This window comes from Sinanaerobacter chloroacetimidivorans (assembly GCF_018128545.1).
Lineage (GTDB): Bacteria > Bacillota > Clostridia > Peptostreptococcales > Anaerovoracaceae > Sinanaerobacter > Sinanaerobacter chloroacetimidivorans.
In genome coordinates, this window is sequence record NZ_JAGSND010000008.1 from 1 (window position 1) to 57,671 (window position 57,671).

At 43.3% G+C, this 57,671-nt stretch carries 51 protein-coding genes (1 of these 51 running past the window's edge); 35 read left to right on the top strand and 16 right to left on the bottom strand.

Annotation, left to right across the window (positions count from 1 at the left end; all coding sequences use genetic code 11):
- Positions 1–308: 308 nt before the first annotated feature.
- The 10 genes from KCX82_RS12400 (at position 309) to KCX82_RS12445 (ending at position 9,279) form a co-directional block, all read left to right on the top strand.
- On the top strand, positions 309–620 hold the full coding sequence (locus tag KCX82_RS12400; RefSeq protein WP_227018797.1) for a carboxymuconolactone decarboxylase family protein: 312 nt from the start codon (positions 309–311) through the stop codon (positions 618–620).
- On the top strand, positions 607–1,179 hold the full coding sequence (locus KCX82_RS12405) for a PadR family transcriptional regulator (protein WP_227018798.1): 573 nt from the start codon (positions 607–609) through the stop codon (positions 1,177–1,179). Before KCX82_RS12400 ends, KCX82_RS12405 begins: the two co-directional genes overlap by 14 nt.
- Positions 1,180–1,192: 13 nt before the next feature.
- Complete coding sequence (locus KCX82_RS12410; protein ID WP_227018799.1) at positions 1,193–1,897, top strand: response regulator transcription factor; 705 nt, start codon at positions 1,193–1,195, stop codon at positions 1,895–1,897.
- On the top strand, positions 1,894–3,303 hold the full coding sequence (locus KCX82_RS12415; RefSeq protein WP_227018800.1) for a HAMP domain-containing sensor histidine kinase: 1,410 nt from the start codon (positions 1,894–1,896) through the stop codon (positions 3,301–3,303). The genes KCX82_RS12410 and KCX82_RS12415 overlap by 4 nt, the downstream gene beginning before the upstream one ends.
- Before the next feature lie 89 nt (positions 3,304–3,392).
- Positions 3,393–4,004 (top strand): methyltransferase family protein, encoded by a 612-nt coding sequence (locus tag KCX82_RS12420; protein WP_227018801.1) that lies wholly within the window; start codon positions 3,393–3,395, stop codon positions 4,002–4,004.
- A gap of 182 nt (positions 4,005–4,186) precedes the next feature.
- Positions 4,187–5,317, top strand: coding sequence for a DUF3810 domain-containing protein (locus KCX82_RS12425; RefSeq protein ID WP_227018802.1), 1,131 nt, complete (start codon positions 4,187–4,189; stop codon positions 5,315–5,317).
- Between the two features lie 87 nt (positions 5,318–5,404).
- On the top strand, positions 5,405–6,319 hold the full coding sequence (locus tag KCX82_RS12430; RefSeq protein WP_227018803.1) for a helix-turn-helix transcriptional regulator: 915 nt from the start codon (positions 5,405–5,407) through the stop codon (positions 6,317–6,319).
- Positions 6,320–6,396: 77 nt separating this feature from the next.
- Positions 6,397–7,155 carry a GNAT family N-acetyltransferase gene (locus KCX82_RS12435; protein WP_227018804.1) on the top strand — a complete coding sequence of 253 codons (759 nt, stop codon included), beginning with the start codon at positions 6,397–6,399 and terminating at the stop codon, positions 7,153–7,155.
- A 220-nt stretch (positions 7,156–7,375) separates the two neighbouring features.
- Positions 7,376–7,948, top strand: coding sequence for a TetR/AcrR family transcriptional regulator (locus tag KCX82_RS12440; protein WP_227018805.1), 573 nt, complete (start codon positions 7,376–7,378; stop codon positions 7,946–7,948).
- A gap of 116 nt (positions 7,949–8,064) precedes the next feature.
- Positions 8,065–9,279, top strand: a complete 1,215-nt coding sequence (locus tag KCX82_RS12445; RefSeq protein WP_227018806.1) for an aldo/keto reductase — start codon at positions 8,065–8,067, stop codon at positions 9,277–9,279.
- Between the two features lie 101 nt (positions 9,280–9,380).
- On the opposite strand, the gene KCX82_RS12450 is transcribed toward KCX82_RS12445, so the two are convergent.
- From KCX82_RS12450 to rfbF, 8 genes are read right to left on the bottom strand one after another with little or no spacing between them, the layout of a single operon-like run.
- Positions 9,381–10,625, bottom strand: a complete 1,245-nt coding sequence (locus tag KCX82_RS12450; protein WP_227018807.1) for a glycosyltransferase family 2 protein — start codon at positions 10,623–10,625, stop codon at positions 9,381–9,383.
- Positions 10,626–10,654: 29 nt separating this feature from the next.
- Positions 10,655–12,001, bottom strand: a complete 1,347-nt coding sequence (gene rfbH, locus KCX82_RS12455) for a lipopolysaccharide biosynthesis protein RfbH (RefSeq protein WP_227018808.1) — start codon at positions 11,999–12,001, stop codon at positions 10,655–10,657.
- Positions 11,974–13,074 carry a DegT/DnrJ/EryC1/StrS family aminotransferase gene (locus tag KCX82_RS12460; protein WP_227018809.1) on the bottom strand — a complete coding sequence of 367 codons (1,101 nt, stop codon included), beginning with the start codon at positions 13,072–13,074 and terminating at the stop codon, positions 11,974–11,976. Before KCX82_RS12460 ends, rfbH begins: the two co-directional genes overlap by 28 nt.
- A 12-nt stretch (positions 13,075–13,086) precedes the next feature.
- On the bottom strand, positions 13,087–14,265 hold the full coding sequence (locus tag KCX82_RS12465) for a pyridoxal phosphate-dependent aminotransferase (protein ID WP_227018810.1): 1,179 nt from the start codon (positions 14,263–14,265) through the stop codon (positions 13,087–13,089).
- A 33-nt stretch (positions 14,266–14,298) separates the two neighbouring features.
- On the bottom strand, positions 14,299–14,943 hold the full coding sequence (locus KCX82_RS12470; protein ID WP_227018811.1) for a GNAT family N-acetyltransferase: 645 nt from the start codon (positions 14,941–14,943) through the stop codon (positions 14,299–14,301).
- A gap of 1 nt (position 14,944) precedes the next feature.
- Positions 14,945–16,711, bottom strand: a complete 1,767-nt coding sequence (locus KCX82_RS12475; RefSeq protein ID WP_227018812.1) for a thiamine pyrophosphate-binding protein — start codon at positions 16,709–16,711, stop codon at positions 14,945–14,947.
- Positions 16,712–16,758: 47 nt separating this feature from the next.
- Positions 16,759–17,862: a CDP-glucose 4,6-dehydratase gene (gene rfbG / locus KCX82_RS12480; RefSeq protein ID WP_227018813.1), complete on the bottom strand. Its 1,104-nt coding sequence runs from the start codon at positions 17,860–17,862 to the stop codon at positions 16,759–16,761.
- Positions 17,844–18,614, bottom strand: coding sequence for a glucose-1-phosphate cytidylyltransferase (rfbF, locus tag KCX82_RS12485; protein ID WP_227018814.1), 771 nt, complete (start codon positions 18,612–18,614; stop codon positions 17,844–17,846). Before rfbF ends, rfbG begins: the two co-directional genes overlap by 19 nt.
- A 200-nt stretch (positions 18,615–18,814) precedes the next feature.
- On the opposite strand from rfbF, the gene KCX82_RS12490 reads away from it, so the two are divergent.
- Both KCX82_RS12490 and KCX82_RS12495 read left to right on the top strand, forming a co-directional pair.
- Positions 18,815–19,090 carry a metal-sensing transcriptional repressor gene (locus KCX82_RS12490; protein WP_227018815.1) on the top strand — a complete coding sequence of 92 codons (276 nt, stop codon included), beginning with the start codon at positions 18,815–18,817 and terminating at the stop codon, positions 19,088–19,090.
- Between the two features lie 11 nt (positions 19,091–19,101).
- Positions 19,102–20,973 carry a heavy metal translocating P-type ATPase gene (locus KCX82_RS12495; RefSeq protein WP_227018816.1) on the top strand — a complete coding sequence of 624 codons (1,872 nt, stop codon included), beginning with the start codon at positions 19,102–19,104 and terminating at the stop codon, positions 20,971–20,973.
- Positions 20,974–21,193: 220 nt separating this feature from the next.
- On the opposite strand, the gene KCX82_RS12500 is transcribed toward KCX82_RS12495, so the two are convergent.
- Positions 21,194–23,422 (bottom strand): collagen-like protein, encoded by a 2,229-nt coding sequence (locus tag KCX82_RS12500; protein WP_227018817.1) that lies wholly within the window; start codon positions 23,420–23,422, stop codon positions 21,194–21,196.
- Positions 23,423–23,722: 300 nt separating this feature from the next.
- Between KCX82_RS12500 and KCX82_RS12505 the strand changes: the two genes are divergently transcribed.
- The 5 genes from KCX82_RS12505 to KCX82_RS12525 all read left to right on the top strand — a co-directional run bounded on the left by KCX82_RS12505 (position 23,723) and on the right by KCX82_RS12525 (position 31,695).
- Positions 23,723–24,946, top strand: a complete 1,224-nt coding sequence (locus tag KCX82_RS12505) for a collagen-like protein (RefSeq protein ID WP_227018818.1) — start codon at positions 23,723–23,725, stop codon at positions 24,944–24,946.
- A 254-nt stretch (positions 24,947–25,200) separates the two neighbouring features.
- Positions 25,201–26,910, top strand: coding sequence for a BclA C-terminal domain-containing protein (locus tag KCX82_RS12510; RefSeq protein WP_227018819.1), 1,710 nt, complete (start codon positions 25,201–25,203; stop codon positions 26,908–26,910).
- A 189-nt stretch (positions 26,911–27,099) separates the two neighbouring features.
- On the top strand, positions 27,100–28,197 hold the full coding sequence (locus KCX82_RS12515; protein WP_227018820.1) for a tetratricopeptide repeat-containing glycosyltransferase: 1,098 nt from the start codon (positions 27,100–27,102) through the stop codon (positions 28,195–28,197).
- Between the two features lie 4 nt (positions 28,198–28,201).
- Entirely contained in the window at positions 28,202–29,302 is a 1,101-nt protein-coding gene (locus KCX82_RS12520) for a tetratricopeptide repeat-containing glycosyltransferase (protein ID WP_227018821.1), read from the top strand.
- A 206-nt stretch (positions 29,303–29,508) separates the two neighbouring features.
- Entirely contained in the window at positions 29,509–31,695 is a 2,187-nt protein-coding gene (locus KCX82_RS12525; RefSeq protein ID WP_227018822.1) for a PAS domain S-box protein, read from the top strand.
- A gap of 29 nt (positions 31,696–31,724) precedes the next feature.
- On the opposite strand, the gene KCX82_RS12530 is transcribed toward KCX82_RS12525, so the two are convergent.
- Positions 31,725–32,312: a 5' nucleotidase, NT5C type gene (locus tag KCX82_RS12530; protein WP_227018823.1), complete on the bottom strand. Its 588-nt coding sequence runs from the start codon at positions 32,310–32,312 to the stop codon at positions 31,725–31,727.
- 237 nt (positions 32,313–32,549) lie between these two features.
- On the opposite strand from KCX82_RS12530, the gene KCX82_RS12535 reads away from it, so the two are divergent.
- Both KCX82_RS12535 and KCX82_RS12540 read left to right on the top strand, forming a co-directional pair.
- The gene (locus KCX82_RS12535; protein WP_227018824.1) at positions 32,550–34,313 is read left to right on the top strand and encodes a GGDEF domain-containing protein; all 1,764 of its coding nucleotides are present in this window, start codon (positions 32,550–32,552) and stop codon (positions 34,311–34,313) included.
- Between the two features lie 15 nt (positions 34,314–34,328).
- Positions 34,329–34,685, top strand: a complete 357-nt coding sequence (locus KCX82_RS12540; RefSeq protein WP_227018825.1) for a VOC family protein — start codon at positions 34,329–34,331, stop codon at positions 34,683–34,685.
- Positions 34,686–34,767: 82 nt separating this feature from the next.
- Here KCX82_RS12540 and KCX82_RS12545 read toward each other — a convergent pair whose 3' ends face one another.
- Positions 34,768–34,926 carry a DUF1540 domain-containing protein gene (locus tag KCX82_RS12545; protein WP_227018826.1) on the bottom strand — a complete coding sequence of 53 codons (159 nt, stop codon included), beginning with the start codon at positions 34,924–34,926 and terminating at the stop codon, positions 34,768–34,770.
- 246 nt (positions 34,927–35,172) lie between these two features.
- Between KCX82_RS12545 and KCX82_RS12550 the strand changes: the two genes are divergently transcribed.
- The 3 genes from KCX82_RS12550 to KCX82_RS12560 all read left to right on the top strand — a co-directional run bounded on the left by KCX82_RS12550 (position 35,173) and on the right by KCX82_RS12560 (position 40,009).
- Positions 35,173–36,459, top strand: a complete 1,287-nt coding sequence (locus KCX82_RS12550) for a glycosyl hydrolase family 18 protein (RefSeq protein WP_227018827.1) — start codon at positions 35,173–35,175, stop codon at positions 36,457–36,459.
- A gap of 153 nt (positions 36,460–36,612) precedes the next feature.
- Positions 36,613–37,539, top strand: a complete 927-nt coding sequence (locus tag KCX82_RS12555; protein ID WP_227018828.1) for an AEC family transporter — start codon at positions 36,613–36,615, stop codon at positions 37,537–37,539.
- A 280-nt stretch (positions 37,540–37,819) separates the two neighbouring features.
- On the top strand, positions 37,820–40,009 hold the full coding sequence (locus KCX82_RS12560) for a PAS domain S-box protein (RefSeq protein ID WP_227018829.1): 2,190 nt from the start codon (positions 37,820–37,822) through the stop codon (positions 40,007–40,009).
- Between the two features lie 95 nt (positions 40,010–40,104).
- Here KCX82_RS12560 and KCX82_RS12565 read toward each other — a convergent pair whose 3' ends face one another.
- Entirely contained in the window at positions 40,105–40,425 is a 321-nt protein-coding gene (locus tag KCX82_RS12565) for a hypothetical protein (RefSeq protein ID WP_227018830.1), read from the bottom strand.
- Positions 40,426–40,429: 4 nt separating this feature from the next.
- A complete protein-coding gene (locus tag KCX82_RS12570; RefSeq protein WP_227018831.1) occupies positions 40,430–41,833 on the bottom strand; it encodes a hypothetical protein in 1,404 nt (467 codons plus the stop codon).
- 260 nt (positions 41,834–42,093) lie between these two features.
- On the opposite strand from KCX82_RS12570, the gene KCX82_RS12575 reads away from it, so the two are divergent.
- From KCX82_RS12575 to KCX82_RS12590, 4 genes are read left to right on the top strand one after another with little or no spacing between them, the layout of a single operon-like run.
- Positions 42,094–42,231, top strand: a complete 138-nt coding sequence (locus KCX82_RS12575; protein ID WP_227018832.1) for a hypothetical protein — start codon at positions 42,094–42,096, stop codon at positions 42,229–42,231.
- Positions 42,224–43,654, top strand: a complete 1,431-nt coding sequence (locus KCX82_RS12580) for a sodium:solute symporter family protein (RefSeq protein WP_227018833.1) — start codon at positions 42,224–42,226, stop codon at positions 43,652–43,654. Before KCX82_RS12575 ends, KCX82_RS12580 begins: the two co-directional genes overlap by 8 nt.
- Positions 43,651–45,429: a sensor histidine kinase gene (locus KCX82_RS12585; protein ID WP_227018834.1), complete on the top strand. Its 1,779-nt coding sequence runs from the start codon at positions 43,651–43,653 to the stop codon at positions 45,427–45,429. Before KCX82_RS12580 ends, KCX82_RS12585 begins: the two co-directional genes overlap by 4 nt.
- The gene (locus tag KCX82_RS12590) at positions 45,404–46,786 is read left to right on the top strand and encodes a sigma-54-dependent transcriptional regulator (protein WP_227018835.1); all 1,383 of its coding nucleotides are present in this window, start codon (positions 45,404–45,406) and stop codon (positions 46,784–46,786) included. Before KCX82_RS12585 ends, KCX82_RS12590 begins: the two co-directional genes overlap by 26 nt.
- A gap of 75 nt (positions 46,787–46,861) precedes the next feature.
- On the opposite strand, the gene KCX82_RS12595 is transcribed toward KCX82_RS12590, so the two are convergent.
- From KCX82_RS12595 to KCX82_RS12605, 3 genes are read right to left on the bottom strand one after another with little or no spacing between them, the layout of a single operon-like run.
- Positions 46,862–47,203: a cupin domain-containing protein gene (locus tag KCX82_RS12595; RefSeq protein WP_227018836.1), complete on the bottom strand. Its 342-nt coding sequence runs from the start codon at positions 47,201–47,203 to the stop codon at positions 46,862–46,864.
- A gap of 20 nt (positions 47,204–47,223) precedes the next feature.
- The gene (lsrK, locus tag KCX82_RS12600) at positions 47,224–48,786 is read right to left on the bottom strand and encodes an autoinducer-2 kinase (RefSeq protein WP_227018837.1); all 1,563 of its coding nucleotides are present in this window, start codon (positions 48,784–48,786) and stop codon (positions 47,224–47,226) included.
- Positions 48,787–48,809: 23 nt separating this feature from the next.
- On the bottom strand, positions 48,810–49,721 hold the full coding sequence (locus KCX82_RS12605; protein WP_227018838.1) for a sugar-binding transcriptional regulator: 912 nt from the start codon (positions 49,719–49,721) through the stop codon (positions 48,810–48,812).
- A gap of 394 nt (positions 49,722–50,115) precedes the next feature.
- On the opposite strand from KCX82_RS12605, the gene KCX82_RS12610 reads away from it, so the two are divergent.
- From KCX82_RS12610 to KCX82_RS12650, 9 genes are all read left to right on the top strand, one after another.
- The gene (locus tag KCX82_RS12610) at positions 50,116–51,642 is read left to right on the top strand and encodes a sugar ABC transporter ATP-binding protein (protein WP_227018839.1); all 1,527 of its coding nucleotides are present in this window, start codon (positions 50,116–50,118) and stop codon (positions 51,640–51,642) included.
- On the top strand, positions 51,639–52,670 hold the full coding sequence (locus KCX82_RS12615) for an ABC transporter permease (RefSeq protein ID WP_227018840.1): 1,032 nt from the start codon (positions 51,639–51,641) through the stop codon (positions 52,668–52,670). Before KCX82_RS12610 ends, KCX82_RS12615 begins: the two co-directional genes overlap by 4 nt.
- Positions 52,667–53,695, top strand: coding sequence for an ABC transporter permease (locus KCX82_RS12620; protein ID WP_227018841.1), 1,029 nt, complete (start codon positions 52,667–52,669; stop codon positions 53,693–53,695). The genes KCX82_RS12615 and KCX82_RS12620 overlap by 4 nt, the downstream gene beginning before the upstream one ends.
- Before the next feature lie 80 nt (positions 53,696–53,775).
- Positions 53,776–54,852, top strand: a complete 1,077-nt coding sequence (lsrB, locus tag KCX82_RS12625; RefSeq protein WP_227018842.1) for an autoinducer 2 ABC transporter substrate-binding protein LsrB — start codon at positions 53,776–53,778, stop codon at positions 54,850–54,852.
- A gap of 100 nt (positions 54,853–54,952) precedes the next feature.
- Complete coding sequence (gene lsrF, locus KCX82_RS12630) at positions 54,953–55,843, top strand: 3-hydroxy-5-phosphonooxypentane-2,4-dione thiolase (RefSeq protein WP_227018843.1); 891 nt, start codon at positions 54,953–54,955, stop codon at positions 55,841–55,843.
- Between the two features lie 212 nt (positions 55,844–56,055).
- Positions 56,056–56,619, top strand: coding sequence for a manganese efflux pump MntP (locus KCX82_RS12635; RefSeq protein WP_227018844.1), 564 nt, complete (start codon positions 56,056–56,058; stop codon positions 56,617–56,619).
- An 84-nt stretch (positions 56,620–56,703) separates the two neighbouring features.
- The gene (locus tag KCX82_RS12640; protein ID WP_227018845.1) at positions 56,704–57,096 is read left to right on the top strand and encodes a hypothetical protein; all 393 of its coding nucleotides are present in this window, start codon (positions 56,704–56,706) and stop codon (positions 57,094–57,096) included.
- 23 nt (positions 57,097–57,119) lie between these two features.
- On the top strand, positions 57,120–57,575 hold the full coding sequence (locus KCX82_RS12645) for a YdeI/OmpD-associated family protein (protein ID WP_227018846.1): 456 nt from the start codon (positions 57,120–57,122) through the stop codon (positions 57,573–57,575).
- Positions 57,575–57,671, top strand: partial view of an iron-containing alcohol dehydrogenase gene (locus KCX82_RS12650; protein ID WP_227018847.1) — the 5' portion only. It continues 1,082 nt past the right edge of the window; the window shows 97 of its 1,179 coding nt (coding positions 1–97); it begins with the start codon at positions 57,575–57,577; its stop codon lies beyond the right edge, outside the window. The genes KCX82_RS12645 and KCX82_RS12650 overlap by 1 nt, the downstream gene beginning before the upstream one ends.

A 57,671-nucleotide genomic window follows, 5' to 3' on the forward strand; every position in this document is an offset into this window, starting at 1 on the left:
TTCTTTACTGAATTTAGTCATAAAAAAGTACACCTCCAAAAGCTAGATTTTTCATCCAACATTTGGGGTGCACTTCAAACCTGGTGCGTAAGAGGTTCTTTTGTTTTCAAACATGATAGGTCCCGTTTAACCTTCTTCTGTTTTGGCTTTGGATCATAATTTCCATATATACCGTGACAACAGCGAATAACATCAATATGGAAAGATCTGTGGCTGCAACTTTGATAATGGACAGGATGTTTCTGTTATTACTATATTGACAACTAGTATAAAGTATAGTAATGTAAAATAAAAAAAGGAGTAAAATTATGGAACACGTAAGCAACAGTTTTCAAATATTTATGAAGGAATCGGGAAATACGGGAGCAGCTTTTATGGAAGCGGTGATGAAAATGTCACAGGACAGTGCATTGAATCCGAAAACCGCAGAATTAGCCTATATTGCAGTCCTTTCTGCCGTTAGAATGACAGGAGGTCTTCCTTTCCATGTTATTTCCGCAAAGAAATCCGGGGCCACCAGGGAAGAAATCAAAAGTGCGGTATTAGTGGGGATGCCGGCAGTTGGGTTAGCCGTAACAGAAGCACTTGCAATTGCGTTGGAGAGCTATGACCAGGAATAAAGAGAATAAGACAATGTCTGCAGTAGATCTGGTTCTTCTGGGACTTGTTCAGGAGACACCCCGTAGTGCCTATGAGATGCAGAAGCAGGTGGAATTCAGAAATTTATCCCGCTGGGTAAAAATCAGTTCCCCCTCTGTTTATAAAAAACTGATACAGCTGGAGGAAAAGGGATATCTCACCGGTGAAGCCGTCCGGGAAGGGAAGATGCCGGAAAAGATCGTGTATTCGATAACTCCTTGCGGCAGGGAATATTTTCTGAAGTTGATGAAATTCCATGCTGCCGATACCGTACAGGTACTGTTTGATTTCAATGCGGTCATTGCAAATTTGAATAAAATACCGAAAGAGGATGCAATGGAGCTTATTGATAACATTCGTACAGGCATGACGGAAAGCAAAAAATATATGGAGGGCGTGCTGCCTCACAGATCAGAGATTCCACTGGTCGGGCGAACCATTATGATACAGCAGATAGAGGTTTTGCGTTCTCTTTTAGATTGGATTGATTCCTTCCAGGCGGAGTTTCAAGAAGACAGGTATCCGGCAAAGAAAGAGTAAAGGAGGGTCGGCCTTGAATATCTTAATCGCAGAAGATGAAAAAGATATCAGACATCTGATAAAAATCGGGCTTGAGAAAGAAGGCTATTCGGTAACGGAAGCAAGTGACGGCTTTGAGGCTTTGGAATGGTTGGAGAAACAAAAATTTGATCTTGCTATTTTTGATGTCATAATGCCGCGCCTAGATGGATTCAATCTGCTCCGAAAGATTCGTGAGACCCACCATCTTCCGGTGATTTTTCTTACTGCAAGAGGGGAAGAGATGGATAAAATACTGGGCTTGGGCCTTGGTGCAGATGATTATCTGGTAAAGCCTTTTTCAATGGGTGAGCTGATAGCCAGAGTGGGGGCCCAGCTCAGGAGAAACAGGGAATATATGACGCAGCAAAAGAAAGAAGTTTCAAAAATCAGCTTCGGAAACATATCTCTTGATAGAGAAGCCTGCTGTATTTATAAAAATAATGAACCTGTGGAGCTAAACGCCAAGGAATATCTGCTCCTCAAACATCTTATGGAAAATCCCAACAGAGTCTATACAAAGAAACAGCTGTACAAACATGTTTGGGAAGAAGATTATTACTACGACGACAATACCATTATGGTTCATATCAGCCGAATTAGAAATAAAATCGAAGATGACCCTAAAAATCCGGAATATATTAAGACCATCAGGAATATCGGTTACAAATTTCAGAGCGAAGGGCGGAGGGAAGGATGAACCGTAAGATTGAAAGCCGTTTCTTTGTAAATTACGTTCTGATGTTCATTATCTCTACGCTCATCGGTGCTTCGGCATTTATCCTGACTGACTTTGCTTCCCATGTCCTGTCAAAAACGCTGGCGAAAAATAACTATACCGCGGACATGTTAATGGAAGACGATTATTCTAGGATTGATACCGCTGAAGTAATCAAGAACGGCGGCGGCGTCCAGGTCATAAATAAGGATTATGAAGTCGTATTTTCCCAAGGGATTAACACCTTTCCGAAAGATCGGCTCTCCGTGTCTGAGTTCACCGACTTTCTGACGAAAAGCAAAAGCGTAGGAATACCCTACAGCTACAGTATTGCTTATCATTCTGCCAAAGAGTTTTGGTTGGTGGTGACTTTTCCTACCTCCGTCAGGGTTGACTTTTCCATTGTTCATAATAAAGAGTATCGATCTGTAGATATGAAGGAAACCGCAGGCGCAATTACTGCAGTTTTCATCTTTTATTTCATTCTGTTAACGATAAGTACTCTGATTTACTCCAAATTATCATCATTTGCCATTGTAAATCCTCTGAGAAAGCTGCTGAGAAGTACCCAACGGCTGAAGGACGGCGATTATTCAGCCAGGGTGAATCTGAACCTGAAAAATGAATTTGGCGAACTTCAGGATACCTTCAATGCCATGGCAGAACAGATTGAACAGGAAATATTCCTTCGAAAAGAATCTGAAGAAAGGCGTAAAAAGCTGATTCTTGATCTATCGCATGACTTAAAAAATCCTCTTGCCGGTATGATGGGCTATGCTGAGCTCTGTATGAATGAGCCCAATCTTACCATAGAAAAGATACAGGACTATTTAAGAATTATCTTCCATAACAGTCAACGGGCAAATCTGTTAATGACGGAGCTTTTTGAACTTTCTAAAATTGAAAGCCCGGCGTATGCCATCAATAAAAGCAGAATAGATCTTTGTGAATATCTGAGAGAAAGAATAGCGGAATATATCCTCCTTTTCGAGGGGCATGGATTTTCCTATGAATTTGAAATACCGGAAGAAGAAATATTTATTGAAATGGATGCCGCTCAATTTGACAGAGTTCTTCAGAACCTTGTCAACAACGCAATTCGATACAATCCTCCCGGAACAAAGATCGCTATCACATTAAAAGATAAGGGAAATGAGATCCTTATCAAGTTTCAGGATGATGGTGTTGGCATCCCTGAAAAAGAAGCCAAAGAAATTTTTCAGCCTTTCGTCAGAGTTCCCGTCCCTGAAGAGGATACGGTTTCAGCAGGAACCGGCCTTGGACTGGCTATAGCTGAAAAAATTGTCATAAAGCACGGAGGGACGATCGGCTTGGTGACTGAATCGAACAGCGGATGTGAATTTCTGATCCGCCTCCCTAAATTTTAAGCTTGATTTAAGCTTTCCAAAAGACTGGTTTAAGGGCTCTCTGTTATCGTATTGTTATATACAATCTATAAGATATAAGGAGAGTTCATATGGAAACGTTGGAAAGTCATTTTTATAATTTATTCGGGGTATTGTTTTTTATCATTATTTATGGTGTCGTTCTGTTTTTTATCCCGTTCTACAAAAAGATGGATAAAAAGCCCGCCGGTGTTTATATTGCTTTTATCATTGCTTTTGCCGTAGAGATGCATGGCATTCCCTTCAGTATGTATGTGATTTCATGGCTTATTGGCAGAAACCTACCGGAAGGTATTTTATGGGGGCATACCTTGTTTCACACCATTGGCTACTGGGGAATGTATATCAACATCACTTGCGCTGTCATTGCTTTCATTCTTATTCTTAACGGCTGGTACCACATTCATAAGAATTATTGGTCTAAAGAAACAGGGAAAGGGGTGGTGGTAAAAACCGGTATTTACCGATATGTGAGGCATCCTCAATATACCGGATTACTGCTGTTATCCTTTGGCATGATGGCAGAATGGGCTACTTTGCCGCTGCTGATACTGTTTCCTGTCATGGTCGTTCTGTATGTTCGTCTGGCCAAGCGTGAGGAAGCAGATATGTTGATGGAATTTGGCAAAGAGTACAGGGAATATAAACAAAGAACGAAGATGTTTATTCCATTTCTGGTATAGGCATAGCCTCCAGGCCCGCCGATTTCATGGTGATCATCTGCTACCATGGAGGAATTTATCAGAAAGATATTAAGGACTCTCTCCTGAGTATTCTAAATAATCCAAACTTTGTATAATGCTTTTTCTACTTCTTCCTACTATAATAGTATTAGGTAATGTATCAGCTGGAGGGGGTAATCCATATGGTATTTTTAGTTCCCGGAAAGAAAAAACAACATAGCAAAGCTTATACCTATTTCGGTATATCTTTGCTATTTTCTGCTGTTTTACTGTTTCTCTCCAGGAATGTGAATGGCTTTGCCCAATGGTATGCCACGTATATATTCCCGCAGATGCCGAATACCCTTGGGAGACTCTTCTCACCGGTTCCTTTTTCCGGCTTTGAGATGGGCCTCTATTTACTCCTGATCTCAGGATTTTCCGCATTTGTATTCGTGTTTTATTTCATTCTGAAAAAACCAATCAATTGGCAGAATCGATTATCACGGCTCGGGCGCATCTCTCTTTGTACTGTAAGCAGCTTGTTTTTGCTTTTTACCCTGACCTGTGCCGTCAATTACAGCAGAGATACCTTTGCAGAAAGCTACGGGCTGCCGGTTCATAATTCTACCAATGAGGATTTGAAAAAGCTTTGCCTGATTCTAATTCAAGATTTAAAGGAACTGACGCCGCAGCTGGAGTTTGATGAGAATGGGATTCTTTCTTTGGAAAAGGTAAATATTGGAGAGGATGCGAGAGCATCTATGGAGAAAATCGGGCAGCGGTATCCGACCTTGTCAGGATATTATCCGAAACCAAAGCCGGTATTGTTTTCAAAAGGGATGTCCTATCTGGGCATTACCGGTATCTATTCACCCTTTACGATGGAAGCAAACTACAACGACAATATTTCACCTTATATAATTCCTTATACCACATGTCATGAATTGGCTCATTTGAAAGGCTATATGAAGGAGGACGAAGCTGGTTTCATTGCCTATGAGGCCAGCAGGAATTCGGACTCCAAAGTATTTCAATACAGCGGTGCACTGAATGCGCTGGTATTCTCTTTGAATGCTCTCTATGCCAATGTCAGCATCGATGAATTTAAGGCCATTTACAGTGAGATACCATCACAGGCCAGAATGGAGCTGCAGCAAAGCCGGTTGTATTGGAAGGAGCATACAGCTCCTATCACATCCGTAGCCAAAGCGGCAAATGATAAATACCTGATGGCAAATGCCCAGGCTGCCGGTACGAAAAGCTATGGTATCATGGTAGACCTGCTGCTTGCCGCCTATGCGGATGAATTAGAAGAGGATCTGTTATTGTAATCTTTCCTGCAGCCTCATACCCTGGATTTGTAAAATATGACATTTTAATGACCGATTATATGGTATACTGGGACAGGGTGATAAAAGATGCAGGTTCATAGACTCTTTGAAATCGTATATATCCTATTGGATAAAAAAACCGTAACCGCGAAGGAGTTTTCCAGGAGGTTCGAGGTTTCCACCCGAACCATCTACAGAGATGTCGATACCCTTTCGGCGGCAGGGATTCCCATTTTTACCTGCAAGGGAAAAGGCGGAGGAATCTCTTTGATGGATACTTTTGTATTAAATAAATCCATTCTTACAGAGCAGGAACAAAATGAGATTCTTTTGAGTCTGCAAAGCCTGCGAGCCGTGAATTTTCCTGATCTTGATCCGGTTCTGGAAAAAATGAGCGCGATCTTTCAAAAGCAAGGTACCAGCTGGATTGATGCGGACTTTTCCCGTTGGGGCAGCAGCCGTAGGGAACAGGAGCATTTTCAGCTGTTTAAAACCGCCATTCTGAATAAAAATCCTGTAACCTTTGACTATTTTAACACGAAAGGCACTGAGTCCAGAAGAACCGTAGAACCGGTCAAACTTCTTTTTAAAGGACAAGGATGGTATATTTCGGGTTATTGCAGAACGAAAAAAGAATTTCGCTTATTTAAAGTGAATCGAATAAAAAATCCGGAAATTTTGGGCGAAACTTTTCGCAGAGAAATTCCCGATATCCCCATTGACGAACCTGAGTATTCAGCAGATATCAAAAATAGGATGACAACCATCGTAATGAATGTTGAGGAGGAGATGGCTTATCGGGTCTATGATGAATTCGAACAGGAAAGCATTCAGAAAAATAAGAACGGCAGCTTTACCGTTACTTTTGTTTTGCCCGAGGATGAATGGCTTTACGGATACATTTTATCCTTTGGAAACTATGCAGAAGTTTTACTGCCGGAATCGATGCGAGATACCATGAAAAGGAAGCTGGAAGAAAGTTTAAAGAAATATCATTCATAAAATGAAATATAATATGACATGGCTTGTCAACTATACTATGCTAAACTCTTATCATCAAACAGAAAAGAGGGAAGTCGATGAATTTTATTACGGTAAATGAAAAGAATCTGGATAAAGAGCACATCTGCTGTGCCATATCCGACAAAAAAGGAGAACCCTGTGTTTCGTCCAAAAAAGATTGGATGCAGGCCCGTTTTCCGGATGGACTTGTTTTTCAAAAACTTGACGTCAGAGGCAAGGTATTTATTGAATATCTGCCTGGTGAAAACGCTTGGTGCCCGGTATCAGCGGAGAACACTTTTTTTATAAATTGTTTTTGGGTATCGGGACAATATAAAGGAAAGGGATATGCAAATCGACTTCTGGACCAATGCATACAAGACGCTGAAAATCAAGCTAAGTCCGGAATTGCAGCGGTGTCCTCCAAAAGCAAGAAACCCTTTCTTTCCGACCCGGATTATTTAAAATATAAAGGATTTGAAGTCTGCGATACTTCCCGGCCGTATTTTGAGCTGCTTTATTATCCTCTAAAGAAAGATGCACAAAAGCCGCAGTTTAGAGACTGCTGCCGTCAGGGAAGAATCGAACAACCCGGGATCGTTCTCTATTACTCCAATCAATGTCCTCATACGGCAAAATATGTGCCGCTTATCGCTGAGACTGCAGCACGGCGTGGTGTCGACTTCACTTTGATTCAGTTAAAAACAAAAGAGCAGGCGCAAAACGCACCGGTTCCCCTTACTACCTACAGCCTTTTTTATAATGGAGAATTCATTACCAATGAGATCTATTCCGAAAAAAAGTTTATCAAATTCTTAGATGAGCGAGGCCTTTAAATATGGAGTGGATTCCTGCAAAATCCATTATTACCGAAAACAAGGGTATGAGCCCCAGAGCAGTGAGAAGCAGATAACTTTTTTGAAGAAATGATTTGACAAATAGGAACCCCTTTTTTATAATGAATATAAATCGAATGTTCATTCTATACTCTGAATGGTTCTATCAAACCATTCAATGTAATCATAAAAAGTCCAAAAAGGCGTATTAGGAGGTATTATGAAAGAAGAGATTGCAGACAAACGGTCTGCTACCTTAAAAGCAGCTCTGGAACTCATTTCCGAGCAGGGGTTTCATGCTACCCCCATGTCCCAGATTGCAAAACGTGCAAACGTGAGCATCGGAATCATCTATCACTATTTTTCCGGCAAAGACGAACTTCTGAATGAATTATATATTGATATCAAAACCAATCTATCCCGAAATATCCTGCAAAACTATAACGCTGAAATGCCGGTGAGAAAGGCATTTAAATTGATGATGGGAGGTCTTGTACGCTATTCCTTGCAGAATCCCTCCGAGATTTCTTTTGCAGAGCAGTATGAAAATTCACCTTTGATTACTGGAGAAACAAAAGAAAAGATTCACAAGATGACGGCGCCGATCAAAGAACTTTTTCAACGAGCGGCGGAAGAAGATCTCCTCAAAGATTTACCTTATGAAATCCTGTATACATTGATCCAAGGTGCGTTGATTTCTCTCGTGAAATTTTATTTGAACGGCAAAATCCCTTTGGACGAAGCTGCCCTGGATGCGGAGCTGGATGCCATATGGGATATGATAAAAAAATAAGAGATGATTTACTTATAAATGTATAAGAAACTTATAGATTTATAGAATGGAGAATAGATCACTAATTTAATTAATATAAAATGAATAGTCATTCGATAAGAAAAGGAGTGAAAACTGTGTTATATCGAGAAATGGGTAAGACCGGAGATCAGGTTTCTATTTTAGGTTACGGATGCATGCGTTTCCCCAGGGCGGACCGAAGGATAGATGAAAAGCGAACGGAAGCTCAGATCATTACTGCCATTGAGCAAGGGGTCAATTATTTTGACACGGCATACGTTTACCCGGGGAGTGAAGTAACCTTGGGAAAGATATTATCAAAAGGATATCGTGACAAAGTATTGATCGCTACAAAGATGCCTTTGTTTATGATCCATTCTGCAAAGGATATGGAAGCAACACTGGATACTCAATTAAAAAGGCTGCAGACGGATCATATTGATTATTATCTGATGCATTCCATAAACAGCATGGCGGGGTGGCAGAGAATCAAGGAACTTGGCGTCGAGGAATTTCTTTTGAAAGCGAAGGAAGCGGGAAAAATCAATCGAATTGGATTTTCATATCATGGTGAGAAGCATCAATTCAAAAATATTGTGGATGACTACCCCTGGGAGTTCTGTCAGATACAATATAATTACATGGATGAACAGAATCAGGCGGGTAAGGAGGGACTCTCCTACGCTGCTTCAAAAGGGCTGGGGATTTCCATTATGGAGCCGTTGAGAGGAGGCTTGCTGGCCAGAAAAATGCCAGAAGAGGTTCAGAAAGTGCTGGAAGAACACGGAAAAGAAAGAACCCCCGCTGAGTGGGCTTTACGATGGGTGTGGAATCATCCGGAAGTCTCTCTTTTGCTCTCCGGCATGAATGAAGAATCCCAGATAGAGGAAAACATTCGAATCGCCGATAGCTGTTATCCCGGGTCTATGACGGAGGAAGAACTGGAAACCATACAGCAGGCAAAAGAGATCCTGACAAAGAAGGTGCAGGTGAAATGCACCGGATGCGGTTATTGCCTCCCCTGTCCGGCAGGAGTTAATATTCCGGTATGTTTCGGATACTATAATGACAAGTACATTTATAATGACTCCTCGGCAAGAACTTTCTACATGGGTATGCTTTCAGGAGCAGACGGCGGAAAACCCTCCTATGCATCCCTATGCTTAAATTGCGGAAAATGTGAGAAGCACTGTCCGCAGCATCTGCCGATCCGAAGGCATCTGAAAGACGTTTCCAAAGAGATGGAGAAACTATATTTTAAGCCTGCCGTAGGGCTGCTGAGAGGGTACTATTATCTACGGGGAGGACTAGGGAAGAAATCAAATAAATGATAATAATAAATGAAATAGCTGTTGCTTACAAAAACGGATTTGACTGAAACTCGAAATATTTCCGGTGGTAACTGCTATTTCATTTTTTAATAAAATTAAATTTAATGAATTGATTTTTGAAACCGATAGTAATAATCTTTTATAGATTTTTTGTTTTTAAGCTTTTTCTCCTCAAGTATTTTTTCTATCTTTCCATATAACTCCTGATTTGCAGCGGTGGTGATCAGCTGTCCGTCTTCTTTTAACATACTGCAAAGATCGGTATAAAAGGACTCCAGGTTTTCCAGCTTATCGGTTTCCGCTTCTACGATGATCAAATCGTAAGGTTCCGAAAAATGCTGTTTTACGTCCTTTGGAAAGCCCATGACACACTTTCTGCAAATCGTAGCAAGATCCGTCATGCAGGAGGGGAGTTGCGAGTAATAGTCTAATGAGACATCGAGAATTCCTTTTTCTCTGAGTTTGTTTTTCACTTGCAGAATACTGGCTCCGCACGAACTTCCGATTCCAAGAATGGACACAGGCCCTTTTTCAGGAACGTCGGTAATGTCTACGATATTGAAATCGATAAGGCTCGCGGACCAGGAATCGATACCGAATTTCTGCATAAAAAGAATTCTGTTTCTTACGGCAATATTATTCTTTGCATACTCTGCGCTAAACGTTACCGAACCGAAATGATGCACATAGGTGTCCCTGGCAAGCATGAGCTTATAGCCCCCCCGCCGGATGGTAAAGCTAATAGCATCGTCATCATATGCACCGGGGTTGAAGTCTTCATCAAATCCTCCGATTGATCTTTGAACATCGGTACGAAACAGGCAGGTATAGGTTACCAATCGCATCCGTTCTTCCCATAGGCTGGGATTGCTGGTGTTATAGGTCTTCATTAGAATCTGCATTTCATCAAGAGAGTCATATTTAAGATTCACCTGCTGGTAATTGGAGGAAAACCCGCAAACCGGCACTACCATTGCAATTTTTTCATCGGATTCCATACAGGTGACAAGGTTGCTTAACCAATTGCGGGTGACGATGATGTCATTGCTGAGGTTTAACGTATATTTCCCCTCGGCAATCCGAAAGCCATGATTGATGGCTTTATCAACACCGATATTTTCGGGAAAGCTGATTTTTTTTTCATTGGGCAGGCTGTTGAAGAACTGCTCTGTTTCATCCGTGGAACCGTTATTGATGGTGATCAGCTCGAAATCCACATCCGTGGTGTACTTATATAAACTTTCTATGCACTGCCTGGTGTAATCAATATGGTTATAAGCAAGCACCACTACGCTTACAAGGGGCGGCGGTGTTTCTTCCTTGCCGTTTCTTCTGAAAATAGTCATGAGATGACCTCCTTCTATCTCGGTGCAGCTCAGTAGGCTTCCAGAAACGCATCAATCTGATCCGACACGTAAGAAATCATTTCCGGAGTGATGCCGGGATAGACGCCGATAAAAAAGGTGTCATTCAGCACCTTTTCAGTGTGGTTTAAATTCCCGCTGATGCGATAGGATATATTTTTATAAGCCGGCTGCTTTATAATGTTTCCGGCAAAAAGCATTCTTGTCTCAATTCGGTGATCTTCCAGATACTGAACTAGTTCTCGGCGCGTTATTACACTGCTGTCCCGCAAGGTAAGGGGCATGGAAAACCAGGATGGTTCAGCTTTGGGAAGTGATCTGGGAAGAATGAAAAAGGACTCATGTTTTTTCAACCGATCATATAAGCCGGTAAAATTTGCCTTTCTTTTTTCACTGAACAGAGCCAGCTTTTTTAACTGCTCAATTCCCATAGCGCATTGAATGTCAAGAGGCTTCAGATTATAACCAATGTTGCTGTAAACATATTTATGATCATATCCCTCCGGAAGTCCTTCAATCACATGGCCGAAACGGTTGCCGCAGGCTCCCATGGGATTTTCCTCTCCCGTCTGACAGTAGCATGCTCTGCCCCAGTCTCGGATGGAAAGGGCTTGCCTGTAAAGGTTTAAATTGTTTGTTAATAGAGCGCCGCCTTCTCCCATAGTGATATGATGCGCCGCATAAAAGCTGAAGGTGGAGATATCACCGAAGGTACCGCAGCGCTTTCCGTCGTAAAGGGAATCAAGGGCATCACAGGTATCCTCAATAACATAAAGGTTATACTTATTGGCAAGCTCCGTTATGGCATCCATCTCTGCCGGATTGCCGAGAGTATGGGCAAACATAATGGCTCTCGTTTTCTCAGTGATTGCTTCCTCAATTTTTGATGCGTCAATATTATAGGTTCCTTCTTCCACATCTACGAATACGGGTATCAAGCCATTTTGAAGGATCGGGTTCAGGGTGGTAGGAAAAGTAAGTGCTGTAGTGATCACCTCATCTCCGGGTTTCATCGGATTTGATAAGGCCGGAGAGCATAGCGCGCTTACCGCAACCAAATTGGCAGAGGACCCAGAGTTTACAACAAGTCCGAAGCGCATACCCATAAGGGATAAAAAGTCTGAAATAAACCGGTTCCCCCGTTTTCCCAGAGTAAGCCAGAAATCCAGGACACTGTCCACCATTGCCTGCATTTCCTTCTCGTCAAAGACCCTGCCTGCATAGTGTACCCTGGAGACTCCAGGCTCAAAGGTCTCTCCGTTTTTCCTGAGGTCATAAAGCTGTTTCGTTTTTTCCAGAATTTCTTCCCGCAGTTGCTGTTCCGTATTCGTTATAAGAGTGTTATGAGTTTTTGACATACTAAATCAACGTCCTCCTGTGTCATATTTGCAGCGGAAGGCAGTGAGATTCCTTTTTCTTCCACCATGGTAGCAACCGGATTGTCGAATCTGGCTTCGAATTCCGGGAAACAGCTCATTCTTGGGAACGCCGGTCTGGCATGGATATTCGATTGTTTTAACTGATAAAGGATATGATCTCTTTGTTCCCTGGAATGTTTGGGAAGCAATATGGAGGGATAGCAGTAATTACTTTTGCAGTCTTCTTTTTCTTTGACTATTTTGATATCCTTGATATCTTTTAAGTGATCATAATACCTTTGGAAAAGCTCTCTTTTCTTTTTCATCAGATCTTCTGCACGTTCCAGCTGGGCGAGGGCTAAAGCCGCCGTCAGATTCCCGATGGTATATTGGTATCCAAGAGAATCGGACCAGAACACTGCTTTGCTATCGGTCCTCCCCATATTTGCCAGCAGAAGGGCCCGGTTGTAATATTCTTCGTCATTTGTCAGAAATATTCCGCCTTCGCCGCTTACCGCCATTTTCGCTCCCTGAAAGCTGAAGCAGGAGCTGTTCCCGAAGGAACCTGTTTTTTTCCCTTTATACTCGGCTCCCAGGGCGGGCGCTGCATCTTCTATCACAAAAAGATCGTGTTCTTTGGCAATCGCCATGATCTCATCCATTTCTGCCGGGTGTCCGAAGGTATGAACCAGCATAATTGCTTTCGTTTTCGGGGTAATTGCTTTTCTGATGCTTTCCGGATCAATGGTCCAGGTATCCGGATCGATGTCGGCAAAGACACACGTTGCACCGGTGTAGGCTACCGCATAGGCTGTTGCCACCCAGCTGAAATCGGCGACGATAACTTCATCGTCTTCCCCAAGGGGGAGTGCCGCTGCCGCCAGGTGTAAGGCCTGTGTACAGCAATGGGTTGCTATGGCAAAGTTTACGCCAATATATTCAGAAACCGCTTTTTCCAACTTTTTTGTATAGTTGTCATAATTTTCGTACCATCCAAACTGAACGGCATCCAGAACATAGGAAATCTCCTTATCTGTTATGGATGGTCCGGCAAAACTAATTCTTTTATTCAATGGAATCACTCCTTACGTGTTAATATAGGTTTTTGGCTTTAAAGCCTGAAGTCTTTCACAGGCCTCCTCCAAAACCTGATCTTCCTTTGCAAAGCAGAGTCTCATGAGGTTTTCCCCTCCGCTGCCATGATAAAAAGCACTTCCAGGCACCAATGCAAGACCTGTTTTTTCAAGAATATGCATGGCCTTTTCCTTGCTGGTATCCCCGGGTATCTGTCCGGCCTCTGCCAGCACATAATAGGCCCCCTGGGGGACATAGGGGAGCAGAGATGCTTCTTTCATAGCATCACAAATCAGATTTCGTTTTTTCTCATATTTATCGCATAAAGCTTTGTAAAAATCATCCTGCAAGGTGGAAATGGCTTTACTTGCCCCTGCCTGTAGCGGTGAGGGAGCACAAACATAGACCAGGTCACTGGCACACCCGATAGGCCGGGCTAAGCCTTCCCTGCAGGCGCAGTAGCCGATGCGCCATCCGGTAATACTGAAGGTTTTGGAATATCCTGAAATGGTGATAACTCTGTCACGGATAGCCGGGAGAGAGCCCGGGCTGATATGAGATAAACCATCATAGACAATATACTCATAAATCTCATCGGTAAATATCAGCAGATTGTGACTGACACAAATGTCAGCCAGCTGATCAAGCTCCTGATGGCTGAACACTTTACCGGAGGGATTTGCCGGCGTGTTGATCATGATTCCTTTGGTTTTTTCCGTAATCAGGCTTTCCACTTCTTCCGGGGAAAAGCTCCAGGAAGGAGGGCTGAGCTTTGCATAAACCGGAACCAGATCAAGGGCCAGCAAAGTGTATTCGTGATAGCCGTAAAAAGGCTCGAAGATGATGACCTCATCCCCTGGATTTAAAAGTGCAAGACAGGCACAGTAAAATGCACCGGTTGAGCCGGAAGTAATAATCACTTCACTGTCGGGATCTACGGTCATCCTGTTATATTGAAAAAGCTTATCTGCCACAGCAGAACGAAGCTCATTGATTCCATCATATCGAGTATAATGATTCTCCCCGTGGTCAATAGCGGACTTTGCCTCTTCGGCCAGCACCGGGGGAAGGGGGAGATCACAAATTCCTTGGGATAAATTGATTCCGTTTCTCTTCTCGCATTCAATGGACATAATTCTGATTTCTGACTGGGTCAGACTTTGTATTCTTTTGCTTAAGATGGTTTCCAATGTTTTTCCTCCTATTTTTTCTTGGAATCTTCCCTATATCCATTGGGCGGCCTTCCAGCCTTGGATGTCCAGATACATGGAAGCATACTGTTTTTCCGATTCGTGATGAACAGGTTCGTGATTCTTTTCCTGATTCATTAAGATAAAGTGATTCCGTTGATAGAATCTAATGGCATGGTGGTTATCATCAAAGACCCGAAGTGTTATTTTTTTCAGCTTTAATTCCCTCAGACCCCAATCGATGAGTCCGGCAAGGGCAAAGGACATCATGCCTGGAGCAGCGGATTTGTCTCCCCTTAATACCGCGTCCACCTCACAGGATTTGTCTTCAAAATTGAAACTGGAGAAACCGATATGACCGATTTTTGCACCGTCTAATCCAAGAACGAGAAACAAAATGCGATCCTCCCTCTCTATAACCTGGTTATCCAGCCATCTTTCCGTCCCCTCTGCTGTAGCCAGAAAGGCCTGTGCCGACATGGTGGGATTTTCGTTTCGCCATTTGGCCAAAAGACTTCCGCAGTCCGGGATCGTGATTCGATAATCCTTCGTAATAGGCCTTAAAAAACCATAGAGGTCGTCATGGTGATAAAGCGGTATCAGTGTTAATAAATCCTCTTTCCTTTGTCGTTTCATATTGTCAAAGACTTCTTTTACTCTGTTTTGGAACGCATCCATTTTACAACTCCTCCTTTGCGGCGGTTTCACCGTTTGATTCCTGCAGATCATAAGGTTTGACAATCATCTGCGCTGAGAATTCCTCCCGGCTTAGCAGAGGATCCTGATCCTCTATAGGATGATTTACTGAAAGTTTCGGATAAACATAGGTCATTTCCGGAAGCATAATTTCGATTACCGCCGGTTCTTCCGTTCTGAATACTTCCTTTAGAGGCTGAAGCTCCATATCGCCTTCTATTTTTAAATGATGGATGCCGTAGGCCTCTGCCAGTCTGCAGAAGTCCGGTGCCTGATAATCAATTAGAGTTCCGTTGTAGCGGCTCTCGAAATACATTTCCTGGAAATGTCTGATCATACCTAAGCTTTGATTGTTGAGGACTATGATTTTAATCGGAATTCGATTTCTTTTTACCAGCTCCAATTCCTGGAGATTCATCTGCATTCCGCCGTCTCCGGTGAAAGCGAAAATGGTTCCCTTTACTCCGCTGTAATAGGCACCGATTGCACAGGGGAGGGAAAATCCCATGGAACCCATTCCTCCTGAGGTAAGCAATCGTTGATTTCCTGTCAAATTCAGAGATTGGGCGCCCCACATCTGGTTCTGGCCCACGTCCAGGCAGATTACATCTTCGGGTTCCAGAAGCTTCGAAATCTCGGAAATGAGCTTATTGGGATCACGAAGGCTGTCTTCCATTTTCGTTGGATAGCGGTTTTTGTAATCTTTCGCTTTGTCCAGCCATGATGAAGTATCAGCGGAAATCTTGGGCTTTTTCGCTGTCAGAGTGGTTAGAAACTCCGATATGTCTGCTTCTATGCCATATTCATCCGCTTTTACTTTCCGCTCCAATTCATTGGGATCCAGATCCACTCGTATGAGCTTTGCTTCTCGTGCAAAGCTTTCCGGTCGGGTTCCTGTCTGTCTGGTGTCAAGCCTGGTGCCCAGTGCAATAATGAGGTCGCTGTTTGCTATGGTAAGGTTTGCATAGCGGTTCCCGTAAGCACCGATCATGCCCATATAATATTCCGCACTGTTGTCTACCGCATCTCTTCCCATAAGGGAAGTGACCACAGGGATTCGTAAGCCTTCACAGAGAACCTTCAGCATATCGGCCGCGTTGGCAAGCCGCACACCCCCTCCGGCTAAAATGACAGGCCTCTTGCTTTTCTCAATAAGACTTACGATTGAATCAATATCGAAAGCTTTTTTTTCTATCGGAGAATTCCGATATTCAGGCAGCCATTCTTCCTGAATTTCCGCTCGTTGAATGTCCATGGGAATATCCAGCAATACAGGGCCCTTTCTGCCGGAAGCAGCAATAGCAAGAGCTTTTTCCAGTTCATACCGGATTCCTGATGCATTGGTAACTCGTTTTGCATACTTGGTAATGGGCTTCACGATGCTGACGATGTCCGTTTCCTGAAAGCCCAGCTGCCGTACCTTCCAATCCCCTTTATATTCGTAGGTATTTACCTGTCCGGTAAGATAAAGGCAGGGGATGGAATCGAAATAAGCGCTGCCGATACCCGTAATCAAATTCGTAGCCCCGGGTCCGCTGGTAGCTGTGGCAACTCCGATGGTATTCCTCATTCTGGCATATCCCTCGGCTGCAAATGCGGCAGCCTGCTCATGATAGGTACCGATGAAAGTGAGATCGTCGCATCGATAAAAGGAATCAATCAAATGGGTTACGGCACCGCCCTGATAACCAAAAACATGAGAACAGCCGTGGCTGACTAAAAAATTTGCAATATAATCTGATACTTTCATGGTTAGAGATCCAACCTTTCCTTTGTTCTAGCCATCTTCCTACCTCCCTATGCTCCGGCTTTGAGACAATAACTTCGAATCTGATCTTTGCTGAAAGTATAGATATCGGTCTTATCAAAGACCTGATACCATTGAAGGGTATACTCCAGTGTCTCTTTCAGATCAAGGGTTGGGTGCCAGCCAAGAAATGCCTTTGCCTTGGTACAGTCAAGATTTAAAAGGCTGGTTTCATGGAGGGATGTTCTTTCTGTATGATGGGACCATTCTCCCGCCCCCCAAAGCGCTACCGCAATTTTAACCATTTCCATGACTGGAACAACAGCGGAAAAATCAGGTCCGAAATTCCATGGGCCGCTGTATTTTGCCGGATTTTCAAGCATACGGGAAGCAAGAAGAAGATAACCGTATAACGGTTCCAGTACAAATTGCCATGGTCGTACCGCATTGGGATTTCTCACTTCTATGGTTTCTCCTTTGCGTAAAGCTCTGACGCAGTCCGGGATGATTCGGTCCAAAGACCAGTCGCCGCCTCCGATAACATTGCCGGCTCTTACGGAAGACACCCCTTTTAATGATGAGGAGTTTTGATCCGAATGAAAAAAAGAATTTCGATAGGCTGCTGTAACCAGCTCAGCGCATCCTTTGCTGGCACTGTAGGGATCATATCCTCCTAAAGAATCTGCCTCCCGGTAACCCCAAATCTGCTCTTTGTTTTCATAGCATTTGTCCGAAGTAATGACAATACCTGCCTGGACGGAATCGGAAATCCGTATTTCTTCCAGGACATTCACGGTTCCCATGATGTTGGTTTCCAGAGTTTCAACGGGAATCTCATAGGATAGCCTGACGATAGGCTGGGCTGCGAGATGAAATACAATTTCCGGATTGTGTCTTGTAAACACCTCATGCAGATGATCTTTATCCCGGACATCCCCATGAATATCCGTGATCCGATCTTTTAGCCCGCATACGATAAAATGATCAGATGATGAATTAGGCGGAAGTGCATAACCGATGACTTCTGCACCCATGAGGGTGAGCCAGAGGGTGAGCCAGGATCCCTTAAATCCCGTATGGCCCGTCACAAGAACTTTTTTTCCGAAGAACCTGCCGTTAAAAAGCTTGGTAAAATCTAGTCCCAGAGCTTCCATGGCGCTTCTCCTCCGTTCCAAAGTTCATTAACTCTTTCAATATCCTTATAGGTATCTATGGCAGTCCAAAATCCGTTATGCTTATAGATCGACAATTCCGAATCCTTAGCCAGATGATGAAGCGGTTCCTGCTCGAAAGCGCAGTCCTGATCCGGTATATAGTCAAAAACTTCTTTATTGAGAACCATGTATCCTCCGTTTATAACATCATCCAAGATGGGTTTTTCTTTAAAGGAAGTCACGATGCCATCTTCAATTTGAAAGACTCCGAAAGGGGAATTTGGATTGACACCGGTAAGTGTGGCGATCTTGCCGGATTTTCGATGACTTGCAATGAGTTCTTTGATATCTACATCGCTGAGGCCATCGCCGTAGGTTAACATAAATTCGTCTGTATCAATATATTTTTTAATTTGCTTGATGCGCTTGCCGGTTTGAGATTCAAGACCGGTATCCACGATGGTAACGTTCCAATTTTCATCATTTTGCGTATGAAAACAGATATCGGAATGTCTGCCTGTGGATATGGTGAAATCGTTATTCAGGCAATACATTTCCATAAAATACCGCTTGATCATATCTCCCTTGTAGCCTACACATAAAACAAAATCATTAAATCCAAAATGGGAATAAATTTTCATAATATGCCAAATAATCGGCTTTTCTCCGATACGGACCAAAGGCTTTGGTCTGAACTCGGTTTCTTCTCTCATACGTGTTCCTTTGCCCCCGCAAAGTATGACCGTTTTCATAGTAGTACCTGCTTTCTATTAATATGTCTGTATTTGTTTTCTAATGCCAGTAACAGCAGGAAACATACAAATCCTGCTGTTTCACTATATGCGGAGAGAATTCCTTTTGATACTTTTCCGGTTGACAGAAAGGTTTGATTATGCTAACTTATACATATACCCCTATGGGTATATATAATCGATGAAACAGGAGGTTACTGATGCGACAATGTATGGATGTGCCGAAGGTACAGGCTAGAATTAAAAAAATAGAAGGTCAGCTGCGTGCAATTTCGGAAATGGTGGAAAAGGACGTTCCCTGTGAGGATATACTGATCCAAATCAATGCCGCAAAAAGTGCGATGCATAAGGTAGGCCAGGTCGTCCTGGAGGGGCATTTGCAGCATTGTGTCCGGGATGGTATTGAGCATGGAGACCCGGATAAGACCATCGCTGAATTTGCGAAAGCTGTAGAGCATTTTTCCAGAATGGGTTAAAAGGTGAATTGATGATAAAATTGAAAGAGTTCTTTTCTAATGAAGAAAAGCGTACGATCCTATTCCTGTCGTTGTCGGGAATATCCTTAATAATGAGTTTTATACAGATATGGGACTTTCCGATAGACCCTGCTTGGCTTGCGATTTTACTCTGTGGGATTCCGATTATAAAAGGTGCTTTGGAAGGCTTACTGCGGGAATTTGACATAAAGGCGGATGTCCTGGTGTCCTTAGCTTTAATTGCTTCTGTAATCATAGGAGAAATTTTTGCCGCCGGAGAAGTGGCATTTATTATGGCAATCGGTGCGCTTCTGGAAGAACGGACCGTTGCAAAAGCCCGTGCAGGGATAGAAAAGCTGGTTCATCTCACTCCCAGAACGGCTCGAAGGATCGAAGCGGAAGGAGAGCGGATAATCCCTGCTGAAATGGTAAAGATGGGTGATCTCCTTCGAGTTCTTGCGGGAGAAAGCATTGCAGTAGACGGCGTGATTCTTAACGGTCAAACCTCCATTGATCAGTCGGTGATGACCGGAGAATCTCTTCCGGTTGATAAAGGTCCGGGTGATGAAGTCTTTAGCGGCACGGTGAATCAGTTCGGCACCTTTGAAATGAAAGCTGTTAAGGTAGGGGAGGACAGCTCGCTGCAGAGAATGATCCGGCTGGTAGAATCCGCTGATGCAGGAAAAGCGAAGATCGTCGGTATTGCAGACAGGTGGGCGACCTGGATTGTTGTAATCGCCTTGGCTGCAGCCTTAGTCACATGGTTTGTTACAGGAGAAATCATCCGATCCGTAACCATTCTGGTCGTATTCTGCCCCTGTGCCTTGGTACTTGCCACACCAACGGCTATTATGGCTGGAATCGGCAATGCGGCACAGTTCGGAATTTTAATTCGAGAAGGAGATGCTTTAGAGAAGCTTGCCAAGGTAAAAAATATCGCCTTTGATAAAACAGGAACCCTTACTTATGGAAAACCCACTGTAATAGAAGCTGAAGACTTCCGAAGGGATCAATCTGCAGGAGATCTTCTTGCACTTACGGCATCAGCAGAACTCCGATCCGAGCATCCTCTGGGAAGAGCAATTGCAAACCATTATAAAATGACAGTTAAAAAAGCACCCGCAGATCCTGAATCATTTCTACTGATACCTGGAAGAGGGGTCAGGGCAAAAGTGAACGGGCATGATGTTTTAGCGGGAAATGCAGAGCTCTTGCGGGATCATTCCATATCAATAACGGAAGAGATCTTGCTGAAAGCAGCAGAATACAGCCAGAAAGGATGTACCGTAATCTATATTGCGGTTGACAGGATGCCTGCAGGGATTATCGCGTTGTCAGATATTCTCCGGTCCGATGTTAGAGGGATGATCCGAAATATTCACAGGACCGGTGTAAAAAGTGTACTTATCACAGGGGATCATGCACAAGCCGCTGATCAGATTGCCCGCGAAGCAGGAATTAATACCATTCATTCCGACTGCTTGCCGGAAAATAAAATGTCTATTATAGATTCTTATCAAACAAAAGGGGAAATGGTTTGCATGGTTGGGGACGGCATCAATGATGCTCCTGCATTAAAGAAAGCCTATGTAGGTGTAGCACTTGGCGGAATCGGCAGCGATATTGCAGTGGATGCGGCAGATATTGCTTTGGTAGGGGATGAAATAAAATATCTTCCACATTTAATTCAACTGGCCAAAAAGACCATAAGCACTATCAAAATTAATCTAACCCTATCCATGGTTTTAAATTTTGCTGCCATTATTCTTGCTATGACAGGAATATTGACTCCTGTATCAGGCGCTTTGGTACATAATGTAGGTTCGGTGGCTGTTATTATCAATTCTGCATTACTTTTAAAATGGAAGAAGAATTTGCAATAGCACACTCTAAATCTAAAATTAAGATAAATAAAAATTATAATTATTATAAAATGAATAACAAAAAACAGCTTGCAGTGATGCGACCCTAATAAGTTAGACTTTATAGCGTAGTAGTTTTGGTCTAACTTTTGGGGGTCGGTTCAAGATAAGCTGTTTTTTGTTGTATAGGCATCTAAAGGGGACCTTTAGATGCCTGAAATCGTTATTGTGTGACTACTTTTTAAACAGTGACTTCGGTAATCAGCATATTTGCCTGTACTGAGGTCAAACCAAATCCAACAGTATCACCGGTAGCATTAACCAGCGTGACAATTGCAGGGACTGCACCTACCGTAATAAGTGCACTGCCGATTACTTGACCTGTTATGAGTGGTGATACACCTAAAATCGGAGCACCGGCATCTAAAGATGCTCCAAAGGATATTGACGTTGCTGCACCCGCTCCATCTGTGGAAACCCACCATGTTGCATAATAGTTTCCTAATGCAGTAATTGTAAATTCTCCTGTTGCAACATTGTAACTGATGTTTGTGCTTTGACTGTTTAATACAGTATCAAAGATTACAGGGTCAGTGTCATCTACAGTACCGCCAGGACTTTCTGCAAGCGCTACTTGGATTCCAGCCAATACTGCTGCAGGACCTGTCGGACCTGTCGGACCAGTAGGACCGGTATCTCCCGTCGGACCCGTGTCGCCAGTAGGACCAGTAGGACCGGTGTCTCCCGTCGGACCAGTCGGACCAGTGTCACCAGTCGGGCCGGTGTCGCCAGTAGGACCTGTCGGACCGGTGTCGCCAGTAGGACCAGTCGGACCAGTATCACCAGTCGGGCCGGTGTCGCCAGTAGGACCGGTAGGACCCGTGTCACCAGTAGGACCGGTAGGACCAGTGTCACCAGTCGGGCCGGTGTCTCCAGTAGGACCGGTAGGACCGGTGTCGCCAGTAGGACCGGTAGGACCAGTGTCACCAGTCGGGCCGGTGTCGCCAGTAGGACCAGTAGGACCGGTGTCACCAGTAGGACCGGTAGGACCAGTGTCACCAGTCGGGCCGGTGTCTCCAGTAGGACCGGTAGGACCGGTGTCGCCAGTAGGACCGGTAGGACCAGTGTCACCAGTCGGGCCGGTGTCGCCAGTAGGACCAGTAGGACCGGTGTCACCAGTAGGACCGGTAGGACCAGTGTCACCAGTCGGGCCGGTGTCTCCAGTAGGACCGGTAGGACCGGTGTCGCCAGTAGGACCGGTAGGACCAGTATCACCAGTAGGACCGGTAGGACCAGTATCGCCAGTAGGACCGGTAGGACCTGTGTCACCAGTAGGACCGGTAGGACCAGTATCTCCGGTAGGACCAGTGCCGCCTGTCGGACCGGTAGGACCAGTTGGACCAGTGTCACCTGTCGGACCAGTGTCGCCTGTCGGACCGGTGTCTCCAGTAGGACCAGTATCTCCAGTAGGACCGGTGTCTCCAGTAGGACCAGTATCGCCTGTCGGGCCGGTGTCCCCAGTTGGGCCGGTATCGCCGGCAGGGCCAGTAGGACCAGTATCCCCGGTTGGACCGGTAGGACCGGTGGCACCAATAGGACCGGTTGGGCCGGTAGGACCAGTTGGGCCGATAGGGCCGGTTGGGCCAGTAGCACCCGTTGGGCCAGTAGCACCCGTTGCACCAGTAGGACCGGTTGGGCCGATAGGGCCAGTATCTCCAGTGTCTCCTGTTGGGCCGGTATCGCCAGCAGGTCCGGTAGGACCGGTGGCACCGACAGGACCGGTTGGGCCGGTAGAACCAGTTGGGCCGGTAGCACCCGCAGGACCGGTAGGGCCGGTTGGACCGGTAGGACCGGTTGGACCCGTAGGACCAGTTGGGCCGGTAGCACCCGCAGGACCGGTTGGACCCGTAGGACCGGTTGGGCCAGTTTCACCGAAATCATCAATCGTTACAATAGCAGAACCCTCTGTAACTGTAATATCTAGAGTAGAGGTCTGGAAAATTAAATTATCTCCAAAACCAACTGTTGCAGCACCAGTTGGGCCAATTACATTAAATAACGTTTGACCTACATCAAATGTTCCCGTAGGACCGGTTGGACCCGTAGGACCAGTTGGGCCAGTTGGGCCAGTTGCACCCGCAGGACCCGTAGGACCAGTAGGACCCGTAGGACCGGTTGGGCCTGTAGGGCCAGTTGCACCCGCTGCACCAGTAGGACCAGTTGGGCCAGTTGCACCCGCTGCACCAGTAGGACCCGTAGGACCGGTTGGGCCAGTTGGGCCGGTAGCACCCGCAGGACCCGTAGGACCGGTAGGGCCGGTAGGACCAGTAGGGCCAGTTGGTGCTATTATACAACATTGTGGCGGAGGACATGGCGGAGGACATGGCCGTGGAAAGGGTGGCGGATACGGTGGCGGACAAGGTATATGACAATTTGTTGGTTTAGGGTAATCACAGCCGTTATATCTCATATTAAATAAACTCCTTAATATAATGTCGGATAATGTTATCCATTATTATTCTATGCGTTGGTAAACAAAGTGTTATTGATTATCTAACAACTCCACAATTTTTCACAATTAAAAAAATAAAAAAGTTATATAACCCAAACTCTATTTGTTGCTTGGAAACAACTGATATGACAATACATATTATATTGTGAGCATACCTTTAAGGTACTGCTTAGTTCTGCAATGCCAGCAGATATTAACTGGATCTACCAGTGAAAAGGCGGTTGAATAAACCGCTAAAAAACGAATAGGAGAATTATTATGAGTGATATAGCGCTTCAGATTGAACGTAGCAGTGCTGGATCAGTAACTGTTGGTTCAAATGTTATATTTGAAACATCAGTATTTTCAGCCGGAAATATCAGCTACGATAATGTAACTGGAATAATTACTTTCAACGAAGCAGGAAGATATGTTATTAACTGGTGGGTTGCTACACTGTCATCCTTTTCTACTATCGGTGCCGTTTTTGCGTTATCCTCTTCTCAGGGAGATTTTCTTGAAGGGAATTCCCCGATAAAAACGGGTGAAGTCACTGGGATTGGAATTATTGATGTTGCGGCAGCTCCAGTCACGGTATCATTAATCAATGCAAGCAATGATACTGTATTCTACGCTTCGACAGTTCCTTTAAAAGCGACACTAGTAATTGTCGAAGATGATGTACCGGAGATTGGACCGACAGGTCCGACAGGCCCTACAGGCCTAACAGGTGATACGGGACCGACAGGTCCGACGGGCCCAGCGGGAGACACTGGACCAACCGGGCCAACGGGGGACACAGGTCCTACAGGACCAACAGGAGATACCGGACCAACGGGTCCAACAGGAGATACCGGACCGACCGGCGATACAGGTCCTACCGGGCCAACAGGAGATACCGGGCCGACGGGTCCAACAGGAGATACCGGACCGACCGGCGACACAGGTCCTACCGGACCAACAGGTGATACCGGGCCAACGGGTCCAACAGGAGATACCGGACCGTCTGGCATAGCGATAACGGGAGAGGGCTTTTCAGCCTTTATTCCTGCACTTTCAACTGCCGCCGCCACACAACTAACCGGATGGACTGTTACCTCGCCTTACTTTGATAGTCCTACCTTTGATGAGGTAACTGGAAACTATACCGTTCCCGAAACGGGTGTGTACTCGATTCAGGCAACAGTCAATTATTCTACCACTGCAGCAATAACTGTTACCCTTGGAGCAGGAATAAATCCAGCTTTTGTGGTTAGAAGAACGGCTCCCGTTGTTACAGATTTGATCAGTGGGCTGTTTCCAATCTTAAATGTAAATGTAGCATTGGTATTAACTCTTAGAACAATACTTGGAAATGGTACCGTAACATTGACGGGAGAGGTTGAATTGACTGCAGGAGATGTCATCGGCCTCTTCTATGAAGCGGATACCTTAACGGTACCGCTTGACTTGGGGGGTACCGGAGCACCTGGTATCGTATGGTCAATGAATCGAATCAGCTAGATTTAATAAAGTAAATGAATGATAAGTCTAATGCCTTCTCCATCTTCAGCTTCAATTTCTTTAGGGAAGGCATTAAGCTTTTTTCAGATATCCCTTATAAAGTATAACGGCGGTAACAACAAATATGAAGATACATATTATATTATGATGCATGCTCTTAAGGCATAGCTAAAACAAAACAAGATGCAATACTAGGATGTACCAGTGAAAAAGCGGTTCTGTACCGCTCTCAAAAACGAGTTAGGAGAATTATTATGAGTGATATAGCGCTTCAAATTGAACGTATCAGTGCTGGATCAGTAGCTGTCGGTGCAAATGTAATATTTGAACAAACGGTTTTTTCAGCTGGAAATATCAGCTACAATAATGTAACTGGAGTAATTACTTTCAATGAAGCAGGAAGATATGTTATCAATTGGTGGGTTGCAACCCAATCATCATTTTCGACAAATGGAGCCGTATTTGCATTGTCCTCCTCTCAGGGGGATTTCCTGTTAGGCAATTCACCTGTTAAAACAAGTGAAGTAACAGGAATCGGGATCATTGATGTTGTTGCAGCCCCAGTCACGGTATCATTAGTTAACGCAAGTACCGCTACGGTATTTTATTCTCCAATTGTGCCATTGACTGCCACCCTTGTGGTGGTTGAGGATGATGTCCCAGAAATCGGACCAACAGGCCCAACGGGTCCGACGGGAGACACAGGCCCAACAGGAGATACCGGTCCTGCCGGCGATACCGGCCCGACAGGAGATACTGGTCCTACCGGAGATATAGGTCCAACAGGAGACACTGGTCCTACCGGAGATATAGGTCCAACAGGAGACACAGGCCCAACAGGAGATACTGGTCCTACTGGAGACACCGGTCCTACTGGAGATACTGGTCCTACTGGAGACACCGGTCCTACAGGAGATACTGGTCCTACTGGGGACACCGGTCCTACCGGAGATATAGGTCCAACAGGAGACACTGGTCCTACCGGAGACACGGGACCGACGGGTGACACGGGTCCAACCGGAGACACGGGTCCAACAGGAGATACTGGTCCTACTGGAGACACGGGTCCAACAGGAGATACCGGTCCTACTGGAGATACTGGCCCAACTGGAGATACTGGTCCTACTGGAGATACTGGTCCTACTGGGGACACCGGTCCGACAGGCGACACAGGCCCTACCGGTCCAACAGGAGATACCGGTCCTACCGGCCCAACAGGGGACACCGGTCCGACAGGCGACACAGGCCCTACCGGTCCAACAGGAGATACCGGTCCTACCGGTCCAACAGGAGATACCGGTCCTACCGGCCCAACAGGAGATACCGGCCCGACTGGCCCAACAGGAGATACCGGCCCTACCGGTCCTACCGGAGATACCGGCCCTACCGGTCCAACAGGAGATACCGGCCCTACCGGCCCAACAGGAGATACTGGCCCTACCGGTCCAACTGGAGATACCGGCCCGACTGGTCCTACCGGAGATACCGGTCCTACCGGCCCAACAGGAGATACCGGCCCGACTGGTCCTACCGGAGATACCGGACCGGCAGGAGCAGGGGTAACAACCTTCGGATATGTATACCATTTGTCCGATGGAGCAGGAAACGAAACGGTAGCCGGCGGTGGTGATGTGCTTTTCAGCGACAACGGTCCGCTGAGCGGGGTAACTCATACTGCCGGAGATGCAGCGATTACCGTTCCCAGTACTGCCGACTATCAAATTGACTATGGTATTAATATTACAGCAGGTGTGGGTTCTGCCATTGCTCTTGCTGTGGGAGATACCGTAGAGCCCTCCACGAATATTAACGTTTTGACAACAACCGGTGAAGTCTCTGGAACGGCAATTCTGTCTCTCACTGCAGGAGTCACCATCTCTTTAAGAAACAATTCCGCAACCCCATTTGTCATGGATTTAGATCCCGGAGTCGGAGCACAGATCAATTTAATTGAACTTGGTTAGTGAGCAATCTTTAAGCTAAGAATCATCTTTTACAGGCACAAGCCCGTTATCTCTAACAGGATAACGGGCGCTTTTATTTTGTATAGGAAAACCTCTGACTGGTGGATCAAAATTAGGAAGTATCAAGGTCTTCAGACAGTACATATATTGGTATGAGGGTAATTATAAACATGACAAAGGAGAATGTACTTGAATAAGTTTAAAATATGCGTTTATGCTATATGCAAAAATGAAGAACAATTTGTTGATCGATGGATGGATGCTGTAAGTGAAGCAGATATGGTGGTGGTTACCGACACAGGATCAACGGATTCTACTGTTAAGAAACTGCGCGACCGAGGCGCTGTCGTATATGAGGAAACCATAAAACCCTGGCGCTTTGATGAAGCAAGGAATCGGGCAATGGATCATATTCCCGAAGCTATGGATATTTGTGTTTCCAATGATTTGGATGAGGTATTTGAAGCAGGATGGAGAGAAAAATTGGAAACAGTTTGGACAACGCAATGTACCCGTGCCAGATACCTTTTTACCTGGAGTTATCATGAGGATGGTACGCCCAATAAACAATACCCAATGGAGAAAATTCACTGCCGAAATGGATTTCGCTGGGTGCACCCGGTTCATGAAGTGTTATCTTACAATGGAGAACTTCACGACCATACGGTTTGGGTTCCCGGTATGGTATTGAATCACTATCCTGATCTCTCAAAACCAAGAAGTCAGTATCTTCCTTTATTGGAATTGTCAGCTCAGGAAAATCCTGATGATGACAGGGGGATGTTTTGGCTGGGCAGAGAATATATGTATTATAATGAGCATGATAAAAGCATCTCAACACTGATGAAATACCTGGAAATGCCCACTGCGCTATGGAAAGAGGAACGATGTGCGGCTATGAGATTTATCTCAAAATGCTATGAAAAAAAAGGAAATCAAAAAGAGGCAAGAAGCTGGCTTTATAAGGCCATTGCAGAATGTCCCTCTATCAGAGAGCCCTATCTGAACATGGCCCAGCTGGGATATTTGGAAAACGACTGGCCTCTTGTCTTTCTCATGACCGGTGAAGCACTGAAAATCAATACAAAAACGGGCAGCTATCTGACAGATCCAAAGTCCTGGGATTATACCCTCTATGATCTTGCTGCCATTAGTCATTATCGTTTGGGGTTATATCAAAGATCCTATGAATTTGCTCAAAAAGCTTGTGAAATTGCGCCGAATGATGAGAGGTTGAAGAATAATCTTCATCTTATTAGCTTAAAGTTGAAGGAAAATATGGGGTGATGATTTGTCTGGATATAAAGTTTGTGTCTATGCCATTTGTAAAAATGAATTGGGCTTTGTAGATCGATGGATGGAATCTATGAGGGAGGCAGATCTCATTGTGGTTACGGATACCGGCTCCGATGATGGGACGGTGGAAAGACTTCGGGAAAAAGGAGCTGTCGTATATGTTGATGAAGTCAAACCATGGAGATTTGATAAAGCGAGAAATATTTCGCTGGATCATGTACCTCTTGACGTAGATATCTGTGTATGCACAGATCTGGATGAAGTATTCCAGCCGGGCTGGAGAAAATGCCTTGAAGATGCATGGCAGCCCAACACCAAAATGGCCAAATATTTATATAACTGGAGTTTGAAGGAAGACGGAACTCCTGATATCCAATTTAATTATTTTAAAGCACATGCCCGTAAAGGCTACGTATGGAGATATCCCGTACATGAGTGCCTTCGCTATGTAGGTGAAACTCCTGAAAAAATTGTATATGCTACAGGGATGGTTCTGAACCATTTTCCTGATGCGTCGAAATCCAGGGGGTCTTATCTGCCCCTGTTAGAGATGGGTGCGGAAGAGTATCCGGAAGATGACAGGGCTGTATATTATCTGGGACGGGAATATATGTACAAAGGGATGTGGCAAAAGTGTATCGATACTTTAAAAAAACATCTTAATTTAAAATCCTGCACATGGAAAGAAGAAAGGTGTGCGTCCATGAGATGGATTGCAAAATCTTACTTCTCCCTCTCCAATCATACGGAGGCACAATGCTGGTACTATAAAGCCATAGCGGAATGCCCGCATATGAGGGAGCCTTATATTGAATGTGCGAAGATGGCATATCAGCTAAAAAATTGGGAAATGGTATTTTTTATGACAGACCAGGCTCTGAATATAAAGGAAAAGTCCCTGGTGTATGTAAATATGGGGTATTGCTGGGATCATACACCGGATGATCTGGCATCCATCAGCAGCTACTACCTCGGCATGTATGAACGGTCCTTTCAGCACGCAAAGGCTGCATTGGCTTACCATCCGGAGGATAAACGTCTTCAGGGTAATTTATTATTAGTGGAAGCAAAGTGCAAGGCAAAGACAATTATATAGAAGCTATAGGAGTCATAAATAGAAAAGTCACTTATGAAGTTTTTCCCAGGTTTATAAAGAATAAATTTGGGACCTTTGTTCTAAAGTGGCTTTTTCATGTATAAATTAAGGGTATACAAATAAAGAAAAGCTGATATAATTCCTAATATCAGATTAAATTTTGAAACAAGCAGTCAGGAAGGTAGAGTAGGAAGGGTTAGATTGTGATGAAAGAGACTTTTTATCAATCTATAATGATAGAATCTCCGGCGGGATATGCCTATCATAAGATTCTGTGTGATGACAGCGGTCACCCCTATGATTATGAGTTTATCGAAATCAATCCGGCCTTTGAACTTCTTACCGGGTTACGGGATGTTCCAGGAAAAAGAATTTCCGAGCTGCTTCCAAACATAGGGGAGAAAGAAAGGAATTGGATAAAATCCTGCGGAGAAATCGCAATTTACGGAGGAAGTAAATTCTTTGAAGAATATTCACCTACCTTAAAACGCTGGTATAAGATTAAAGTTTACTCCCCGGAAAAATATTATTTTATTACATATTTTATTGATATAACAAAAGAAACCATAAAGGAAACCGAAGAATTATTAAGAAAAAGCGAGGAACAATACCGGCTTTTATTCGAGAATGCCGTTGAAACTATTTTAGTCGTACAGAATGAGCATGTAAAAATATGCAATCCTATGGCTGAAATCTTATCGGGATATCCGATGGATGAAATTTTAACGACTCCCTTCCTGCATTTTGTTCATCCTGAAGACAGGCAGCAGATCTTGTTCAACTATAGATTAAGGCTGAACGGAGAGCCTGTTCCTTCTATTAACACCTTTAAATTAATCAGAAAAGACGAGAGCGTCCGCTGGGTTGAGATGAACTCCATAAAAATAGATTGGGAAGGAGAAGTTGCATCCTTAAACTTTTTGGTGGATATTACGGATCGGAAAAGAGTGGAGGATGCTTTAAAAACCAGTGAAGAGAAGTATCGGTTATTGACGGAAAATGCTTCCGATGTTATCTGGGTTTTCAATGTCAGCACGGAAAAGTTCACTTATATCAGTCCCTCTGTTTACAGCTTAAGAGGTATTACCGCGGAAGAGGCAATGGGCGAAACACTGGAAAAGTCTATGACTCCGAATTCTTTGCTTGTGATACAGGAGGCCATTGCAAGAAACAAGGAAGGATTTATCAGAGACCCCGAAACACAGAAATACTCGATTCATGAAATCCAACAGCCTAGTAAAAAAGGCGGTGTGATCTGGGTTGAAGTTTCGATGAAATTCAGATATAATCCCGAAGGTGAAATTGAAGTGGTAGGGGTCAGCAGGAATATTGAAGAAAGAAAAAAATCGGAGAGGGAAGTTATCTATTTAAGCTATCATGATCAGCTGACGGGGCTTTATAACCGGAGATTTTATGAAGAGGAATTAAAGCGGCTGGATACGGAACGAAACCTACCGATGACGCTGGTTCTTGCAGATGTAAATGGATTGAAGCTGACCAATGATGCTTTTGGACATCTGGAGGGGGACAGACTACTTCAGGATTTTGCTGAAATATTAAAAAGCAATTCCAGAGCTGACGATATCATTGCCAGAATCGGAGGAGATGAATTTATTATTTTGCTTCCCCAGACAGATTCCGTACATGCCGAGAAAATTGTAAACCGCATTCAGGCATCCCTTTATTCCAAAAAGTCCGAGAAAGTTGTCTTGTCGGTGTCCTTTGGATGGGCCAGCAAAATGAAGCCGGAAGAAGATTTTAATAAGGTCTTTGTTCAGGCAGAAGATTTCATGTATCGAAAGAAACTTCTGGAAAGCTCAAGCATGAAAAGCAAGACGATCCAGTTAATTACGAAGAGCTTATATGAAAAGCATGCTGCAGAGCAGGGGCATTGTGAGAGAGTGAGCAAATTATGCAGAGATATGGGCATGGTATTGGGGCTTCATACTGATGCTGTGGATGAATTGAGTCTTCTGGGCTTATTCCACGATATCGGCAAGATCGGAATCAGCGAAAGAATTCTGAATAAGTCTGAAAAGCTTTCCAATCTGGAATGGGCTGAAATGAAGAGACATCCGGAGATCGGATATCAAATTTTAAGATCAACCAATGAATTTGTTCCCATTTCGGAATACGTCCTTTCTCATCATGAAAGATTAGACGGCAACGGTTACCCTCGAAAGCTGAAGGAAGGTCAAATTCCGCTGCAGACCAGAATTTTAACCATTGCGGAATCTTATGATACGATGACCAATACACATCCGTATAAACCCAAATTAAGTGACCGTGAGGCAATCAAAGAGCTGAGAGCCAATGTCAATAGGCAGTTCGACCCGGAAATAGCAAGAATTTTTGTAGAAAAGATCTTAAAACGAAAATGGCATACGATTTGATTGAGGGGAAGCGGGTACAGGCTCAGACTTTAAGCCGGTTTCTCCTCAGTAAGATGAAAGGCTCGTTTCTGGACCAGCTTTTCAATTTCCAGCCAATGCTTTACCCGTATCACGTTAAAGGGCAGGATGCCTTTGTTATAGCTGCAGTCAACAAGAAGCACATAAAAACCTGCTTCGGCCAATTGAATGGCGTTTTCATATCGATCCTCAATAAAAATGTCACAATTCAGTTCTTCGGCTTTAGCGACTTTATTATGAGTCCCAAGCAGTGAAATAGAATCCATTGGAACTTTGTAGCCGACAAACCACTCCAAACTGACCTCTTTCATTTTTTCTTCCCTGGCTGTTACAAAATGGATTTCGTGATGATCGAATAATCTGCTGATTACTTTTTGTGCACCATTTCTTATCTTTGCTTCTTTATGGAGCAGTTCACCATATTGCTGATAAAATTCGTCATACTCTTTTTCTTCAATCCCCAAAAGCGAATGGATTTCATAAAGGGTGACATCCTTTGGCTCAAGCTTGGCTTTAAAGTAATCATTTACGCGGGCCAGCCAGTAATAGGGTTCTGTTACGGTACCGTCAATGTCGATACACAAATTTAATTTTTTCATTTTTTTTCCTCCTTTTGATTTTTACAATTTCATTATAGCTTTGAAATATATTGATTGGATTAAGCTTATGTAAAACCTGTGTAAAAAGATTTCCTGACAGGTGCCTGTTGTGATTACAGAAATAGAACTTAACCTGGAATTTACAAGGAAGTAACCCATTCTTTACAAAGCTTGTATATACTGTAGCCAGAAAGAGTAGAAAAGATAGAAATCATGATAGAAATATAGGTGATCATTATGACAGATGGAAAAAAAGAAGCATTGGATTTCATTATTGAACAGAAGCAGATCAGAACTGTTTTTCAGCCTATTATCTCATTACGGGATGGAAGCGTTTTAGGACATGAGGCCCTGAGCCGAATCACCTGCGACTGTGAAATAAAAAATCCGGACATGCTGTTTGCAGCGGCATCGGAATATAACCGATTGTGGGATTTGGAACTGCTCTGCAGAACTACCGCGCTGGAAGCTGCCTATAAATTTATGATACCGCCTTATAGTAAAAAACTGTTCATCAATGTAAATCCTAACACGATGCATGATGAGAACTTTAAAAAAGGATTCACAAAGAGCTTTCTTCTTCAGTATGAAATAGTACCCAACAATGTTATTTTTGAAATAACGGAACGAAATGTCATTACCGATATGACCGGATTCAGAGCTACCATCAATCATTATAAAGGGCAGGATTACAAAATTGCCATCGATGATGCAGGTGCGGGCTATTCCGGTTTGAACCTGATCAGTGATGTGAATCCAAATTATATCAAGCTGGATCGAAAGTTGATTTCCAATATTGATAAAGACAGCTTGAAATTTGCTTTGGTAAAGGGCATGGTGGAGTTTTCCAAAGTATCAAACATATCTCTTATCGCGGAAGGTATCGAAACCTTTGAGGAGATGGAAACTCTTATCAATCTTGGAGTCCAGTTTGGGCAGGGATATTTTATTCAGGAGCCGGATGCAGAAATTCATGATCTTAGCCAGGATGTCCTCCAGACCCTATACAAAATCAATTTCAAGAAAAATCATACCACTCAGAGCTATATTTCCAATATCTACATATCCAATCTTTGTACCTATGCAGGTACCATATCTCCTAACGAAACGGTTCCCAACGTATACGAAGTTTTCAAACAAAATCCCAACTGCGCAGGTCTTTGTGTAGTGGATCACGATGTTCCGGTAGGAATCATAAACCAGGAAAAGCTTGCTCTAAAACTAAGCGGATATTATGGTTTTGCCCTGCATCAGAATAAACCCATTTCCCATCTGATGGATAAAAATTTTTTGTCAGTTGATTATAAAACGCCGGTAAGTATAGTATCTTCAGCTGCCATGGCAAGATCAAATGATAAATTGTATGATTTTATTGTTATAACGGAGAAGGATCATTACATGGGGGTTGTTACCATTAAAGACTTGCTGCAAAAAACTACGGAAATTGAAATCTCCGCAGCAAAACATCAGAATCCGCTATCCGGTTTGCCTGGTAATTTAATTATCGAACAAAAACTAAACCAATGCTTGAATTGTTCTTCGAAGTACAGTGTTGCCTATCTTGACATCGATAATTTTAAAGCTTATAATGACGTCTATGGTTTTGAAAAAGGGGACTTGATTATTAAGCTTTTGGCTGATATCTTAAGAAGTTCTTTGAACACAGAGCAGTTCGTGGGGCATGTAGGCGGAGATGACTTTGTTGTTGTCTTAAATGATCATGTTAATGAAGATTTTTTCAAGGATATGATTCTGAAGTTTGAAAATGAAGTCCTGAACTATTACAATCAGACAGACCGGGAAAATGGTTTTATATCAACGACGAACAGGAGGAATGAAATAGAACAGTTTCCATTAATTTCACTGACAATCGTAGTTGTCAGCAATCAAACGCAAATGTTCCGAAATGTCTTTGAATTAACGGAAATGTTGGCGGGACTGAAGAAAATTGCGAAAACGAAACACTATCCAACAGAGAAAAAAGAACAGAATAAACTATAAAGGAGAGATGATATTATGAAATTATGCTGGGTTACAATAACGGTAAATGATATGGAGGAATCTCTGAATTTTTATCAAAATATTATTGGGCTTCCATTCATTCAAAGCTTTCAGGCCGGGCCTGAAGTTCAGATTTCTTTCCTGGGAGATAAAGAGACGAAGATTGAACTTATTTGCAATGGTAAGAAACCTCAGATCGGACAAGATATATCCTTAGGCTTTGAGGTACCGTCCATTGATGAAAAAATACAATTTTTGAAAGAACAGCAGATTGCATTGCACAGCGGTCCTTTCCAGCCGAATCCTCATACAAAATTTTTCTTCATCTTAGATCCAAGCGGAGTTAAAATCCAGTTTGTTGAGACTATTTAACGGAAGAACTTTTCATTATATTGAAAAAAAATTGTACCCTTATGCGGTACAATTTTTTGTTTCAGAAATATCCTTGATCAGTTTAGTCTCTTTTAAAGCTTCCGCAATCAGTGTGCTCAACGGTATCCGCTTTTTGTGAATGCTTAACAACTTCAATTTTATCTAAAGTACAAAAATTTTCATCTTTAGAATGAAATTTACATTCAGATACAGAACATCCAATGCTTGAATTTTTTCTCATGTCTTAAATACTCCTTTCATAATATATATAGAATTATTGTTTCTCAAGAAAGGATTCTTATTAAAAATATTATCTGAATCTATTGTTTTGTTAAAAATTGAATTTATTTTCTTCCATAATATTTGTAACCCTCTCGTTGCTATTGAATAAAATATTCTGTAGACCTCTGTCTGCCATGGAAACTATTTTGTAACCCTCTGACTTCCATGGAATAAAATATTATAAATAGTGAAAAGAGGTAATATTATGTTCATTCATATTGTGAAGCCAGGGCAGACCCTTTGGCAGCTAGGCACCTATTATCAAGTGAATCCGGATGACATTGTTGAGATCAGCACCGTGCCGAACCCCTACCAGCTGACCATAGGTCAGTCTATTGTAATCCCTTCAAATCCGGCAGTACATATTGTTTTGGAAGGCGAAGCCCTTTATATGATCGCCCAGCGGTATGGGGTGACCTTACAGGCCCTTTTGGAAGCAAATGATATGACTGCAGGGCAGGCCATTTATCCGGGAACAATGCTGAATATTCCTCCAAAAGAGAGACCGGAGATCAGGGTAAACGCGTATATTTATAGATTGGGGCGACTTGCTGCTTCTATTGTAGACAGAGTTGGACGGTATCTTACCTATTTAACTCCCTTTGCTTATGTCATGCAGGATAATGGGGATCTCACCCCGATAGACGACGAAGCAGCAATTGAAGCGGCAATCAACAATGACATCGTCCCTATGATGTGCATCACCAATTTCACATCGGAAACCTTCGGCAGAAGCAATTCGGCCAATGTCGTAATGAATGATCCGCAGCTGACGGAGAATCTGGTTAACAATGTATTGACCATCATGAGAGAAAAAGGATATCAAGGTCTGAATGTAGACTTTGAAGCCGTTTTGCCCGAGGATCGGGAAGCCTTTAATCGGTTTTGCCAGATCCTTGCAGACCGTCTCCATGCGGAAGGATACTTCATATCCAGTGCCCTTGCTCCGAAAACCTATGCGGGGCAGCCGGGGCTTTTATACGAAGCTCATGATTATGAAGCACAGGGCAGAATTATGGACTTTGTCATCCTCATGACCTATGAATGGGGTTATCGTTTGGGCCCCCCAAGGGCCATTTCTCCCATTGACCAGATTAGACTGGTTTTGGATTATGCTGTTACCGTCATTCCGAGAGAGAAAATCTTCTTGGGATTCGAGATTTATGCGCGGGATTGGATGCTGCCCCATGTAGAGGGTCAGGCAGCGGAAACCTTCAGTGCGGAAGAGGCGATCCTGAGAGCAGTCCGGTTTGGAGCGAATATCCAGTTTGATGAAACATCACAATCTCCATTCTATTATTATCAGGACGATCAGGCAAGGTGGCATGAGGTTTGGTTTGAAGATGCCAGAAGTGCACAGGCTAAATTTGCCGTCGTAAAAGAATACGGACTTGGCGGTATCAGTTACTGGGCACTTGGTTATAATTTCCCGGAAAACTGGGCGTTGCTCGCAGATAATTTTACCATCGTAAAACTGGAAGGATCATCTTAACCCGGATTCCTTCGTCCAATATCAATACCCAAAGTATTGATATGATACTATATTGCATCAAAGAAAAACCCGGTTTATTTGGGTTTTTCTTTGATTTATTAAGAAGTCGTGATATGATACTAAATAAATAACATAAGGAGCAACGTATGCAGCATGAACTTTTTAAACATCTTTATTGAAATCGGTACATTATTTGTTGTGATGCTGATCGGCTGGATTTGCGGCCGCAGCAATGTGATAACGGCTAACGGAGAGGATGTCATTTCATCTATAGCAATTAAAATTGCTTTTCCTGCTCTCATCGTCACTTCTATGATGCAAACCTTTACTATGGAACTGTTTCGAAACAGCATAGCCTTGATCATACTATCCGGTATCATTTACGGGTTGATTATTCTTGCTCTGGAGATATGGCGGAAGCTTTCTAAAAAATCTAACAGTGAATTGGGAACTCTGCAGTTAATGATTATTTTCGGAAACGCCGCTTTTATGGGATTTCCGGTAGTGAACGCCGTCTATGGCAGCATTGGAGTTTTTTATGCCGCCTCCTTTAACATGTTTTATAATTTACTGGTATTTTCCTATGGTGTGATCTTATTAAAAAGGGGAAACAAATTCTCAGTCTGGAAAACTTTGATGAACCCTGGATTTCTTGCCACAATACTGGGATTCATTCTTTTCCTTTTTAATGTAGAACCTCCTTATATTATCTTGCAGCCGTTGAAAATGATCGGAAATATTACCATTCCTCTGGCTCTTCTTCTTGTAGGGAGCTCTTTGAGCAGAACGAAGCTCACTGATCTCATAAGGCCAAGGGACATCTGGATGACATCCTTTGCAAGGCTGCTGCTTTTCCCGGCAGTACTGCTGTTTTCGTTGCCTCTGATGGGACTCAATCAATATCAGGTGGCGATACCGGTGATCATTATGGCAACCCCTGTCGCACTGACTGCCGGAGCCTTCGCAGGCGTTTACGGCGGAGATTCGGTTTTGGCTAACAAAGGGGTGATTCTATCCAATTTATTGTCTATCCTTACGGTTCCCATGGTAATCTGGGTTTTGCTGAAAGTAATTTCGTAGTTCCTTTATCGGGACAGGCCATTTGGTTTCTTTTTATTGGATTGTATGCATGCTTTTTTTTGAGGTATGGAATAATTAGCAATTGACAAACAAGAGCCTTCGTTATACATTTGAATATATCATGAGTAGGGAGTTCTGACGCATTTTGGGGACTCCCTTTTCCAATACGTAAAAGAATAAATAGGGGATACTGAACGGCAGGTGACGTAGTAAGCCCTAAATAAGTTGTCTGAGCTTTGATTAACACATGGGTAAGAAATCTGCGATTGAGGAGATTGCAATGAAAAAAACAAAACAAGAAGATTTACTCCTTTACATATCACGCCTGGAGACATTAATTAATAATTTGCCCTTTGATACCTGGTACAAGGACATAGACGGCAATTATCTTGTCGTTAATCAAAATTTTGAGATCTACACAGGGAAGCCGAAAGAAGAGATTATCGGCAAGAATGATTACGATCTCTATCCCAAAGAGGAGGCAGATATCTATGTTGCCAGTGATTTTGCTTCAATTGCAGGAAGAGCGCTGGGCTATTATGAATCGGAATATCCAAAGGGGAAGTATAAAGAAGAATGTAAAAAACCGGTATTTGACAATGATGGTAACATTATCGGAGTCACCGGTTTTTCTAGAGATATAACAAAATTTAAAAAAACCCATGATGCCCTGGTAGAGAGTGAACGAACCAAAGCCGTTCTCCTCTCCAACCTGCCCGGTGTGGCCTATCGCTGCTACAACGACGAAGATTGGACCATGACTTTTCTTTCGGAAGGGTGTTTTGAACTGACCGGCTATACGGTCCCCGAGCTGTTAAATAAGAATCCGTCTTATTATGATCTGATTGAACCGGAGTATCGAAGTCGATTATTTGATAAATGGAAATCTGATATTGAACAGGATCTGGTATCTACAGACGAATATCCGATCATAACGGCCACAGGAGAAAGGAAATGGGTTTGGGAACAGTCTCAAGGGGTTCCGGATGCCGACGGAGTACTGGTTGCCAGCGAAGGTTTCATCACCGATGTCACAGAGAGAAAATTAGCCGAAAAGGCTTTGCAGCAGAGTGAGGAACGGTTTCGGACCATTTTCGAGCAAGCGCCTCTTGGAATCGCAATTTTTGATTCCAATAACGGGGTTGCCTACCAGTTAAATAACCGTTTTGCAGAGATCCTGGGGAGATCGAAGGAAGAAATTCTGAATATGGATTGGATTTCCTATTCCCATCCCGATGACATCGAGGAAAATCTTTATCGCCTGGAATTGCTAAAAGAAGGGCAGATCGAAAGTTTCGCCATGAATAAGCGTTATATGAAAGCGGATGGCTCCATTGTATGGGTGAATATGACGATTGCTCCTTTTCAGCCGGAAGGAACTGTTTATTCCAGGCATTTATGCATGATAGAAGATATTACTTCGAGAAAAAAGGCGGAAGAGGAAATTCTATATCTCAGCTATTATGATCAGCTTACCGGCTTATATAATCGCAGATTTTATGAAGAGGAGCTAAAAAGGCTTGATAAGGAACGAAATTTGCCGATTACGTTGATTATGGCGGATGTAAACGGGCTGAAGCTGACCAATGATGCCTTCGGCCACCTTGCAGGAGACAAACTTCTGAAAAGGGTAGCCGAAATTATTAAGAGAGAATGCCGGTCTGATGATATCATCGCCAGAATCGGCGGTGACGAGTTTGTGCTTCTGCTTCCAAAGACAGATTCCTGGGAAGCGGAACTGATCATACAGCGTATTAACCATGCTGTTGCAAATGAAAAAATGAATCATGGAATCTGCTCCGTATCCTTTGGATGGGAGACAAAAAAAGAAGCTCATGAAGACATCAGGAAGGTCTATATGCATGCTGAGGACCGCATGTACCGACATAAGCTGTCGGAAAGCACCAGCATGAGAAATGAGACCATTAAAGTGATCACAAAGACGCTCTATCAGAAGAATGAAAGAGAACAGCTGCATTGTGAACGTGTAGGTGAGATTTGCAAGGCCATCGGCCAGGCGATGGGGATGAGCAAGGATAGCGTCAATGAATTGAAAACAGCAGGATTGCTTCATGATATCGGTAAGATTGGAATTGATGAAAAGCTTCTGAACAAACACGGGAAATTAACTGATGCCGAATGGATTGACATGAAACGGCATCCGGAGATCGGATATCATATTTTAAGGTCGGTAAATGAATTTGCACCCATAGCCGAGTATGTGCTGTATCATCACGAGAGGATGGACGGGAAGGGATATCCGAGAAAGCTGACGGGCGACAGTATTCCGCTGCAATCGAAAATTATCAGCATTGCCGATGCGTTCGACGCTATGACAAGCTATCGAACCTACAGGAATGATTTGAGCGAGAAAGAGGCCTTGAATGAAATCCGGAAGCATGCCGGATCTCAGTTTGACATTGAAATAGCAAAAATCTTTGTAGAAAAAGTATTGGGTAAGGAATTTTAAAATGAGAATAACATAAATTCCTAATACACGATCGTAATAAAACAACCTCCTGATCTCAGTTTGCTGCTGCATTCTTAAAATCAGGAGGCTGTTTTTTAGTCAAAGACGATGGGAATACCTGTAACGGTTAATTTTTTTATAAACAAAGTTTTTTCGATGGAAATCATTACCATCTCTTCTGCAGCAGTTAATGCCATTTTGCTGATAAAAATCCGTAACCCATTCTGACTTATTTTTTCATATTCTCTGCCAAATTGTTCCTTTGGCTTTGCAGGTCTTATGTAGGGAGTATAAAACTTTTTTGTTTTTCCACAGCCGCAGCCTGCGCTCGTTTTATCCGGAAGCATTTCAATGACCAGACTGTCGGAACCTGCTTTCTCCAGATATTCTTTTACATTGGAATCTACGTTTATCATTTTCTTAAGCAGTGGCTTCTACATCTTCTTCAACAGCCTTGGATGTTTTTTCAGAAGGCTTCTCATAGATGTAGTCTTCATACTGCTTTTTGTTGCCTAACTGGATCAGTAAGCAAAGGATGATACCTACTGCAAGGCCCCAGGCAGCACCGCGGGTGGCGAGCACCGCACCCATGACACCGGCAATTCCAAGGTCATTAAAGGTCTTCGCCTTCATAACGCCAACACGTACGGATACATATCCCTGAATCAGCATGGTGGAAGCCAGGGCAACACCCAGGATCGGTTTCACCAGTGTTACGATAGGAAGAATAAAGTAACCGGTCAAAGTCCCGAATCGGAAGGAACCGGCACCGGAGCTGATGGATTCCATAGCTTTCGGACCGTGCTTGTAGCGTTCGCAGACAACTACCTGCATCGCAGCCCAAAGAGGACCGCACATGGTGATATCCGGACCGAGTACTGACATGATGGTATTACGCAGCCCAAAGATGATATGGGATCTGTTTGGATTGTAATCGATTTTTTCATCCGGTCTGTATCTTCCCGCATCTTCCAGCAGAGCCTGAGATTGTATCATATCGCCGAAGAGGATAATGTAGGATGAGAAAACCATTGGCAGTCCGCTGATGAACATGCTGAGCGGAGGGAAGCCTACCCCAAAGAAAGTCCATTCTCGGAATAAGGTTCCGAAAGCAGGAACTGAAATTCCCCATTCAATGGTAGGCCAGGGCACTTCGCCAACCAGAGGACCAACGATAACGGCAAGAACCATAACGGGAAGGATTCCCAAGTTGGACAGTGTCTTTGTCAATATGTTTCTTTGTGCGATACTTTTAAAATGATTGGAAAATAAGAGGTAGAATCCGATACCGATACAAATGGAGATGGTTAACGGGAAAGTATCAAAACGCTGACCCTCTTTAAAAATAACCATAACAGCGGCAAAACCGGAACCTAGAATCAATCCGGCCTGCATTGCGTTGGGTACCAGAGCGATAATTTTCTTTCCGAGACCGGTGATTCCTAAGAGAATTGCAAGAATTCCCAGTGTCAGTTCGAAGGCAATGAGAGCCTGAACTCTTTCCGCTCCCATCTCAAAATTACTTACATAGAGCATAAGCAGAGGAATAGCGGGCGTAACCCAGCCAGGTACCACCGGATCCCCTAAAAATACATGCAAACAATATAATACTCCATTGAGCGCTACAACTGCCAGTGCTACCTCGAAAGGCATGCCCAGATATTCCTGAAGCATGGGAATGGCGCTGAGACAAACTGCGCACATCAGAAGACCCTGGAAATAGTCCGCTAACTCGAAACGATAGTGGACAAAAGGTACTCTGATCTTAAAAGGTCCTGCGGGGATATGCGGCTGTTCCTGACCATATTCTCTCTTGATTGACATAAAATAATCTCCTCCTTTAAAATTACTTATAATTGCGTGAGTTTCACACAAGTAGATATCAGCAAGAACAATGCCAAAGTAAAATTTACTGAAATTTCAAAGGTTTTTGTCTATTGTTTCTCGGTGAGTGCATAATCGCACATAAAAAAAGAACAGTTTCATTACAACTGTTCAAAATCGCTCTTATATATTATAATGGTTCTAACTGTTAATAATAGATAAAAATACTGTTTTGGGAACAAATGAGAAGGGATTATGATATGAAAGAGGAATTTTTGATTTTGGGACTTCCTTTAGACACCTGGATTATCGTTGGCGGCTTATATATCATTGCTACGTTTCTTCCGACCTTTGTCGCATTCGTTTTAAACAGAAGGAGGAAGGGAAAAAATGAGTAGGGTTATTATCTATATGCTTTACTTCACCGTTTATACCATCGTGCTTTTGTTCTGGGGGAAAAGCGGCTTTAAAAAGACCAACAACATTAAAGATTTCTGTGTTGCAAGCAACAGCCTGGGTCTGTTTATCAGTGTATCCACCTTCTCCGTCACCCTTTTCAGTGCGGTATCCATGCAGAGCGTAACCGGATCAGTCTATCAATTCGGCTATTCTACCATCCTGTATTCCGTCATTGGCTGGCTGCTGGGAGCCTCCTGCCTGATCTTTATAGCAAATAAAATAAAGGAATTCGACATCGTAACGGTATCCGATTACTTTAGAATTCGATATAAAAGCAGAAACTATCAGGCTTTTACCGGAGCTATAACGGTAATCTGCTATATTCTTTATATTATCATTCAGATCAAAGGCTTTGGGATTGTGGTCTCGGAGCTGTTGGATATCAATTATAATATTGCTGTTGCTTTAATTTACCTGTTCATTGTCTATACCGGCTTTGGCGGTTTGTTTTCTGTTGCGAAGACGGATGCCTTAAATTTTATGCTGGTGTCTTTGGGAATTATGCTGGTTGCAGCAACTGTTCTCCTGGATCTGGGGGGCATTACTGCGATCCACAGTCAAGCGGCGAAAATTTCTGACGGCGCTTTGCTTGATGCCACAACCAACGGCTTTTTCAGCCCGTTGATGATCATTACCACCAGTCTGGCCTGGGGCTTGGGAACTGCGGCAAATCCCCAGTATATTATCCGAATTACATCGGCCAAGGACAAGTCTACAGGAATCAAAATGATCTGCATATCAACCTTTATTTTGAGCCTGCTATATCTCGGATTAATGATCATCGGCCTGGGTTTTCGGGTTATGGTCCCTGCAGCGGATGCCATTCATTCTGTGGATGAAGCCCTTGCTTATATCGTGAACGCAAAAATTTACTCTTACATCAGCGGAGTCATGTTCATCAGCATCATTGCAGCTGCCATATCCACTGCCAATTCCCAGCTTTTGCTGTTATCCAGCAGTTTTACTTACGATATTTATTTAAATTTGTTTCATAAAACGATTTCAAATGAGAAATTTTTAAATTTGAATCGTATTATCATTTTTATTGCCGGGACCACCTCGCTGCTTCTTTCCATGCAGCCAATGGAAACCCTGCTGATCTACGGAAGCTATATCTGGAGTATTGTGGCCGTGACCTTTATGTGCCCTCTTTACGGAGGCCTGTATTGGAAAAAGGCCACAAAAGAGGGCGCTTTATTTTCTTCCGTCGGAGGTATGATCACCGTTGCGGTTGTGTATCTCATAACCCATTTTGATGTCGTAAAAACAGAACTTCACCCTGTATTGCCAAGTATTCTCATTTCCTTTATCATATTTTATATCGTGAGCAGAATGACATATAAAGAGGAAGCGGCATCATGAGATTTAAATTAAGGTTGGATATTGAAAATAAAATATTGATTCCCTTTATGATTCTTACGATCCTGCCTATAACCATACTGGGTATCGTATCCTATTGGAACGGGTATCAGCTGTTATTCAATGACAGGGTGAAAACACAGGAAATGCTGCTGAATGAATCGCTGCAATATATTGAAATGCTGGATCAGGAAGTCCAAGAGGATCGAATTTCTCTGGAAGAAGGGAAAAAAAGAGCAGAGACGTATTTTTCCGGTACAAAACGCAATAACATGGCTATTTTTGATTCTCAGGGATATATTATCGGAAATTCTTCGTTTTTTACCGATGAACTGAAAGCGAAGGTGGAAAACAGTGACAGAAAAATCCTCGACAGGAAAAAGATGAGATATATCTTTGCCGACTATCCCCGCTGGGGATGGACCGTTATCTTCGGCATTGAGAAATCCTTTTTTCTGGAAGAATTGATCGAAATACAAAAATATACCTTGCTGCTTACCATTATTTTTCTGGTGCTTTCCATGCAGTCGATTATTTTCATCGCACACCATATTTCGAAACCCATCAAGTATTTTGCCGAAGTATGCAAAAGGATAGAAAAGGGCAATTTAAAGGAAAAGGTGAATATTCAACGGCGAGATGAAATCGGTGTGCTTTCGAAGTCCTTTGACAATATGCTCGACCAGATCAACAGCAGTACGGAAAAACTCATAGAAATGACAAAGTTCAATGAGGATATCTTAAAGAATATCGACATCGGTATTATGACCACGGATAACGGAGGAAGGCTGTTATCCATCAATAAGTCGGGGAGAGAAATCTTAAAAAAGTACAGTGATGTCAGTATCCTTGATGAACTGATCCAGCAGACGCTTAAAACAATTCAGCATAAAAGGAAAATCAATAAGGTCATGTCGATCAGTACCGCTATGGGAAAAAGCATTTATATTGATGTCAGCACATCTCTTTTAAAAAAGGAAGACGGAAACACCTACGGCGCTATCTGCAGCTTCAACGACATTACGGCAAGAAAGGTATTGGAAAACAATCTGGTTCGGGTAGACCGACTGGCATCGGTAGGGCAATTTGCTGCCGGACTGGCACATGAGATCAGGAATCCTCTTACCGGATTAAAAACGGGTATTCAGGTGATCAAGAACAGAGAGATTCATCAGAACGATCAATCCAATGTGGAGCTTCTGGATGGACTTACCTACGAAATTGACCGTATTAACAATCTGGTTTCGGACTTGCTTGACTTCTCCAAGCCAAAGCTAACGGTTCGGGAAAAAGTAAAGGTGAAAGAACTGATTAAAAAATCTTTGGATCTCTCAAAGGACGGCATCAAAACAAAGAATATTGCCGTAGCGCTGGAGATTGACGATGCCACACTCTATGCCTACGTAGACAAAAGTCAAACGGAGCAGATATTTTTGAACATTATCAATAATGCCATTGAAGCAATGGAGCCGGGAGGACATCTGAAAATCAAGGTAAAGTCCGTTATCCTGGAAAAAATCCCTTATATTCAGATTAATTTTAAAGATAACGGCAGCGGAATTGAGGATGCCATTCTGGACAAGATCTTTGATCCGTTTTTTACCACAAAGGCAAAAGGTACAGGCCTGGGACTGGTAGTGGTAGTGGTATCGAAACTGGTAGAGGAGAACAACGGAAAGATAGAAATTGAAAGCAAGCTTTCTGTCGGAACAAAAATAAAGGTATATTTGCCGGAATACTGGGGGTTTGAAAATGAAGATAAAAGTATTGATCATTGATGACGAGCTGATGATATGTAAATCTTTGGAAGCAGGTCTTTCGGATATGGGTTATGATGTGACAACGGCTCAGAACAGTCAGAGTGCATTGAAAGCCGTTACTTCCTGTAAACCACAGATCGTCCTTACCGACATGAGGCTGGGCACCGAAAATGGCATTGATTTAATTGACGATATCAAAAAAATCGACGCTGATATCGAGGTTATCGTCATGACTGCCTACAGTGATATCGCCAGTGCCGTTCTTGCTATTAAAAAAGGTGCTTTTGATTATATCAATAAACCTTTTGAATTGGAAGAAATCAAATTAATATTGGAACGGGCCTATCAAAATTATAAAATGAAAAACAAGCTGTTGATTTTAGAAAAACAAAATCAATTTTTCATCGAAAATATGATCGGACAAAGTGATAAAATGAAAGATGTTTTTAATAAGATTAACATTTTATCCGAAAATGACAATGTAACCGTATTGATTCGAGGCGAGACGGGTACGGGGAAAGAGCTGGTAGCTGACGCTATTCACAATAAAAGTATCCGAAAGGATTCCCCGATACTGAAAATAAATTGCAGCACCATTCCGGCCCAATTGGTGGAGAGCGAGCTTTTCGGCTTTGAAAGAAATGCTTTTACCGGTGCAGACTCCAGAAAGAAAGGACTGCTTGAAATCGCCAACGGCGGAACGGTATTTCTGGATGAACTGGGAGAAATTCCGTTGGAAATGCAGGCAAAGCTGCTGCGGTTTTTAGAGGAAAGAAAGTTCCGGAGAATCGGAGGTCTGGAAGATATCGAAGTTGATATCAGGATCATTGCAGCCACCAATAAAAATTTGGAACAGGCGGTAAAGGAGAAGACGTTCCGTGAAGATCTCTATTACAGGCTGAACGTCATTCCTGTTGAGGTTCCTCCTCTGCGGGAAAGGGGAAAGGACATTCTGCTCATTGCCGATTATTTTCTTGAGAAGTTCAATCGTTCCTTTAAGAAGTCCATTCAGGGATTCGATATGGATGCGAAGACCAAATTGATGTCTTATTCCTGGCCGGGAAATATCAGAGAATTGAAAAACATGATAGAAAGAATCGTGATCCTGCATAACGACGCCTGGATATCGGTTCAAAATCTGCCTGTCGAAATTCAAAACTTTAAAGGGGATCAGAGAAACACGGAAAGCATACAGGAATCCCATCATATTGAGGACGAACATTTTTCTCTGGATGAAAAAATGGATGGGATCGAAAAGGAATATTTGCTGGAAGCTCTTGAAAAATCTGGGTGGAATCAGACGAGGGCCGCAGCGATGCTGGGGATCAGCAGATTTTCGCTGAAAAGAAAAATGGAGAAATTTTTATTATCATAATGAAAAAGCCCGGTCAATGTGACGGGCCTTTTCATTTTCTGAGTGAGGAGGAGTAATAAAAAAGATTGAACAAGATCATGAATCGACCTCTACTTTATCCGACTCCTGGTAAGGCGCCAATGTGGCTACCAAACGGGCAACTTTGTCGGAATGATTTATGAGATAATGTGTTTCTTCCGGTTCTACGTGGATAAACTGGCCCTTGGTAAGGGTAAAGGTTTTGCCGTCTACAATGATATCGATCTCTCCCTCCATAACATAGAAGTTTTCTTCCATAACATTGTGATAATGACTTTTAAAATCCGAACCGGGAGGAAACTGTACAATGGCGAAATTCATGCGCGGGCCTTTCATTAAATATTTGGGGCCGCTGTCGCCATGCCGATATTCCAGATCCTTCTCGTCTATTATGTACATAGTTTTATTCTCCTTTCTGTTTATAAGCCGGGTGCTGCCCACATAGGGGTGGTTAGTTTTTGATCGCTCATTTTAAAACTTTCTTTATAGATTTGCTTCCATGACTCATAAAGTTGATGATAGATTTTATGGTTTTCAAAGTCTGGACGGTATTCGGCTTCCCATTGGACCAATGTTTTTGCTGCTATGGATGCACTCTCGTAAATGCCGACTCCTGCACCGGCGACGATCGCCGCCCCCAGAGCGGTTGCTTCTTTTACTTTAGGAACCTTAACCGGTATTCCCAAAACATCGGATAATATCTGGCACCAGATAGGGCTCTTGGAAGCGCCGCTTGCAAATATCACCTGATCGGGCCGGTTTCCTGTGACTTCGTAAACCAGGTCTACATTTCCTTTCGTCACCAGCGCTGCATTTTCCATAAGTGCCCGATAAAATGTGTATCGATTGAATTTCTCCGCATTCAGTGAGAAATTAATAAAAGCGGGAGATGCGTGTTTCCAATGAATAAAATTCATGACATCGGAAAAAATGCATTGCATTCCATAGCTTCCGGGAGGAATTTTGGCCGCTTCCCGATTCATGAGATCGTAAGGATCCTGATGGGTTTCGACAGCCTCTTTTACTTCCATTTGACAGAAAGCATCCCGATACCAACGCATGATCAGGCCGGGATAAAATGCCAGTGCTTCATATTGCCAAAGCCCTGGGACTGCATGACAGTTCACCCGAACTCTGCAGTCGGCATCGGTCTTTACTTCGTTTGTATTAAATTCAAACTGCCAGAAACTTCCACCGAAAATAGCTCCCTGGTTTGGTTCTACCAAGCCCACACCAACACATCCGAGCTGTGCATCTCCGCCGCCGGTGACCACCGGCGTACCGGCAGCGAGACCGGTTTCTTCCGCGCATTTGGCAGAGACCTCGCCTACCCGGGTTCCACTCTCATAGACAGGAGGAAAAATGTCTGTTTTTAATTCGCATTTTTGTGCAATCTCAGGAAGCCACGCTCTTGTTTTCAGATCAAAAATTCCTGCTGTACAGCTGTTGGATGGTTCGGAGGTAAGAAGGCCCGTAAGTTTGGCTATGAGCCAGTCATTGAACATGGTAATGGTGGTAGTTTTTTCGTAAATATCAGGCAAGTGATTTTTTACCCAGAGCAGCCTGGGCAAAGCGCCTAAGGCGAAAGTCTGCCCTGAGGGAAGGTAAATTTCCTTTTCCAATTGCTCCGATATTTTTTTCAGTTGAATCACTTCTTCGTTGGATCTGGCGTCTACATTGGCGCAAGCCCAGATCTCCCGGCCGGCTTCGTCGTAAAGAACGATTCCCTCCCGCATACTGGTGGTGGCAATGCCGGCAATTTCTTCGGGATGAATGCCGCTTTCCCGTATGGCCTCCTTTAGGCATTTTGAGGCCAGATTCCAGTTATGTACCCAGTCAAAGTCCATGGATCCCGGATATCTGGGATCTTCTTTGTGTTCCCATTCGCGTTGGGCAACATACAGTTGATTGCCTTCTGTATCAAACAGTACCGCCCTGACGCTGCCTGTACCTGCATCAATAGCCATCAAATATTGTGCCATATTATCCTACCTCCTAAAATGATTTAGATTTCCAAGACCGCTTTGGCTGTTTCTTCATCTGTTATTAAAATGTTTATACAACCTGTTTTCAAAACTGCGTCAATGGCTTGCGCTTTATCGATTCCCCCTGCCACTGCAATGACGTTGGGGAATGTGCTCAAAACCTCCGGAGGAGTGCTGATCAGCTTATCGTGGATTGCAAGGTTTAGAACTTCACCGTCTTTATTGACAAAATAACCCAGAACATCACCCACTGCACTTTCCGCCTGCAATCTTAAAAGCTCATTGGCTGTCAGGTTCCCTTCCTTTACTACGGTAGCCTGCTCACTGACGGCACCGATGCCCACAATGGTAAAGCTGGCAAGATTGGATAAACCTAATACATCTTTTACGGAAGGTTCCTGCCGGATGGCCGCAGCCATTTCTGAAGTTGAGGCAAGCAGCGGGGCTGGAACGATATACCGTGCTGCAACAGAAGTGCCGCATAAAGAATTTACCGTATAATGTTTGACTCCGCCTGTGAGAGATACGAAAGAAATTTTGGAATCCTCGGGAAGTTCGAGATTTTGAAGTGTCCGGGACGTGGTGTCTCCAAATCCTACATTAATAAAAGCCCCCTCGGTGATATGGTCGCTCAGATACATGGCTGCCGCTCTGGCAACCGTTTCGTTTATATTATAAGAAATAGAAGGAACCAGAACGACTTCCTTTAAAGAATAACGTTCCTGGAGCCGGTTGTTGATTTCCGTTTGCTGATAAGCGTCAGCTCTTATTTTAAATTGTATCAATTTTTTTGCTCTGCCTTTTTCCAGCAGTTTGATGACTCTCATGCGGGAGATCCCCAATCGATCCGCAATGGCTTGCTGTGTCATATCTTCAATGTAATAACACCAGACCGCTTTGATCATTAAGGAATGTTCATAATCCATACTCATAAATTTATCTCCTGTTTTTACTCATTAAATAATGAAAAGTGGATTCGTTACAAATGTTTCGATTAAAATCAAAAGTTTAAATTTAACTCAATTATAAAACTTAAAGAAAACAGTGTCAACCTCTTTGTTTGAAATTAATGTAAGGAATAATAAAGCGAGTAATTAATAAATAAACAGCAATAGTTACTGTAAAATGTTATAAAAATATCGAAAATTACAGAAAAATGAGGAGTCGCGCCAGAATAATAATGCAAAATTATTTTTTCTGGGAAGCCATATTGACATTACTATAAAAAAGCATTATGATTCAAGTAGGTTGAAACAAAATATTCATACAAAAACTAATGTTTGATTTTTAAATCGAGTATTTCGACTTGTTATGGAGGATTCAGTTATGGGATTAAGCAATGATGACAGAACGCAAACTCCCGCTATCAGCATAAATGGCATCAGCAAGTCATTTGCTACCAACGTCGTACTTCGCAAAATAAATCTGGATGTATACCAAGGTGAAGTCGTAGCATTGATTGGAGGTAATGGAGCGGGGAAAAGTACCTTAATGAAAATATTGATGGGCATTTATCAGCCGGATGGAGGAGAAATCCATATTTCAGGTAAAAAAGTGAATCTTTGTTCTCCTTCTGCCGCATTGTCTAACGGTATTTATCTTGTACCTCAGGAACCGATGTTATTCCCGAATATGACGGTAGAAGAAAATATTGTTCTTGGATTTCAGGAAAAAAGGGCAGAACTGCGATTGCGTTTGGAAGCTTTAATTGAAAATCTTGGATGGGATCTGAAACTTGATCGAAAGGCTGAAAGCTTGTCCATTGCTGAGCAGCAGCTTGTGGAAATTTTGAGAGGGCTGCTTCGAAACTCTAAAATATTGATTTTGGATGAGCCCACATCAGCACTGACTTTTCATGAAATAGAATCACTCTTTAGAATCATAACGGATTTACATAGCAACGGTATCAGTATCTTTTATATTACCCATCGGCTTACGGAAGTTTTCGACATCGCCACCAGAGTCGTTGTATTGCGTGACGGACAGATTACCATGGAGGGTTCCGTGGGCCAATTCAATCAGGAAATGCTGATACAAGGTTTGCTGCCGACAAATTACGAACGAGCAGCTATTCGAAAAGAAGAAGCGGTATCTGACAAAAAGAGAAAATCAAAAAAACCAATGCTGGAAATTAAGGATTTCGGCGGATATGGATTTTCCAATGTCAATCTGGAGGTTTATCCCGGGGAGATTCTGGGATTGGCCGGAGTTGTAGGTGCCGGACGTACGGAGCTGGCGGTTACCATTTTCGGAAAGGATCTGGTGAAACAGGGTGCCGTGATTTTAGACGGGGAAGAGATCACAGGAAGAAAATCCAAACAGATTATAGAGAAAGGACTTATTTACGTCCCCGAGGACCGGCATCTCAACGGAATCTATTCGATGAGGGATGTGGAGGAAAACGTAACTTCGGGAGTCCTAGGACATTTAAACAAGTATTTTATAGATAGAAAGAAATCTCGTGAGCTTACGGACCGGTATATCAAAGACTTTAGAATCAAAGTGACGGGAAGGGACCAAATTACCGGATCTTTATCCGGCGGAAACCAGCAGAAAGTGGTGTTGGCAAAAGCCCTGGCCACAAATCCGAAAGTTGTTATTCTGGATGAACCTACCAGAGGAATCGACGCCGGAGCCAGAGGAGATGTCTATCGAATCATCCACGAACTGAAGCAGCAGGGAGTGGCCGTACTGCTTATCTCTTCCGATATCGAAGAAGTTATAGAGCTGTCTGATCGTGTGGCAGCCATGTACCAGGGCAGAATCAATCATACTTTTGAAGAAAACGAGATTACCGTTGACAATCTTATGTCCGCATCCTTCGGTGTATATCAAAAGGAGGAGACCGCATGAAAATAATTGCAGAAAAAATGGCCAAAACCCGTGAGCTGTTTACCGTAGCTTTCATGCTGCTGCTGTTTCTGATCACCGGACTGATCAATCCCAGCTTCCTGGCCGGAGATAATTTATTGCTTTGTTTTAATGGCAGTGTTATTTACATATTATTGGCCATCGGTGTATCCTTTGTCATTACAACCGGTGACATCGATGTTTCTGTAGGAGCAACCATGGGTTTTACCGCTGCGGTCTGTGCAACCTTGATACGAGACGGCAGTTCTCTGATGACAGCAGTGGTATCTGCCGTAGCAATCGGGGCTGTCATCGGGTTGATCAATGGATTGGGAGTGACGAAGCTTCGGATACCGGCAATTATTATGACATTGGGAATCAATGGAGTCGTTAGGGGTTCCATCTATGTATATACGCAGGGGAAATGGGTAGAAAATCTGCCGGCTGTATTTAAAAGTTATGGCCAAATCTCATTATTCGGTTTCGTAAATTTATTCCTGCTGGGTACCGTACTTATCGTAGTCGGAACTTATCTTTATCTTCATAGAGCAAGGAAAGGAAAATATTTCGCTGCCATCGGGGACAATATCGGCGGGGCTACGTTGATCGGAATACCGGTGGACCGGGTCAGGATCACAGCATTCGTGCTTTCCGGAGTCTTTGCTGCCATAGCCGGTGTGGTATTCGCCAGCAAAGTAGGATTTGTAACGCCTACTGCAGGCAATGGATATGAGATGAAAGCAATTGCGGCTTGTGTCCTTGGAGGCGTTAGCCTTACCGGAGGAGTGGGTTCTGTTATCGGTGCTATGTTTGGAGCGGTCATCATGTCCTCTATCAGCAGAATCCTGGTCTTTCTGCAATTTTCATCCAACTGGGATGATACCATTACAGGTATCCTGCTGATCATTATAGTCGTTGCAGACGCATTGATCCAGACACATCTGAAAGAAAAAGCCCGGAAAGAACGGCTGGCCGCAAGAGATTTGAAAGCGCAGAGTCATTTTGAGGAGAAGGAGGTTCTTGCAGGATGAGTACTTTAAAAAGCCTGGACTGGAAAAAAGGAATCCTTAGATGGGAAGCGGCGTTGATCCTGATACTCGTATTGGAAATCATCATCTTTGGATCCATCAATCCCCGCTTTCTGAAAGTTCCGGTATTGCTTGGCAGTATCAATGATTATATCAGCATTTGCATTATCGCCTTGTTTGCCACCATCGTCATGATAACCGGAGGAATCGATATTTCGGGCGGTGCCATTGTAGGTCTTACCTCTATGGTGCTGGGCCTGCTCTGGCAGGACGCTGGCCTGAATATATGGGCTGCTATGGGATTATGCCTGGTTACCGGTATTCTTTGCGGAGCGCTGAACGGCTTTCTGGTTTCCTATGTGGGCGTGCAGGCCATGGTCGTCACCTTGGGAGGCTTGTTCTTATACTCCGGATTGGCAGTAGTGCTATCCACTCTTTCCGTATCCAGTGCTTATGAAGGTATCAGCGGTTTTCCCGAAGCGTTTATAAGGATTGCCGGAGGCAAGGTTTTCGGTATCGTACCAAATCCATTTGTCATTTTTATAATACTTACTGTTATTGCTTATATTTTACTTCATAAATCACGTTTCGGAAGATACGTTTTCCTGGTGGGAGTGAATCCGAATGCAGCCGGGTTTTCCGGAATTAATTATAAATTAGTAGCCATGTTTACTTACATTTTTTCCGGATTAGCCGCTTCTGTAGCGGGAGTGGTTCTTACCAGTTATTTAGGCTCCTGCAGGGCAGACCTGGGAAGCGGACTTACCATGCCAATCGTCACGGCCGTTGTATTAGGAGGTACCGCCATTACAGGCGGAAAGGGAAGCATCGCAGGAACCGCACTTGCAGCCATCGTCATCGGATTATTGCGGTTTGGACTTCAAATGTCAGGGATGAGTACCCAGTATCTTGATATACCGGTAGGCTTGCTGCTGATTGTTGCAGTGGCAGCCAGAGGAGCCGGCGTTTATATGCACAGGATTCAATACAGCAGTAAAAAAGAAAAAAGCTGCCAAACGGAAACTTAATACCCTTGTTATTAAAATTATCGGCCAGATAATATTTAATAAAAATAATTGAGGAGAAAGAACTGAAAGGAGAGATTTTAATGCGTAAATTTTTAGTTATACTTCTTACCCTGTCCATGGTATTTTCCATGTTCGGATGCGGTGGCGGCACCGATGAAGTATCAGATGAAGGCACTGCAGAACCATCAGATATTTCTGTAGCTTTCATCCCTAAATTGACCGGAAACTCATTCTTTGAATCAGCGAATCTTGGGGCTCAGGACATAGCGGAAGAAGTAGGCTTTGAGTGTGCTTACACAGGAAATCCGGAAGCTTCCGTTGCAAACCAGGTTCAGGTAATCAACTCCGCAGTACAGCAGGGATTCAGTGCCCTCGCTATTTCATCCGTAACACCGGATGGACTCAACAATGCATTAAAGGCTGCCAAGGAAGCCGGACTGAAAATTGTATGTTGGGATTCCGACGTGCAGAACGATATGCGTTCCCTTCATGTAGCTCAAGGCACTCCGGAGCAGCTGGGTGAGATGCTGGTAGAGATGGCCGCCATGCAGATGACCGATGAACAAAAACAAAGTGCGAAATATTGCTGGCACTATTCCTCTGCCACTGTTACGGATCAGAATTCCTGGCAGGTAGCCGGTGAGAAGTACATAAAAGAAACCTATCCGGGCTGGGTAAATGTAGCTCCTGATAATTATTACAGCGGTCAGGATGCAGAAAAGGCAGTTTCCGTGGGAGAATCCATCCTGAAAACCTATCCGGATATCGATGCCATCATCTGTAATGATTCAACCGCTCTTCCGGGCCAGGCTCAGGCCGCCGAGAACCTTGGATTATCCGGTAAAGATGTGATTATCACTGGTTTCTGCACACCAAACGGCATGAGAGATTTCTGCAAAAATGGTACGGTTCCTGTATTCGGACTTTGGGATTGCAAGGTTCAGGGAGCGATGGGCGCTTATCTTGCCTACTGGCTCGCTGCAGGTAATGAATTCAAAGTTGGAGATACAATAGATATCCCCACCATTGGTGAAGTTGAAGTGCTGCCCAATACCGTGCTGGATCCAAAAGCCTATACGGCAGATGACTCCGGAGTCGTATTGCTGCCGGAAAGAACAATCTTTACCAAAGACAATATAGATGACTATAATTTCTAAACTATTTATCTGGTTCAATATCTAATAAAAATATAACGGGTATAGCTGTGGTCTTAATCCCACAGCTATCCTGCTAATTGATGAAAGAAGGAGGTTATTTATGGCGGATAAAGACGGAAATAAAATTGCAAAGAATTATCAGACAGATGTTGATTTTGCAAGAAAAGGCGGATTTTATGTAAAGGGTATGGAAGACGTTGATTGGGGGATGAAGACTCGTTTGGCGAAAATTTTCAGCCCTGTCAGCGGAAATACGGTAATGCTGGCTTTTGACCACGGTTATTTTATGGGCTCCACAGCCGGACTTGAGCGGCTGGATATTGCGATGCCACCGCTGATTCCTTACGTGGATGTGCTTATGGCAACCAGAGGTGCATTAAGAACCTGCATCCCACCGGAGTTTAACAAGGGAATCGCCCTTCGCTGCAGTGCCGGTTCCTCCATGATGGATGAAGATTTGTCCCATGAAGTAATCGCGGTGAATATTGAAGATGCTATCAGGATGAATGCTTCCTGCATGGCCATTCAAACCTTCATTGGAGCACCAGGCGAAAAATCCAGTATAGATAATCTCTGCAAGACCATCGATGCCGGAAATCGGTATGGGATACCTACGCTGGGGGTTGTGGCGGTAGGAAAGAATATGGAACGCACACCAGGTTTCTTTAAACTGGCAACCCGCATGCTTGCGGAATTTGGTGCTCAGATTATAAAGACTTACTACTGTGACGATTTTGAAGAGATAACGGCAGCCTGTCCGGTTCCTATCGTTGTGGCAGGAGGTAAAAAAGTTGCTGAAAAGGAAGCGTTGACCATGGCCTATCTCAGCATGCAGGGCGGAGCCAGAGGGCTCGATATGGGAAGGAACATCTTCCAAAGCGATTCGCCTGTGGGTATGGCAAAAGCGATAGGCGCTATTGTACATAATCAGGCAACTGTTGATGAAGCTTATGAAATTTATGTAACTGAAAAAAATCAGCCGAATAAATAAGTGAAATGGAAGAGGCTCGGCTGACGAAGAAAAGGAATGGTCGAAAAATGGATAAATACTTTATCTATGGCTCGGCCGTTTCTTTTTTTCTGTCAGGAATGATTGCAGCTTATTAGATAAAACCTATTTGATAAAATATGTTTAATAAACAGGATACAAGGTACATAGGTTATATAGGTGTATACCTATTTTCGTACTGGGGAGATTCTGGCATGGGGAAATTAGAATTAATCGTGATAGCACTTGGGCTTTCCATGGACGCTTTTGCAGTAGCCGTCAGCAAAGGTCTGTCCTTAAAGCATATGAAATATCGTTACGCAGTCATCACAGGCTGCTATTTCGGAGGATTCCAGGCCTTTATGCCGCTGTTGGGGTATCTCCTGGGTACGCAGTTTAAAGATTCCCTGACCTCCATTGATCATTGGATTGCTTTCATCCTGTTATCTGTCATCGGAATGAATATGGTACGAGAATCCGATAATGTTCATCCAAAAACAGATGAATCACTGAATGTAAAGGACATGACCATTCTATCACTGGCAACCAGCATGGATGCGCTGGCCATTGGTGTAACCTTTGCTTTTTTGCAGGTTCATATTGCAGAAGGCATTACCATTATCGGTATCACAACCTTTATTTTCTCTTTTATTGGTGTTAAAATAGGGAATATCTTTGGTTACCGTTTGAAATCAAATGCAGAACTGGCTGGAGGCATCATTCTGATCATCATGGGAATTAAAATACTTTTTGAACATCTTGGCGTAATTCGCTTTTAGAATCTTAAAAGCAGAACATACTAAGAATGCAGATTTATAATATATAAATCACACGGGAAAACAGATAATCAAAGAGGTAAAAAAATGGTCGAAAAAAAGATGCTGCTCTATTTTTTTTGTTTTATAATAGTACTGGCTCCCTGGTTGTTTCTGCTTGAAGTATTTCCGGTTCCCTATTATAAAATCAATGTCGGGAATGAAGTGATTTTGGAAGTTACCATGCTTTTGGCTGTATTTTTTCAGATCATTTTTTTAAGAAAAGAACTGGTTCATTTGAATCCAAAAGTGATCAGTATCAGAGAAAATAAAAAGAATGGAAGTAAAAATAAGAAAAAAAGCGGCAGTAGTCATGCAAGGAGAGCAGAAAAGTGCAAGAACTCCAGAGTTATTGTAAAACTGCTGCTGACAGGTTCTGTAATTACCTTCGTTTTACTGGGTATCATTTTGATTGTGATAGGGATATCATTCCTTTTATAATATCGGAAGGGAAAATAAAATCGATGAAACAAGAATTTACAGCGGTCATAAAACAGCATGAAGGAATCAATGGCGCCTATGTTGAAATTCCTTTTGATGTCCCGGCTGTATTTGGTGCAAAAAGAGTAAAAGTGATTGCAACCTTTGACGGCTATGAATATCAAGGCTCAATCGTGTCAATGGGAGGCTGCTTTCTGATTGGAATGACACAACAGATCAGAAAAGAAATCAACAAAACCTTTGGAAATGAAGTTTTTGTTACCATAGAAAAGGATGAATCGGAAAGAAAGGCCGATCTGCCTGAGGATTTCCGCTCAGAACTTCTGAAAAACTCAGGAGCCTTTGAATTTTGGACTACACTATCTTTTTCCAATCAAAGAAAATATACAGATTGGATTACTTCAGCAAAAAAAGTTGAAACAAGATTGTCAAGGATTGAAAAAGCCATCAGTATGCTATCAGAAAGAGAGGTAAGATAATGCTGAATTTTGATTATCAGAACAGAACACGGATTATTTTTGGGAAGGACAAGCAGAAGGAAATTGGTGCATTCATAAAGCCCTATGCGAACAAAG

What these genes read in the sequence shown, in the direction of transcription:
- KCX82_RS12400 (WP_227018797.1), top strand. Translation starts at nt 309, where the DNA reads ATGGAACACGTAAGCAACAGTTTTCAAATATTTATGAAGGAATCGGGA.
- KCX82_RS12405 (WP_227018798.1), top strand. Translation starts at nt 607, where the DNA reads ATGACCAGGAATAAAGAGAATAAGACAATGTCTGCAGTAGATCTGGTT.
- KCX82_RS12415 (WP_227018800.1), top strand. Translation starts at nt 1,894, where the DNA reads ATGAACCGTAAGATTGAAAGCCGTTTCTTTGTAAATTACGTTCTGATG.
- KCX82_RS12420 (WP_227018801.1), top strand. Translation starts at nt 3,393, where the DNA reads ATGGAAACGTTGGAAAGTCATTTTTATAATTTATTCGGGGTATTGTTT.
- KCX82_RS12425 (WP_227018802.1), top strand. Translation starts at nt 4,187, where the DNA reads ATGGTATTTTTAGTTCCCGGAAAGAAAAAACAACATAGCAAAGCTTAT.
- KCX82_RS12430 (WP_227018803.1), top strand. Translation starts at nt 5,405, where the DNA reads ATGCAGGTTCATAGACTCTTTGAAATCGTATATATCCTATTGGATAAA.
- KCX82_RS12435 (WP_227018804.1), top strand. Translation starts at nt 6,397, where the DNA reads ATGAATTTTATTACGGTAAATGAAAAGAATCTGGATAAAGAGCACATC.
- KCX82_RS12440 (WP_227018805.1), top strand. Translation starts at nt 7,376, where the DNA reads ATGAAAGAAGAGATTGCAGACAAACGGTCTGCTACCTTAAAAGCAGCT.
- KCX82_RS12450 (WP_227018807.1), bottom strand. Translation starts at nt 10,625, where the DNA reads ATGACTATTTTCAGAAGAAACGGCAAGGAAGAAACACCGCCGCCCCTT.
- rfbH (WP_227018808.1), bottom strand. Translation starts at nt 12,001, where the DNA reads ATGTCAAAAACTCATAACACTCTTATAACGAATACGGAACAGCAACTG.
- KCX82_RS12470 (WP_227018811.1), bottom strand. Translation starts at nt 14,943, where the DNA reads ATGGATGCGTTCCAAAACAGAGTAAAAGAAGTCTTTGACAATATGAAA.
- KCX82_RS12475 (WP_227018812.1), bottom strand. Translation starts at nt 16,711, where the DNA reads ATGAAAGTATCAGATTATATTGCAAATTTTTTAGTCAGCCACGGCTGT.
- rfbG (WP_227018813.1), bottom strand. Translation starts at nt 17,862, where the DNA reads ATGGAAGCTCTGGGACTAGATTTTACCAAGCTTTTTAACGGCAGGTTC.
- rfbF (WP_227018814.1), bottom strand. Translation starts at nt 18,614, where the DNA reads ATGAAAACGGTCATACTTTGCGGGGGCAAAGGAACACGTATGAGAGAA.
- KCX82_RS12490 (WP_227018815.1), top strand. Translation starts at nt 18,815, where the DNA reads ATGCGACAATGTATGGATGTGCCGAAGGTACAGGCTAGAATTAAAAAA.
- KCX82_RS12495 (WP_227018816.1), top strand. Translation starts at nt 19,102, where the DNA reads ATGATAAAATTGAAAGAGTTCTTTTCTAATGAAGAAAAGCGTACGATC.
- KCX82_RS12500 (WP_227018817.1), bottom strand. Translation starts at nt 23,422, where the DNA reads ATGAGATATAACGGCTGTGATTACCCTAAACCAACAAATTGTCATATA.
- KCX82_RS12505 (WP_227018818.1), top strand. Translation starts at nt 23,723, where the DNA reads ATGAGTGATATAGCGCTTCAGATTGAACGTAGCAGTGCTGGATCAGTA.
- KCX82_RS12510 (WP_227018819.1), top strand. Translation starts at nt 25,201, where the DNA reads ATGAGTGATATAGCGCTTCAAATTGAACGTATCAGTGCTGGATCAGTA.
- KCX82_RS12525 (WP_227018822.1), top strand. Translation starts at nt 29,509, where the DNA reads ATGAAAGAGACTTTTTATCAATCTATAATGATAGAATCTCCGGCGGGA.
- KCX82_RS12530 (WP_227018823.1), bottom strand. Translation starts at nt 32,312, where the DNA reads ATGAAAAAATTAAATTTGTGTATCGACATTGACGGTACCGTAACAGAA.
- KCX82_RS12535 (WP_227018824.1), top strand. Translation starts at nt 32,550, where the DNA reads ATGACAGATGGAAAAAAAGAAGCATTGGATTTCATTATTGAACAGAAG.
- KCX82_RS12540 (WP_227018825.1), top strand. Translation starts at nt 34,329, where the DNA reads ATGAAATTATGCTGGGTTACAATAACGGTAAATGATATGGAGGAATCT.
- KCX82_RS12545 (WP_227018826.1), bottom strand. Translation starts at nt 34,926, where the DNA reads ATGAGAAAAAATTCAAGCATTGGATGTTCTGTATCTGAATGTAAATTT.
- KCX82_RS12550 (WP_227018827.1), top strand. Translation starts at nt 35,173, where the DNA reads ATGTTCATTCATATTGTGAAGCCAGGGCAGACCCTTTGGCAGCTAGGC.
- KCX82_RS12555 (WP_227018828.1), top strand. Translation starts at nt 36,613, where the DNA reads ATGAACTTTTTAAACATCTTTATTGAAATCGGTACATTATTTGTTGTG.
- KCX82_RS12560 (WP_227018829.1), top strand. Translation starts at nt 37,820, where the DNA reads ATGAAAAAAACAAAACAAGAAGATTTACTCCTTTACATATCACGCCTG.
- KCX82_RS12565 (WP_227018830.1), bottom strand. Translation starts at nt 40,425, where the DNA reads ATGATAAACGTAGATTCCAATGTAAAAGAATATCTGGAGAAAGCAGGT.
- KCX82_RS12570 (WP_227018831.1), bottom strand. Translation starts at nt 41,833, where the DNA reads ATGTCAATCAAGAGAGAATATGGTCAGGAACAGCCGCATATCCCCGCA.
- KCX82_RS12575 (WP_227018832.1), top strand. Translation starts at nt 42,094, where the DNA reads ATGAAAGAGGAATTTTTGATTTTGGGACTTCCTTTAGACACCTGGATT.
- KCX82_RS12580 (WP_227018833.1), top strand. Translation starts at nt 42,224, where the DNA reads ATGAGTAGGGTTATTATCTATATGCTTTACTTCACCGTTTATACCATC.
- KCX82_RS12585 (WP_227018834.1), top strand. Translation starts at nt 43,651, where the DNA reads ATGAGATTTAAATTAAGGTTGGATATTGAAAATAAAATATTGATTCCC.
- KCX82_RS12590 (WP_227018835.1), top strand. Translation starts at nt 45,404, where the DNA reads ATGAAGATAAAAGTATTGATCATTGATGACGAGCTGATGATATGTAAA.
- KCX82_RS12595 (WP_227018836.1), bottom strand. Translation starts at nt 47,203, where the DNA reads ATGTACATAATAGACGAGAAGGATCTGGAATATCGGCATGGCGACAGC.
- lsrK (WP_227018837.1), bottom strand. Translation starts at nt 48,786, where the DNA reads ATGGCACAATATTTGATGGCTATTGATGCAGGTACAGGCAGCGTCAGG.
- KCX82_RS12605 (WP_227018838.1), bottom strand. Translation starts at nt 49,721, where the DNA reads ATGAGTATGGATTATGAACATTCCTTAATGATCAAAGCGGTCTGGTGT.
- KCX82_RS12610 (WP_227018839.1), top strand. Translation starts at nt 50,116, where the DNA reads ATGGGATTAAGCAATGATGACAGAACGCAAACTCCCGCTATCAGCATA.
- KCX82_RS12615 (WP_227018840.1), top strand. Translation starts at nt 51,639, where the DNA reads ATGAAAATAATTGCAGAAAAAATGGCCAAAACCCGTGAGCTGTTTACC.
- KCX82_RS12620 (WP_227018841.1), top strand. Translation starts at nt 52,667, where the DNA reads ATGAGTACTTTAAAAAGCCTGGACTGGAAAAAAGGAATCCTTAGATGG.
- lsrB (WP_227018842.1), top strand. Translation starts at nt 53,776, where the DNA reads ATGCGTAAATTTTTAGTTATACTTCTTACCCTGTCCATGGTATTTTCC.
- lsrF (WP_227018843.1), top strand. Translation starts at nt 54,953, where the DNA reads ATGGCGGATAAAGACGGAAATAAAATTGCAAAGAATTATCAGACAGAT.
- KCX82_RS12635 (WP_227018844.1), top strand. Translation starts at nt 56,056, where the DNA reads ATGGGGAAATTAGAATTAATCGTGATAGCACTTGGGCTTTCCATGGAC.
- KCX82_RS12640 (WP_227018845.1), top strand. Translation starts at nt 56,704, where the DNA reads ATGGTCGAAAAAAAGATGCTGCTCTATTTTTTTTGTTTTATAATAGTA.
- KCX82_RS12645 (WP_227018846.1), top strand. Translation starts at nt 57,120, where the DNA reads ATGAAACAAGAATTTACAGCGGTCATAAAACAGCATGAAGGAATCAAT.